Genomic DNA, 46229 nt, shown 5'->3' with positions numbered 1-46229 from the left:
CGCTGCCTCAAACGCTACATCGCCCGCGAGCTCTACCAGATCATCACCAGAACCGATCATGAAACCAGCGCTTGACATCAATAGGAGCATCCCCGCACAGGCTCGCCGGCACACGTCCTAGGGCATGGGACGGTTCCCCGGCGACCGGGCCGCGCCGGCCCCACCACCGGCGCGGCCCTCACCTCTGCACCATCACGGCGTGGGAGTGCTGGTCGCCGGGGTCTCCGAGGGGGTTGGGGACGGGTTTTCCGACTCGCCGGGACCGTCCTGAGGGATGGCGCTGATCGAGACCGACGGAGTGGGGCAGGCGCGGCGAGGGACCGGGCGGCGGCCAGGGCCCGTGCAGGTCTGCGGCTCGTCGGCGCCGCCTCCGTCGCCGCCGCCGTCCCGGCCGCCGGGGCCGAAGGTGCGGGTGCGGGTGCGAGGTTGCCTGAACGGGCTGCCGGAGGACGGCGTGAGCGTTCTGACCGGCCCCTTCGTCATGGTCTGCGTGACGATCACCGTGGACGTGCCCGGCGGCGGAGCCGTCGTCGCCGGGCGCACGACCGGCACACCGCGCCCGGCCGACGCGGTGGGCCTGATGGTGGAGTGGGCGCTGCCCGAGGTCCGCACCATGGCGGGCAGGTCGCCGGGCGGCAGCGCGCCGCCCTCGGCGCTCCTGCCGTCGCCGCCGGCGGCCGCGATGACGGTGACCGCCGCGATGGAGACGGTCGCCAGCGCGGCGAAGCCCGCGTGACCGAGGTGCGCGCGCTGCCGGGCCCGCCGGCCGCGCCGGGCCGGCCGGGAACGGTCCACCCCGGCCGTCGGCCCCGCGAGCCCGTCCCCGACCGGGGTCAGGGCCGGCTCGCCCCCGCCGGTGAGTCGAGCCGGCCCACCTCCGTCCAGCTGGGCGGCAGGACCGCTGCCTGCTGAGTGGTCGTCCCCGAGGCGGTGCGGGAGCGGGGTCCAGATCTTGGAGAGCACCTCGGCCACCGCCTGGCGCAGGTCCCAGGGGGCGCCGACGCCGCCGCTCGCCAGCAGCGCACGGAGCAGGGCGGTGGAGTCAGGGCGTGCCGCGGGGTCCTTGGCCAGGGCGGCGGCGACGGCCGGGCGCAGCAGCGCGGGGACGCCGTCGAGGCGGGGCGGCTCGAAGAGGATGCGTCGGGTGATCATGTCGTCGTCGCCGCCGCCGAACGGGTGGTGCCCGGTGGCGGCGAAGGCCACCACGCAGCCCCAGGCGAAGACGTCGGACGCGGGCAGCGCGGACCCGCCGGTCAGCCGCTCGGGCGCGACCCACCCCGGGCTGCCCATGACCTGCCCGGCCTGGGTGTGCGCGGCGGAGACGTCCACGTCGCGGGCGATGCCGAAGTCGATGACCCGCGGCCCCTCGGGGGACAGCAGCACGTTCGCCGGCTTGAGGTCGCGATGCACGAGACCGGCCTCGTGCACGGCCACCAGCGCGGCGGCGGCGCCGAGCGCGACGCCGTACGCGAGGTCGGGCGTGAGCGGCCCGCCGGCCAGGACGACCTGGGAGAGCGCGGGGCCGGGGATGTACTCGGTGACGAGGTAGGGGCGCTCCCCCTCGGTGCCGTCCTCGATGACGGCGGCCGTGCAGAAGGGCGGCAATCTGCGGGAGAAAGCGACTTCCTCTGCGAAGCGGGCCCGTAACGTGGCATCGTTGAGATGCACCGGATGCGGGGTTTTGAGGGCGACCAGGCCACCTTGCGGGTGTTCGGCCAGATAGACGATCCCCATCCCGCCCGTTCCCAGGCGGCCGAGCAGCAGGTAGCGGCCGATGATGACCGGGTCCCCCACCGTAAGCGGTCGCACGCCGGGAGGCATGCCGCTCGCACCACGCGCCATCCGGGCCGCCTTCCCCTGATCGGTGTCCTGGCACAGCACACTGTGGCGGCATCCGCGGGGGCTTTCCGCATGTCTTACATAAGGGGTATTGGAGGTAAGGCGGTCGTAGCCTCTAGGTGAGTAAATGCAGTGACATTGCGGTCGGAAGTGGCACAGCGCACCCCGGGGGTCAGGACGCGATGGCCGCCGCCTCCTCGGCCTCGACCTGGCGGTTCCAGTCGCTCTTGACCGCGCGCCACGCCTCGTCGTCCACGCCGAGCCGCCAGTAGCCGGAGATCGACAGCCGGTCGAGGCCGATGCCCCGCTCCAGCCGCAGGAAGCGGCGCAGCTCCTTGACGAACCCGGCCTCGCCGTGCACGAACGCGTGCACGTCACCCCCCGGGAACTCCAGCGCCCGCACGGCCGTGACCAGCAGCTCGCCCACCGGCCGGCCGCCCCGGTAGAGCCAGGTGATGTGGGCGTCGGCGGCGGTCTCCAGCTTCAGCTCGTCCTCGGGGGCGTCCACCTCGACGAACACGTGCGCGGGCGCGCCCTCGGGCAGCGCCTCCAGCGCGGCGGCGATGGCCGGCAGCGCGCTCTCGTCGCCCACCAGGAGGTGCCAGGCGGCGTGGGGGTCGGGCGCGTAGCCGCCGCCGGGGCCCAGCATGATCAGCTCGTCGCCGGGCGTGGCCTGCGCGGCCCAGGGACCGGCCAGGCCCTCGTCGCCGTGCACGACGAAGTCGAGGGTGAGCTCAAGCGCGTCGGGGTCCCACGCGCGCACGGTGTAGGTGCGCAGCCGCGGCCAGTGCTCGCGCGGCATCGTCTCGCGGCAGGTCTTCATGCTGAACGGGCGCGGATAGTCGACGTCCTCGTACGGGAACACGAGCTTGACGTAGTGGTCGGTGCACCCGTCGGTCGAGAAGTGCGCAAGCCCTTCGCCCCCCACGACGACGCGCACCATGTGACGCGAGATGCGCTCGGTGCGCTGGACGATCCCCCGGTGATGGTCGACCCTGTTATCCGGCATGAGCTGTCCCCCTGAGCAAGTTAGGTATACCTAACCTTACACTGCTCTCTTTTCTCCGCGTATGCCATTGCCCCCAAAGAGGACGGGTAAAAATCAGGCCGCCGCCGTGCCCCCCGTGGCGGACCCCGTCGTCGCCACCTCCTTCAGGAAGCGCGCCATGTGGCGGAACGCCTGCCGCGCCTCAGGCAGCACGTCGGCCAGGATCGGGAAGACGTGCGGCATCCTGGGCCACTCCTCGTACCGCACGGGCACCCCCGACTCACGCGCCCGCGCGGCCACCCTGCGCGCCTCGTCGCGCAGCACCTCCGTCGACCCCGTCACGATCATCAGCGGCGGCAGCCCCGTGAAGTCCCCGTGCACCGGCGAGACCAGCGGGTCCCACGGGTCGAGCCCCGAGGTCCAGCGGCGGGCCAGCCAGCGCACCCGCCCGGCCGGCAGTATCGGGTCCTGCCAGCGGTTCTCCCTGCGCGGGATGTCGGTCAGGTCGGCCCACGGCGACAGGCAGATCGCCGCGGCGGGCAGCGGGCGCTCCGCGTCGCGCAGCGCCAGCAGCGTCGCCAGCGTCAGGTGACCGCCCGCAGAGTCGCCCGCCAGCACGACGTCCTCGGGCGCGTACCCCTGGCGCAGCACGCAGTCGTAGGCGTCGAGGGCGTCGGTCAGCGAGTCGGCCAGTTTGTGCACCGGCCCCTGGCGGTAGTCGAGCGCGAGCACGGGACGCCTGGCCGCCGCCGACAGCCGCCAGGTGATGGACCGGTGCGTACGCGGCGAGCACGAGAAATAGCCGCCCCCGTGGAAGTAGAGCACCATCTTGCGCTCGTCGAGCCCCTCCCCCGCGCGCACCCACTCGCCGCCGCACGCCGAGAACGCCGCGGGCGCGAGCGCGACGTGCTCGGGACACGGCACCCGCACGACCCGTCCGAGCTCGCCCAGCCGCGCGGCGCCGGCCAGCGCGAGCGGATGGCGCATGAGCAGGCTGGAGACCGGTTTGACGGTGCCCCACATCAGGCCGGTGAGCGCGCGGGCCTGCCAGCTCAGGGGGTAGTCGGGAACCACGTCCGTGTCGATCCGCATTGTGTGACCCTCCAAGGAAGTCCTTCCCTGGAGATCGCGTTCCTACCGGCCAGTAAGTAACTCATCTCTTACCGGAACATTTCGGCCCGGCGTCCGAGGACAGAAAACGCGTTGCGCGCCCGCGCCGCCGCAACGGATAATTCCGTGCTTCCCCGACCACAGACCCGTGCGCGGGTCCAGGCACGGACCGTCACCGTGCCCTCACTCCCCGGAGGTGCCAAACCTTCCCGCTCTACGCCCGGCTCGTCCGGTACGGCTTCCGCAAGCACGCCACCTACGTCTGGGCCGCACTCGCCGGCGCCTTCACCAACAGCGTGTTCGGCGTCCTGCGCGCCTACATCCTCATCGCGCTCTGGCAGGCCCGCCCCGGGCTGGCCGGCTACGACGTGACCGACGCCGTCACCTTCTGCTTCCTCACCCAGGCGTTCATCGCGCCCATGCAGCTCTTCGGCGGCGGCCTGGCCATTCCCGAGCGCATCCGCAGCGGCGACATCGCGCTCGACCTCGTCCGCCCGGCGTCCCTGCAACTGTGGTCGCTCGCCGAGGACCTCGGCAGGGCCTCCTACCTGTTCCTCGTCCGCGGCACCCCGCCGATGCTGCTCGGCGCGGCCCTGTTCGGCATCAAGGTCCCCACCGACGCCGGACGCTGGGCCGTGGTGCTGACGGGCCTGTCCATCGCCGTCGTCGCCAGCTTCGCCTGGCGCTACCTGCTCGCCCTGTCGGTCTGCTGGCTCCTCGACGACCGCGGCGTCGCCGTGCTGTCGATGGTCCTGATGACCTTCTTCTCCGGGATGATGGTGCCGCTGCACCTCTTCCCCGGCCTGCTCGGCGACATCGCCGCCGCGCTCCCCTGGGCCGCCATGGTGCAGGTGCCCGCCGACCTCTATCTCGGCAAGACCGACCCCGCGCAGGCGCTGGCCTTCCAGGCGTTCTGGGCGGCCGTCCTGCTCGGACTCGGCGCGCTCGGCACCCGGGCGATCCGCCACAAGGTGGTGATCCAGGGTGGTTAGGACGTACCTGCTGCTCATCTGGACGTGGACCCGCGCCGCCGCGGCCTACCCCGCCTCGTTCGCCATGATGACCCTGCTCGGCTTCGTCACGGCCGCGATCGATGTGGGCGTCATCCTGGTCGTCTTCGCCAACACCACCAGCCTCGCCGGCTTCTCCCGCGACGAGGTGCTGTTCCTGTACGGCGCCGCGAGCCTCTCCTTCACGATCTGCGACACGTTCGTCAGCAACCTCGACCGGGTCAGCCAGCACATCAAGGCCGGCACCCTCGACACGATCCTGATCAGGCCGGTCGGCGCGTGGCTGCAACTGGCCACCGACCGCTTCAACGCCACCAGGATCGGCCGCATCCTGCAGGCCGCCCTGGTGCTCGGCTACGCGATCGCCGCGCTCGGCGTCGACGTGCGGCGGGTCTGGATGATCCCCGTCATGGTGGTCACCGGCATCGTCATCTTCGCGGCGCTGTGGACGCTGGCCGGCGCCCTGCAGTTCGTGCTGACCGACGCGCCCGAGGTGGTCAACGCCTTCACCTACGGCAGCCAGCAGCTCAACCAGTATCCGCTCAGCATCTACGCCCGCGACCTGGTGGCGGGCGTGACGTACGTGCTGCCGCTCGCGTTCGTCAACTGGCAGCCGGGCCTGTACGTGCTGGGCCGCGCCGACCCCCTCGGCACACCCGAGTTCATGCGTTTCATCGGGCCGGCCGCCGCGCTGGCCCTCGCCCTGCTGGCCGCGCTGGCCTGGCGGCAGGGCGTCCGCCACTACCGATCCACGGGGAGTTGACGATGATCGAACTCGATCGGGCCGGGCGCTCGTTCAAGGTGCGCAAGAACGTCGTGCACGCCGTACGCGACCTGTCGTTCACCGTGTCGGCCGGCGAGTTCGTCGGCTACCTCGGGCCCAACGGCGCGGGCAAGTCCACCACGATCAAGATGCTCTGCGGCATCCTCACCCCCACCTCGGGCACCGTCCGGGTGGCCGGGCTTGAGCCGTCGCGGCGGCGTACGACGCTGGCGCGGCGCATCGGCGTGGTGTTCGGGCAGCGCACGACGCTGTGGTGGGACCTGCCGCTGAAGGACAGCTTCGAGCTGATCCGGCACCTTTACAGGGTAGATCGCACGGCGTTCCGCGCCCGGCTGGCCGAGCTGACCGAGACGCTCGACCTGGGCGCGTTCCTGGGCACGCCGGTGCGCCAGCTCAGCCTGGGCCAGCGCATGCGCGGCGACCTCGCGGCGGCGCTGCTGCACGCGCCCGACGTGCTGGTGCTCGACGAGCCGACGATCGGGCTCGACGTGGTCAGCAAGGCCGGCATCCGTGACTTCCTGCTGCGGCTGAACGCCGAGCGCGGCACGACCGTGCTGCTGACCACGCACGATCTGGGCGACATCGAACGGTTGTGCCGGCGGGTGATGCTCATCGATCACGGGCGGCTGGCCTTCGACGGGACGCTCGACGACCTGATGGCCACCGCGCCCGGCCAGTCGTCACTGGAGGACGTCGTCACGCGCCTCTACACGGGCGCGGGTCAGTAGTAGCCGCCCTCGGGGCTGGTCTCGTAGTCGTCGTCCAGGTCGTCCTGGCGACGGGACCAGCGCGACGGCATCAGCACGGGGATGAACAGGGCGACGCCGAGCAGCGCGTACACGCCGCTGGTCAGCAGCGTCTTGGCGCCCGCTCCTGCTTCGAGCACGATCTGGTTCACCGACTGCCCGGCGGGGATGAGGGAGAGCGCCCTGTCGACGTCGAGCGCGTACACGACCGTCCAGGCCAGCAGCACCATCGACGGCACGAACGTCGCGAGCGGCGAGATGCGGCCCGCGGTCACGAGACCGACGACCAGCCCCACGGCGGCCATCGAGCTCAGGGCGATCCACATCGTCTTCTCGTCGGCCGTGGTCGCCGCCGCCACGTCGAGCGCGTGCCGCACCGCCCACCCGCCGCCTCCGAGCACGGCCGCCGTCACCACCAAACCGACGAGCAATCCAGCTAAGTGCCGCAACGTTCTCACCTCTATGTCGACGTGGTCGGCACGACCCTAGCGACAAATGCCATTTTCGGCCCAGCCATTGGGCAGCTTGGAATCGGAGGTCTCACCAGACCTTGCCCCGTGAGACCATGAGCACACCCATGCGTGCGCAACTCCCGTTGAGGTTGGCGCGGACGGCCGCCTTCGCCGCCGTCTGCGTGGCGCTGGCCGCGTTCGCCCACGTGCTCGGCGGCGGTTCCGCGCCGGCTCCATGGGCCGCGGCGCTCGGCCTCGCCGGGGTCTTCCTGCTGGGGCTGGCGCTGTGCGGCAGGGAACGCTCGGCGGGCACGATCAACCTCACGCTGGCCGGGGCGCAGATCGGGCTGCACGAGCTGTTCGCCGGCGGGGGCGCCTCCTACGTGTCCGTGCACGGGCACGCGCAGGGCGGGCTCGCCGTCAACGCGGGCATGCTGCTCACGCACCTGACGGCGACCGTCATCACGGGGCTGTGGCTGGCGCGCGGCGAGGCCGCGCTGTGGTCGGTGCTGCACCGGCTCGGCCGCCGGCTCACGCTGCTCGTCCCGCCCGCACCGCCGCTGCGGCCGCGGTGCGCGCCGCGCGTCGTCACCAGGGTCATCGCGCTGCGCCCAGCCTTCCGGCACAGCGTGGCCAGGCGCGGTCCTCCACTTCCCGCCTGATCGTCCGACTGCCCCTGTTCATCCCCCCGATACCAAGTGGAGTTCCCGCATGTCCTTCGTACGCCGTTCTGTCACCGTGCTCGCCGCCGCCACCGCGCTCACCGCCGGCCTGGCCCTGCCCGCGCTGGCCCACGTCACCATCCAGCCCGGCTCGGCCGAGCAGGGCGGATTCACCAAGGTCGCCTTCCGGGTGCCGAACGAGCGCGACAACGCCTCGACCACCAAGATCGAGGTGTCCTTCCCCACCGACCATCCGCTGGCGTTCGTGTCGGTCAAGCCGGTGCCCGGGTGGGACGTCAAGGTCACCGAGGGCAAGCTGCCCAAGCCGGTCACGACCGAGTACGGCGAGCTGGACGAGGCCGTCACCAAGGTCGTCTGGTCCGGGGGCAAGGTCGAGCCCGGGCAGTTCCAGGAGTTCGAGGTGTCCATGGGCAAGCTGCCCGAGGGCGTCGACTCGCTGATGTTCCCGACGAAGCAGACGTACTCGAACGGTGAGGTCGTCGACTGGTCGGAGGCGCCGAAGGCGGACGGCTCCGAGGCCGAGCACCCGGCGCCGCTGCTCAAGCTGACGCCCGCCGCCGCGAACGGCCCGGCCGCCACGACCGCCGCGACCGCTCCCGCCGCCGCCACGCCGTCGGTGGCGCCGGTGGCCGCGTCCGGGTCGTCGTCCGACGGGACGGCGCGGCTGCTCGGCGGGGCCGGGCTGGTGGTCGGCGTGATCGGCCTCGTGGTCGGCTTCCTCGGCCTGCGCCGCCGCCTCTCCGCCTGACTTCTTGAGCCTGCGGCGCTCCGGGAGGCTCTCCCGGAGCGCCGCGCCGGCTCAGGAGGTGATGTCCTTGCCCGAGAAGCGCGCCCAGGCGATCGACCCGAACAGCAGGATGTACGCCCCGAACGCCAGCAGCCCGTCGCGCAGCGCGGCCACGTCGATGGGGCTGCGCAGCACCGCGTCGAAGTCGGTGAACCTGGTCGGCAGCAGATAGGGCGCGACCGCGTCCAGCTCGGGGATCGCGCGCAGCACCTGGCAGACGATGATGAGCACCATCGTGCCGGCGATGGCGCCGATGGAGACCTCGGTGAACACCGACAGCGCCAGCGCGACCGCGGCCAGCGCGGCCATCCCGGCGCCGACGTACCCGACGCAGATGGCGATCCGCAGCAGCCCCTCGGCCATGCTGATGGTGGTCCCCGACAGCAGCGTCACCGGCCCCGCCGGGAACAACAGCAGCCCCGTCACCAGCGCCGACAGCGCCACCACGGCGGTCACGGCGTAGGAGTAGACGGCCGCGTTGAGAAACTTGACCATCAGCAGCCGAGTGCGCCCCGCGGGCGCGGCCAGCAGGTACCGCAAGGTGCCGGCCCCCGCCTCCCCCGCGATCGCGTCCCCCGCCACGACGCTCACGGCCACCGGCATCAGCAGCAGCGTCAGGAACGAGAACGACAGGAACGTCAGCATCAGGCTGTTCCCCGCGACATCCTGCACGATGCCGCCCATGCCCTCGTCGCCGCCGCCGACCACCCGGAGCGTGACCCCGATGACGACCGGCACGACGGCCAGCACGGCGAGGATCACCAGATTTCGCGGCCGCCTGAAGGTCAACCCCAGCTCAGACCCCAGCAACCGCCAGAACGCCCCGATGGCGCGCCCCGCCCCAGCCGCCCCCGTGGCGGCAGTGGCCCTCCCAGCACCGCGCTCGGCCACCCAATCCTCGCCACCGACCGTGGCGCCGGCAGGGGCGGCGTTGGACGCGGTGGCCCCAGCCCAGGCACCGGTGGCCCCCGTCGGCCCGACGACGCCATCCAGCCCTACGGCCCCATCCGGCCCAGGGGTGGTGCGGTCGGTGGTGCGCAGGGTTTCGGTCACCGGGACCAGGCCGGGGGTGCGGCGGGCGCGGCCGCCCAGTGTGGATGTGCCGGCCGGTCCTCCGTTCTCAGCCGTCGACATCGAAGCCCTCCCCTGTCAGTCCCACGAACACGTCCTCCAGGCTCGGCCGTACGACGGCCAGCCCCCGTACGGCGATGCCGTCCTCGACCAGGGCGGCGTTGACCCGCTCCGGCGCGTGCCCGCCCAGCTCCGCGGTGACCTGCGCGCCCTCGTCCCGCACGTCGATGAGCCCGAGCCGGTCGAGCACCCGCGCGGCCCCCGCCGCGTCCGGCGTCTCGATCTGGATGCGGACGGCGAGCCCGGCGCTGAGCGAGGCGATCGTGCCCTGCGCCACCAGCCGCCCGGTACGCATGATCGCCGCATGCGTGCACATCTGCTCGACCTCGGCCAGCAGATGGGAGGAGACGAACACCGTGGTGCCGTCGGCGGCGATCTCCTTGACCAGCGCGCGCACCTCGCGGGTGCCCTGCGGGTCGAGCCCGTTGGTGGGCTCGTCGAGCACGAGCAGCTCGCGCGGCCCGAGCAGGGCGGCGGCGATGGCGAGGCGCTGGCGCATGCCGAGCGAGTAGGTGCGGTAGCGCTTGCCGGCCGCGGCGGACAGCCCGACCCGGTCCAGCGCGTCGGCGACCCGCCGCCGGGCGGTGGCGCGCGGCGCGGTCGGGTCGGCCGCGTCGAAGCGCATGAGGTTGGCGGCCCCCGACAGGTACGGGTAGAAGGCCGGCCCTTCGACCACCGCCCCGACCCTGGGCAGCGCCTGCACGGGCGGCATCCCGAGCACGGTGTGCGCGCCCGAGGTGGGCGCCACGAGGCCGAGCAGCATGCGGATGGTGGTGGTCTTGCCCGAGCCGTTGGGCCCGAGGAAGCCGAACACCGAGCCGCGCGGCACGGTCAGGTCGAGGGCGTCCACGGCGACCTGGCCGCCCTTGAAACGCTTGGTGAGCCCCCGGGTCACGATCGCCGCGTCCGCCCCGGAGGGCGGGGCCGCCCCGGAGGGCGCCCCCGCTTCGTGCATGACCGCGGTCACTTGAGGCCCGCCGCCTTGGTGATCTCCTCCGGGGTGACCGCGCCGACCAGCAGGCGGCCGTCGTCGGTCAGCAGGGCGGTGACGAGCTTCGTCTTGATCAGCTTGCCGGAGCCCCACGTGCCGCTCACCGGGGTGGCGCTCCGCAGCACGCCGTCGATCAGCGCCTGCGGGTCGGCGTCGGAGCCGAACCCGCCAGGACCGTGCTGCTCGCCCGACTCGCTCCCGGGAGCCTTCGCGGCGTCCTCGGCGGCGTCCTCAGCGGCGTCCTCAGCGGCGTCCTTGGCAGCGTCCTTGGCCAAGGTGTCGGCGTCGAACGGCAGCACCGCCACCGTCGCCCAGCCCTCGCCGACGACCTTCGCGTCGCCCGCGACGTCCTCCATGTGCTCGGCGTGCTCGGCGTGCTCGGCGTGCTCGGCGTGCTCGGCGTGCTCGGCCCGCTGGTCCTTGCCGTTCTCGAAGCCGACCTCCTGCTCCTCGACCTTCGCGCCCGCGGGCGGGGTGAAGGTGAAGTTCTCGGCCGCCGGCGGCGTGAACGTCACCTGGGTGAAGCCCACCTGGTACGCGGGCTCGGCCGAGCCCTTGGCGTAGACCTGCACCTGGAGCGGGACGTACGTCTCGCCGTCGAGGGCGATGCGCACCTCCTGCACCAGCGAGCCCTCCTCCTTGGGCGCGAGCACGAGCTGGTAGACCGGGCGACCGGCCACCTCCGCCGTGTTGATCACCCGGATCGCGGTGTGCTCGCCGGCCGCGTCCAGCAACCGCTGGGCCAGCTGCTGCGGCGTCAGGTCGGTCTGCTGCGGGACGGGCGTGGCGGGCCGCTCGGGGGTGCCCTCCTTGATCTTCAGCTTGGTGGCGGTGTTGGTGGCGCTGTCCCAGTACCACGCCTGGCCGCCGTTGATGACCAGGTTGGTCTCGTTGAGCTGGGTCGGCATGGCCACGCGCAGCTTGCCGGCGGCGCCGTACCAGACCTTGACCTCGTGCGAGCCCGACAGCAGGCTCAGCGGCGAGGAGCCGCCGGCCGCCGGCAGCGCGGGGATGCCGAGCGAGGCCGTCTGCTGCACGGTGCCCGACATGGGCGGGATGCCGCCCTCCTTGTGCGTGGCCGCCACGGCGCCGGCGAGCAGCTGCTCGGCCGAGCGCTCGGGGAGCACGGGTTCGCCGCTCACCGCGGCGATGACGGGGCCGGCGCCGATCGCGGCTCCGATCACGGCGACCGCCGCGACCGGGACCCCCCACCTCACGAACGTGCCTCTTCGCATCTCACTCCTTAACGGTATGTCGATGCTCAGAGCCTGCGTCACCGATCCTGTGGTGGACCTGAGACAGTCTGAGACGGCTCTCAGCCTTCTCAGCGTCGTCTCAGCGCAGGAACGGGAGAATCGCCACATGAGAGTACTTGTCGTCGAGGACGAGCGCCGGATGGCCGCCGCGCTCCAGCGCGGGCTGCAGGCCGAGGGGTTCGCCGTCGACCTCGCGCACGACGGCGAGGAGGGGCTGCACGCGGCCAGGCAGGGCGACTACGACGTGGTCGTGCTCGACATCATGCTGCCCAGGCTGTCCGGCTACAACGTGTGCAAGCAGCTGCGCGCGGAGGAGAACTGGGTGCCGATCCTGATGCTCTCGGCCAAGGACGGCGAGTACGACATGGCCGACGGGCTCGACCTGGGGGCCGACGACTACCTGACCAAGCCGTTCTCGTACGTGGTGCTGGTGGCCAGGCTGCGGGCGCTGATGCGGCGCGACGCCGGGCGGCGGCCGTCGGTGCTGCTGGCCGGCGACCTGTCGCTGGACCCGGCCAGGCGCAGGGTGGAGCGGGGGCAGCAGGCGGTCGAGCTGACGCCCAGGGAGTTCGCGCTGCTGGAGTACCTGATGCGGCGGCGGGACGAGGTGGTGTCGAAGTCGGAGATCCTGGAACACGTGTGGGACACCTTCGACACCGATCCCAACGTGGTCGAGGTCTACGTCGGCTACCTCCGCCGCAAGATCGACGCCCCATTCGGCAGGAACGCGCTGCAGACCGTGCGCGGCGCGGGCTACCGGCTGGCGGGCGACGGTGGCTGAGTCGCCGCTGGTCTGGTGGCGGCGGCAGGGGCTGCGTTTCCGGCTCACGGCCGCGGCCGCGGCGGTGCTCGCGCTGGCCCTCGCGCTGTCGGCGTCGGTGCTGCTCAGCGTGCTGGACCGGGCGCTGATCTCCACCGTCGACGACACGACCACGCAGCATGCGCAGGCCGTGCGGGTGGCGGCCGACGCGGGCACGCTGACCAGCCCCATCACCACGCACGACGGCACGATCGTGCAGGTCATCGACGCGCGAGGGCGGATCACGCACGTCACGTACGGCACCGACCGGCTGGTCCCGCTGCTCGACGCGCCCTCCAGGGCCAAGGTGCTGGCGAGCGGGCAGGCGGCGCTGCTGGACGGGCGGCCGTACGCGATGCCCGGGTTCCTGCGCGTCGTCGTGCTCAGCGCGGACCACGGGCAGACCGTGGTGGCGGCCAGGCCGATCGGCGAGATCCAGACCAGCCTGGCCACGGCCGGGCGCGTGCTGTTCGTCGGCACCCCCGCGCTGATCGTGCTGCTGGCGGTGGCCAGCTGGCTGATGATCGGCCGTACGCTGCGGCCCATCACCGCGCTGCGCAGGGGCGCCGCGGAGATCACGCACACCGCGCGGTCGAGGCGGCTGCCGGTGCCGCAGTCGCGTGACGAGGTGCACTCGCTGGCCACCACGCTCAACGACATGCTGGCCCGGCTGGAGGAGGCCGAGCAGCGCCAGCGGGCGCTGGTCTCCGACGCCGCCCACGAGCTGCGCAGCCCGCTGGCCAGCATCCGGCTGCAGCTGGAAGTGGCGCTCGGCCACCCCGACGGCCAGCACTGGCAGGAGACCGCCGAGGGCGTCCTGGAGGACACCCTGCGGCTGTCCCGGCTGGCCGAGGACCTGCTGGCGCTGGCCAGGCTCGACGAGCGCGGCGGCGTGCCGGCCCGGCGCGAGCCGGTGGACCTCGACGAGGTCGTACGCCAGACCGTCGACCGCTATCCCGAGGCCCGGCTGGCCGCCTGCGAGCCGGTCGTGGTGACCGGCGACGCCCTCGACCTGAGCCGGGTGCTGACGAACCTCATGGACAACGCCGTGCGCCACACCACCTCCAAGGTCGAGGTGGCGCTGAGCCGCGACGGCGTCCTGACCGTCACCGACGACGGCCCCGGCATCCCCGAGCAGGACCGCGAACGCGTCTTCAACCGGTTCACCCGGCTCGACACCGGCCGCAGCCGCGACGAGGGCGGGGCCGGGCTCGGCCTCGCGATCGTCCGGGAGACCGTGCGGGCGCACGGCGGGACCGTCCGGCTGGAGGACGCGTCACCGGGGCTGCGGGCGGTCGTCTCGCTGCCGCCGGCCCGCTAGCCATACCCGTTGGTGCGCATGAGGGGCCGGGGCCCTTCTCAACGCGGGGCTCCACGTGTTACGCACGGGTCATGCGTGCGGCACGCGACCGGCTCGCCGGGCTCGTCCCGAGCGCCGCCTCCATGGCGGCGCCCGCTTCCTCGCCCGTGCCCGTGCTGCGATCCGAGGGCGTTCCTGAGCACGGATCAGGATCCGCGCATGCCGCCGGAGCATGCGCGTATGACGTCCTCGCGGGGATCAGCAGGGGGTTCCGGGAGTTCCGGGATTCAGGGGGTGGGGATCGTCCGCTGACAGGGCTGCCGCTGTCGTGGTGCCGTCACCTCAGGGGCGGGCGGCGTCACCGGTGCGGCGTGGCTCGTCAGGCGGAAATGGATCGTTCCAGATGCGTGTGTCAGGCGGCGGTTCCTTTCTCCGCGGTCGTCAGGAAGTCCTGCGCGATGAGCGGGAGACGGCGGCGGGCGTGCACGACGGCGATGACGCGACGCACCGCGGGTTCGAGCGAACGCACCACCAGGCCCGCGCGTGCGGCCTGCTCGGCCATGCCGCGGTACCACAGCAGGGAGGCCTGCCCGGCGCGTACGGCGTTGAGCCAGCCGTTGCGTTCGTCGGTCTCGACCACGACCACCGGGGTGACCGCGTACTTGCCGAACATCGCGTCGAGCTCCCTGCGGCGCAGGCTTCCCCGTGCGGGCAGGGCCAGCCGCATGCCGTGCAGCCTGCCCATGGGCACCGGGTTGGGAAGTTCGAGCCCCGGCGGGGAGATCAGGACGATCTCCTGGCGTTCGAGTGGATGGGTGATGAGATCAGTGGGCACCGGCAGGTCGGTGAGACCCAGGTCGGCGCGCTGATCCCGGATGGCGCTGACGACGCCGTCACGGCCGTCGCAGCGCACGATGTGGACGCGTACGCCCGGATGCTCGGCCGCGTAGGCGGGCAACAACCGCCCTGCGAGGCCGGGCTCGAGGCTGGGGGTGGCGGCGATGCGGAGCTCCGCCTCGGTGACCGTACCCTGGTTGGCCAGGCCCTCGATCTCGTGAACGGCGTCGAGTGCCTCCTGGGCCAGCTTGACCACCCGGCGTCCCTGCGCGGTGACGACCACCCCGCGTCCGGAACGAGCGAAGAGCGTCATGCCGAGCTCCCGCTCGAGATCGCGGATCGCGCGGGACAGCGCAGGCTGCGCGATATAGAGCGATCTGGCCGCATCGGTCATGGTGCGGTGCTCCGCAGTCGCGACCACATAGCGGAGCTGCTGGAGATTCATGCCAAAGAAGCTAGGACACCGCCCGCCGTCGGGACCGGGAGATAGCGGAGATCACCTCGAATGATTTCGGACTGTAACCGAGCGCTGCTACATCCGTGACGGGTGATACGTCAGTATGCTTTTGCCCCAAATTTGGCAAGGGTCCGGCAAGCCGTGCGACAAACCATGGCAATGCAGACATCCAGCTGAACGGGGAGACAGGTTGACAGGGAACGGGCATTATCCACCCCCGCCTCAAGGGCCAGGGCAGCCCCAGAGGCCACCCTCGCGGCCCTGGCCGCCGCCGGGCTACCGGCAGCCGCCGCCGCAGGGCAGCCCGTACCCGCAGCAGGCTCCGCCGCCCCGGCAGTACCCTCAGGCGCATCCGCAGCAGCCCCCTGCGCCGCCGCAGGCGCCGCCTCCTACGCGGCCCTACACGCAGCCGGTGCCTCAGCCGGTGCCTCAGCCGATGCAGCAGCCGCCGTACGGTCAGCAACCGTACCGGCAGCAGCCGCCTCCTCCTCCCCCACCGCCCCCGCTCCCGCCACCGCCCCCGATGCCTCCGCAGCAGTGGCACCGGCCGCCGCCCAAGAAGCAGGGCATGGGCGTGGGGGGCGTGCTCGGCGTGGTGTTCGGGTCGCTGGCGGCGCTGTTCGTGCTGATCGTGGTGGGCGCGGTGCTGCTCGGCGGGAAGTCGAGCACGGAGACGACGAGGCCGGTGGCGATCCCGACGTACGAGCCGTCCGAGGAACCCTCGTACGACCGCTCGGACCCGCCGTCGGAGCGGCCCACCACCAGCAGGGAGCCGACGGAGCGGCCCGACACCACGGTCACGCCGCCCGCCCAGGTGCAGCTCGACACGAGCCTGAAGAACAACACGATGTACAAGGCCGGCATCCTGCCGCGCCTGAACTGCCGCAGCGGGAACGTCAACATCTACAACCACAGCCAGACCAAGGCGCTGATCCTGAAGACCGGGAAGTGCATGGACCGGGCGTGGGAGTCGATCCTGGAGAAGCAGGGCATCCGGTTCAGTGCGCCGCGCTGGGCCATCGTGGCCGGACGCGGGCGCGGCGCGTGCGGCGACTATCCGCAGCCGGGCAACATCGTGCCGTACTACTGCCCGCGCAACAACACGATCTATGCCTCCACCTCGGCCATGGCCAGGGGGAACGGCAGGTCGATGGGCTACGGCCAGCTCCTGAACTGGCACGGCGCCATCATCAGCATGATGGCCCACGAGTACGGGCACCACGTCCAGAACATCACCGGCCTGATGGACTCCTGGTGGCGCCAGACCCTCGACTCCAGCAGCCAGAACACCAAGCTCGCGCTCAGCCGGCGGCTTGAGCTGCAGGCCACCTGTTTCGGGGCCATGTGGATGCGGTCGGTGGCGGCGTCGTACCCGGTCAGCACGGCCAACCGGAGCCGGCTCTACTGGTTCTACGGACAGGTGGGCGACTACCCGGGCCGGCCGCCGGACCATGGCAAACCTGTGAACAACAATCGCTGGTTCCGCCAGGGGTGGGAGAAGAGCAAGGCATACCAGTGCAACACGTGGATGGCGCCCTCCTCGACCGTCTCCTGACGGCCCTCTGACGTTCATCTCAGGTTGAGCACATGTCTCGGTTGTCCAGATATGGGGACTAGAATCCTGGCAACCTTGTGCCCAACGGGGGGCAAACGTCAGTTTTGCCTGGTAGGCGGTCAAAGGAGCCGGGTGTGAGCAATCGCGATGGGGAAGACACCGTGCCAGAAGGCAGGAAACGGCGCCCCCAGCGACGGTCGCGCACGAGCGGCAAGGGGGAGCCGGGGGCGGCGAGCCAGGACAAGCACGTGGCGGGCCCGGCTCCGTCGCGCTCGTCCGGGCCGGGGGCGGCCGGATCCGGGTCGTCCCAGCCCCGGTCGTCCCAGTCCGCCTCCGGCCGGCCGGCCACCCGCTCGGGCTCCAGGAGCCGCTCGGAAGGCGCGGGGCCTGGAAGCCGCTCGGAGGGTCCTGCCGGAGCCCGAGGCCGCTCGGAGGCCCCGTCCGGCTCCCGGAACCGCTCGGAGGCCCCCTCCGGCTCCCGGAACCGCTCGGAGGCCCCGTCCGGCTCCCGGAATCGCTCGGCGGCTCCCTCTGGTTCCCGGAATCGCTCGGAAGGTGCGGGGCAGGGGTCCAAGGGTCGGGCGGGAAGCCCCGCCGGCGCTCCGTCGGGGACGCGTCCCGGCGCGAGCCGTCCCTCCGGCAAGAAGGGCCGTCCCGGCCGTAAGCCCGGCGCCGGATCCGCCGCGCCGCGCTTCGCCAAGCCGCTGACCCCCGCCTCCTTCCTCGGCTGGACCGCTCTCTCCGCCATCCTGCCCGGCGCCGCTCACCTGCGGGCCGGGCATCGCCGTACCGGGCTCGTACTGATCAGCGTGTACGCGGTGCTGCTGCTCGCCCTGCTCGCCTACGGCCTGAGCGTGGCCGGGGACCTGTCGAACGCGACGTTCCTGACCAACGACGGCGCGATGGGCACGGTGATCGTGCTCGCCGCCGTGTTCGCGCTGGCGTGGTTCGCGCTGCTGGTGACCTCGTACATCGCGCTCGGGCCCAGCCGGCTGCCGCAGCAGGGCCAGGTGCTGACCGGCATCGTGGTGGGCGTGCTGTGCGTGGCGGTGATGTCGCCGTTCGCGCTGACCGCCAACTACGTGGTCGCCGCCCGCGACTCCATCGGGGCCATCTTCCCCTCGCACCCGGACGCCGACGTGCCCGTCGCCGCCAAGGACCCCGAGAACCCGTGGGGCGACAAGGATCGGGTGAACTTCCTGCTGATCGGCGGTGACGCGGCGGGCAACCGTACGGGTCTGCGTACCGACAGCATGAACGTGGCCAGCGTCGATCTGAAGACCGGCGCCACCGTCCTGTTCAGCCTGCCGCGCAACCTCCAGCACGTCCGCTTCCCGGCCGGCTCGCCGCTGCACAAGCAGTTCCCGAACGGCTTCATGGCCGAGCTGCCGAACGGCGGCCTGCTCAACGAGGTCTGGCAGTACGCCAACGACAACCCGCAGCTCATGGGCGGCCGCAACAAGGGCCCCCGCGCCCTGATGGACGCCATCGGCTACACGCTTGGCCTGAAGATCGACTACTACATGCTGATGAACATGTACGGCTTCGCCGACCTCGTGGACGCCATCGGCGGGCTGAAGATCCGGGTCGAGCAGGACGTCAAGTGGGGCGGCCTGTACGGCACCGCCGGCACCATCAAGGCCGGCTACCGGAAGCTGAGCGGCGAGGAGGCCCTCTGGTACGGCCGCTCGCGCGTCGGCAGCGACGACTTCTCCCGGATGGCCCGCCAGCGCTGCGTCATCGGCGCCTTCGCCCAGCAGGCCACCCCGACCGTGATCCTCACCAGGTTCGAGAAGATCGCCAGCGCGGCCAAGCGGCTGGCGCAGACCAACATCCCGCGCCACCTGGTGCAGCCGCTGGTCGAGCTGGGGCTCAAGGTCAAGAACGCCAAGATCACCAGCCTGCAGTTCGTGCCGCCGGAGTTCTACTCCGGACGTCCCGACTGGGCCAAGATCCGCCAGGCCACCAGGAAGGCGATCGCCGACTCGATGCGCCCGGCCCGCCGCGCCCAGACCGCGAACGTCTCCGCCTCCCCCAGCGGCACCCGCCCCAGCCCGACGCGTACGCGCGCCATGTCCCCCACCCAGACCCCCACCCAGACCCCCACCAAGAACCCCCAGAAGGGCGCCCAGTCCATCGACGACCTCTGCGGCCTCTGACCCACCACCCGGCCACCGAGGCCGATCGGCGGTGGGTCGGGCGGTAGGTCGGCCGGTGAGTCGGGCGGTGGGAGGTTCGCGCCCTTCCGCTCAGCGGGTGAAGGTGACGGGGAGGGTGCGGGGGCCGCGGACGGTGATGCTGCTGCGCCAGCGGAGATTCTCCGGGGGGACGGCCAGGGCGAGGCCGGGCAGGCCGACGATCTCGGTCAGGGCGGCGCGGGCCACCAGGCGGGCGAGCTGGGCGCCGAGGCAGTGGTGCGGGCCGTGGCCGAAGCTGAGGTGGGGGTTGTCGTCGCGGGTCAGGTCGGGCAGGTCGGGACAGGCGAAGCGGTGCGGGTCGCGGTTGGCGGCGGCCAGGGCCACCAGGATGGGCCGGCCGGGTGCCAGGCGTACGCCGCCCAGCTCCACGGGCTCCAGCGCGAAACGCCAGGTGGCCAGCTCGACGGGGCTGTCGTAGCGGAGCAGCTCCTCCACGGCCTGCTCCATCAGCCCGGGTTGTGCGCGCAACCGCTCCAGCCGGTCGGGGTGGCGCAGCAGCGTGTACGTGCCGAGCGCGATGAGCCCGACGGTGGTCTCGTAGCCGGCGACGAGCAGCAGGAACAGCATCGACAGCAGCTCGTCCTCGCTCATCCGGTCACAGTCCATGGCCGCGGCGGCGACCGCGCCGATCACGTCGTCGCCCGGCTCTCTGAGCTTGGCGGCCACCAGTTCGCGCGCGTACGCGGCCAGCTCCCGCATCGCGGCCGGCCTGGCCTCCCGTTCCCCCGGCTCGGACGACACCACGGCCGTCGTCCACCTCCGGAAGTCCGTACGGTCTCCCGGAGGGATCCCGAGCACGTCGCAGATGACGCCCGCCTGCAGCGGTGAGGCGAAGCCGGCGACCAGGTCGTCCCCCGGGGTCAGGCCGAGGGCGAGGGTGCGGGCCTGGGCCTCGATGCCCTCGCGCAGGCCGCCCAGCCGCCGGGCGGTGAAGTAGCGGGAGACCAGGCGGCGCAGGCGGGTGTGCTCGGGCGGGTCGGTGGTGAGCAGGTGGGTGCCCAGCCCTGACCGGTCTTCGAGCGGCCGGCCGCGCCCCGCCTCCTGCCAGTCGCGGGGCGCGTTACGGGGGTCCTTGCTCAGCCGGGGGTCGGCCAGCGCGGCGCGGGCGTCGTCGTACCGGGTGACGAGCCACCCGTACAGACCGCTGCGCAACCGCACGAGCCGCGGCGCCCCCTCCTCCCGCAACCGGGCATAGGCCGGGTACGGATCTGGCATCGACGCCCAGCTCTCCGGCGCCTCGGATGTCGGTCGTCGCTCGATCATGCGGCTCCCCGGGTCGAGGTACCTCCCCATCCTGCCGCCGGACGGGCCTGCTTGCCGAGCTGGCCCAGGATCCAGTCGGCCAGTGCGCCGGTCACCTGGCCGTGTTCGGTGTTGTGGGCGTCGCAGTGGTAGTCGTCGAGCTGGCTGTGCTCGGGCGACAGCGAGGTGATGTCCGTGTACAGGTCCACCGGCCACTCCACCGGGTCGTACTGCAGGGCGACGGCGCTCACCGACGGCACGAAGCAGGCCGAGCGGAAGCGGGCGTCGATGGGCGTCCCGAGGCGGTCGGCGACGGCGCCGTACACGGGCAGGGTGCCGCCGGGTGCCCCGTCGAAGGCGGCGACGTCACGGCCAGGCTGATACCTCCACCTCACCTCGCATTTCACGATAAAGCAAGCCATTCCTCCGACCACCTGTCAAGGAAAAGCAGAAACGCCGTCCGGTGATTGTCAGGCGGTGACGGAGTTACGGCGCGGCAGCAGCGCGAGAGCCCCGAGGTAGAGCACGGCGGCCACGATGAGCAGGCCCTTGTAGCCGACGACGAGCGCGACGTATTCGAGGCAGCCGCCGACCATGGCGCCCAGCAGGTTCGCGCCGAAGGACGTGGTGGCGTCGGCGGTGTCGGCGAAGCGCTTGGCGAAGACCACGTTCGCGGCGAAGATCGGCAGGAACGCCACCGTGACGGCGGCCACCGCGCGCAGCGGCACCGGCAGCGCCAGCAGCCATTCGTTGGGCACCAGCCAGGCCAGCAGCAGGCCGGCGAAGAGCACGGCGTACATGACGGGCAGCGGCGGGGTGCGGAAGCGGCGGGTCACCTCGACGGCCGCGAGCACCGCGACGAGCACGCCGGCGAAGACGATCGCGTTGACCACCCACGTGGTGCCGAACAGCAGCGCGAACCCGGTGACGCTCTTGGTCTCCAGCAGCATGAAGCCGACGCCGAGCAGGAACAGGTCGGCGTACGGCCGCATCCGCCGGTACGGCCCCGCCACGGCGCGCACGGCGAGGAGGCTGACGATGAGGATCAGGCCGAGCGTGATGACGTAGATCGGCGGGATCGTGGCGTCCTTGAGGTAGAGGAACGGCCGGTCGTCGCCGGCGGGCTCGGGCGTGCCGGGCGCGGCGCCCGGCCACTCGCTCGCGCAGCGCTGGTCGGCGGCGGTCACCCCCGCGGTGATGACGGCCTGCTGGCCGGCGGTGCTGACGACGTCGACGCACGGCCGGTGGCCGAAGGCCCGCTGCATGGTGGCGGCCAGGCGGTCGACGAGCCAGCTCTCGCGGTAGTAGTTGTACATCGAGAACGTGCCGCCCGGCTTGAGGTGGGCGAGGGCGGCCCGCATGGCCTCTTCGGTGAACAGGTAGCTCTCCAGCCGCAGCGAGCTGGCGCCGGAGACGAGGGTGAGCGAGTCGGGCAGCGCGAAGAGGATCAGGTCGTAGCGGTCGCCGCTGCGCTCCAGGAAGGCGCGGCCGTCGGTGACGTGCGTGGTCACGCGCGGGTCGTCGTAGGGGCGGTCGGGGTGGGTGGAGCCGCCCAGCTCACGCAGCTTGGGGTCGATCTCGACGGCGTCGACGCGGGTGGCGCCCTTGGACAGCGCGATGGCCACGTCGGTGCCGCTGCCCGCGCCGACGATGAGCACGTCCTTCGGCGGCTTGGTGGTGCGCTCGTACGGGAGCCCGTACTGGGCCTCCCACTGCAGGCGGGCGGCGGCGGGCACGGCCTGCTGGTGCGGGATGCCGTTGACGGCGATGTCGGTGACGGGGATGCCGAGCTGCACGAGCTGCTTGGTGGTGACCTTGTAGTAGGGCGACCAGATGGCGCCGGCGGTGAGGGTCTCGGCCAGCAGCAGCCCGACGACGGCCACGGCGGGCACGACGACGAGGCCCGCGTAGAGCGCGGGCGGCTTGGGCACGAGCAGCACGGCGTAGCAGCCGGCCGCGATCAGCCCCCAGAAGACGGGCGGCGCACTGACGAACGACAGCAGCGTGAAGACCGCGATGCCGGTGAGGCTGCCGATGAGGTCGTAGCGGTAGGCCTCGAGGCGGGGCAGCTCGGGGAAGCACCGGCCGACGAGCTCGGCGGGGCCCATGAGGATGACCGCGGCGGCGCAGAAGATGACCGGCAGGATCGCCCAGGCGGGCGGGCCGCTGGTGGACAGGCTCGTCCAGTAGAGGACGCCCTCGGTGTTCCTGTCCACCGTGACGGGGAAGGCCAGCACGACGATGACCAGCAGGGCGAGCACAACGGGCGAGTAGTAGGGCTGCCGTTGTGATCGGCCGACGCGCAGGAAGCCGAGCCCGATGCCGAGGAAGGAGCCCAGCAGCACGAAATTGGTGAAATAGCTCAGATGGACGATGTTGGAGCCGGTCCACCGGATCAGTGCCAGTTCGAGGAAGAGCATGAAGGCGCTGGCGAGGACGAGCCTCGGCCGCACCGCCAGCCAGTGGGCTTTTTCACCGTCGTGAACGGGCTTCTGCGCCTGCAGCGTCATAAGCCCTCACCGTAGTGAACGGACTGGGAACACGGAAGCCTGACGCCGCCGGGGCGATGTCTAGGGATATGCTCGGTATGCGGTGTTCGCGCAGGTCAAAAGCCGCAGAATGGCTGGGGTGCTTATGGGGCGGAGCAGGAATGTTACGGCCTTCGTTTCATTTCACCGCTCACCCTGAGTCCGCTAGCCCTGAGTCCGCTCACCCTGAGTCCGCTCACCCTGAGTCCGCTCACCCTGAGGCGGTCACGCCTGCTCGCGGTTGAACACGCGGGTGCCGATCGTGAGGCTGAAGACGGCGAAGGCGACGGTGACCGCCGCGCCGACCGCCACGGTGCCGGTCAGGTAGTGGCCGTGGAACAGGTCGCGCAGCGCCTCCAGGACGTACCTGAACGGGCTGACGTGCGAGAGCGCGTCGAGCCAGCCGGGCGCCATCGACATCGGCAGGAACGAGCCCGACAGCAGCACCAGCGGCACCACCGCCGTCGTCATGACGGGCGGGAACAGGTGCTCGTTGATGGTCAGCGCGATCGCGTACGAGAGCGCGGCGAGGCTCGCGCCCAGCACCACGACCAGCACGAACGAGCCGAGCACGCCCGCGAGCGGCGCCCGCAGGCCGAAGGCGTAGGCCACGGCGAGCAGCAGCACGGTCTGCAGGACCAGCGTCACCACGTTGTTGAGCACCCGCCCGAGCAGCAGCGCCAGCCGGCTGGCCGGGGTGACGCGCAGCCGTTCGAGCACACCCCCGCGCTTGTCGAAGACGATCCCGAACCCCGCCATGCCCGCGCTCCTCAGCCCGAGCTGCACGATCAGCCCGGGGACCAGCGTCTCCCAGCTGCCGATGGTGACGAAGATGGGCCCGAACAGCACGAGGAACAGCAGCGGCTGGATGGCCCCGATGACGATGCCGATCCGCTGTCCCAGCGTCACGCCCAGCCCGTGGCGGAACAGCACCCAGGTGTCGCGCAGCATCATGCCCCCTGCCTGATCGACGCGCTCTCCTCGCGCAGCGACCTGCCGGTGATGTCGAGGAAGACGTCGTCCAGCGTGCGGCCGCCGGTCTTGAGCTCGGCGGGCGCGCCCTGGGCGACGATGCGGCCCCGGTCGATGATCATGACGCGGTCGCAGAGCGCGTCGGCCTCGTCCAGGTAGTGGGTGGTCAGGAACACGGTCATGCCCTGCCGGTCGCGCAGGGAGCGGATGTGGTCCCAGAGGTTGGCGCGGCTCTGCGGGTCGAGGCCGGTGGTGGGCTCGTCGAGGAAGAGCAGCACGGGGTCGTGCAGCAGGGCGAAGGCGATGTCGAAGCGGCGGCGCTGGCCGCCGGAGAGGGTGGCGGGGGCCCGGTCGGCGAGCCCGGCCAGATCGAGCCGCTCGAGCACGCCGGGGATGCGGGCGGCGGCCTCGGCGCGGCTGAGGCCGTAGAGCATGCCCTGTAGCTCCAGCTCGCCCCTGACGGGGGTGACGGGCGGCAGTCCGCTGCCCTGGGCGACGTAGCCGATGCGGCGGCGCACCTCGCGCGGCTCGCGTACGAGGTCGTGGCCGGCCACGGTGGCGGTGCCCGCGGTGGGGCGCAGCAGGGTGGTCAGCATGCGCATGGTCGTGGTCTTGCCGGCGCCGTTGGGGCCGAGGAAGCCGACGATCTCGCCCGGCTGCACGGCCATGTCCACGCCGTCGACGGCGTGGACGCCGTTGTCGAAGGTCTTGCTCAAACTTCTGGTTTCGATCACAAAATTTAAGTAACCACAATTTTGGTGTTACTGCAAACTTGGTACGATGGCGGCATGACGGAAGGGCTGCGGGAGCGGAAGAAGCGCGAGACGCGGGAGCGCATCTCCGACGTCGCGACGGGCCTGTTCATGGCCAGGGGGTTCGACAACGTGACGGTGGCCGAGGTGGCGCGGGCCGCCGACGTCTCGGTCAACACGGTCTTCAACTACTTCAGCACGAAGGAGGACCTGTTCGCCGACCGGCAGGACGCGGTGGTGGAGCTGCCGCCGACGGTGCTGCGCGAGCGGCGGCCGGGCGAGAGCGTCGTACGCGCGTTCCTGCGCGACTACCTCGACGCGATCGGCACCCGCCACTGGCGCCACGGGCTCAACGAGGGCGCCGACGTCTTCGCCAAGATCGTCGCGGACAGCCCGGCGCTGACCGCGCGCATGCGGCAGGTGCACGTCGAGCGCGAGGAGGCGCTGGCGCGGGCGCTGGCCGACGAGCTCGACGCCGGCGCCGACGACCTCACGTCCCGCCTGGTGGCGGCGCACCTGCTCGGCACCACGCGCATACTCAGCGAGCGCGCGATGGCCATGATGACGGCGGGCGAGGAGTGGGAGCGCATCGCCCCCATGCTGCGCGAGCAGGCCGAGCTCGCCTTCGGCCTGCTGGAGAAGGGCTTGGAGGCCGTCGGCTCAGGGCCGCGGGAATGACGAGGGCCCGGCGCGGCAGGCGGTGACCTGCGCGGCCGGGCTCCGGACGAACGTCAGTAGCTGCTGAAGCTCGCGACGAGCCCGAGGGCGATGGCGAGGCCGAAGAGCACCACGAGGAGGATGAGCCAGATCGAGCCGATGATGCCGCAGATGCGCCCGGCCTGGATCTGGCCGCGGTTCTCGTAGACGTAGCCGCTGGAGTCGATCTCCTTGAGCGCCTTGTTGCCCATCACCCACGCGAACGGGCCCAGGACGCCGCACACCACCAGGCTGAGGATGCCCAGCACGAGGATGGTCGTGCCGTTGGGGTGGCTCTGTGGCGGCGGGCCGTAGTAGCCGGGGCCGTAATCGCTGTAGGACATGCTGGTAATGGTCCCCTCACGTGGACAAGGTCAGGTGGGTTTATACCACAGTCCGCCTCTTGATCATGTTGCGTCATCATGGTGAGGCACATGTCCACCCCTGAGGAGCCTCCCCCGTGCGTGACAGCATTCGCGCCTTCCTCGCGCACCCGAATTTCCAGCGCTTCATCGTCGGCGTCATCCTGATCAACGCCGCCACCCTGGGTCTGGAGACCGTCCCCGCCGTGGTCGAGAGCTACGGGACGCTGCTGACCGTGGTCGACCACGTCGCGCTCTACATCTTCGCCGCCGAACTGGCCGCCAAGCTCTACGTCGAGCGCACCGCCTTCGCGCGCGACCCCTGGAACATCTTCGACACCGTCATCGTCGCCATCGCCTTCGCCAGCACCAACGGCGGACTGTCGGTGCTGCGCTCGCTGCGCATCCTGCGGGTGCTGCGGCTGCTGTCGGTCGTGCCGAGCCTGCGCCGGGTGGTCTCGGCGCTGCTGCGGGCGATGCCGGGCATGAGCTCGATCGTGGTGCTGCTCTCCCTCGTCCTGTACGTGGCCGCGGTGATGGCCACCAAACTCTATGGAGAGACCGCCCCCGACCGCTTCGGCAGCCTGCCGGACTCGCTGTTCACCCTCTACCAGACGATGACGGGCGACGACTGGGGCAACATCGCCCGCGAGGTGATGACCCGGCACCCCACCGCGTGGATCTTCTTCGCCTCGTTCATCCTGGTCTGCACCTTCGTGGTGCTGAACCTGTTCCTCGCCGTCGTGGTGAGCGCCATGGACGAGGAGAACGCCGAGGAGCGGGCGGCCCTTGAACAGGACGCGGCCGCGCATTCCGAGCGCATCCTGGCCGAGCTGGCCGCGCTGCGCCAGGAGGTGGCCGAGCTGCGGGCGCTCCAGACGGCGGTGCCGGCGGGCGCCGCGCCGTTCAGGCGCGACGGCGGCCAGAACGGCAACGGCCACCGCGCCAAGAAGGGCCGCCGGTGACGCCGGCGGCCCCTGCGCGAAAGCCCGGTCAACGGGAGTAGAACTCCACCACGAGCTGCTCGTCCACGGGAACCGCGATCTGCTCGCGCTCCGGCCGGTGGGTGAGGGTGAAGCGCAACTCGGGCAGCTCGACCGACAGGTACGCGGCGGTGCGCTCGTCGGCGTACACGCCTTCGGCGGCGGCCACGAAGGGCTGCATCCTGCGGGAGCGCTCGCGTACCGAGACGACCTGGCCTGGCTTGACCAGGTAGCTGGGGATGTCCACCTTGCGACCGTCGACGGCGATGTGCCCGTGGGCGATGTACTGGCGGGCCGCGTAGATCGACGGGGCCAGGCCGGCGCGCAGCACGAGCGAGGCGAGGCGGCTCTCCAGCAGCGTCACCAGCTCGGTGCCCGACGCGCCCGGCTTGCGCACGGCGAGGTCCCAGTAGCGGCGGAGCTGGCGTTCCGAGACGTCGTAGTACCAGCGCAGCTTCTGCTTCTCCATCAGCCGCAGCCCGTAGTCGCCGGTGGTGCGGCGGTTGGTCTTACGGCCGTGCTCGCCCGGCGGGTAGGGGCGCTGCTCGAAGTAGCGGACGGCTTTCCTGGTCAGCGGGACGCCCGCGCGACGCGACAGTCGCACCTTCGGGCCGGTGTAGCGCACGTTCACCTCAATGTGGTTAGGTATTCCTTACTTAGGTAAGGCTAACCTATAGATGCTGCTGCCCTCAAGGAGGCGCCCATGCTCCCGATCCCCGAGCGGGTCCGCACCCTCGCCGCGACCTCGAACGTCGCCAAGCTGTCCGTGGACGGCGCCCCCTCGCCGGCGCGCGGCGGTGTGGACGAGCGCGGGCGGCCGGTGCTGCTGGTGCTGCCCGGCGAGACGCTGCACGGGGTGCGGGAGGACGCCGTCGCCGCGGTGAACCTGACGGCGATGCGGCAGCTCGGCACGGCGACGCATCCGCGCGGGCTGATCGAGGTGCAGGGGTGGGCGGAGCCGGTGCCGCGGGACGAGGCCCGCGCGGCGGCGATCGCCGTCGCGGCGCACTGCCCGGATGAGAACCTGTTCGACGCACTCGAACGCTTCGGCGCGCCCGACGCGGCCCGGCTGCTGCGCCTGGACGTGGGCCAGGTCGTCTACCTGACCGGGCAGGAGTCGGGGCTGCTCGACGCCGACGACTACCTGGGGGCCGCGCCCGACCCGCTCACCGACGTCGCCGAGCGGGTGCTCGCCCACGTCAACTCCGCGCACCGGGCCCAGCTCGCCGCGGGCGTGTCCCGCCAGCTCGGCGAGCCCGCCGGGGACGTGTGGCTGTGGGAGCTGGACAGCCACGGCGCGACCGTACGGGCGGACGAGTCGCTGATCCGCTTCCCCTGGCCGACGCCCGCGCGCTCAGGGGTGTGCCTGGAGACCGCGCTGCGCGGCCTGCTCTGCGGCTGCTGAGGTCAGGACATGCCGGCGAGCAGGTAGCCGAGACCCTCCTCGAACGTCGTGTCCCAGTCGTGCTCCAGTCCGTGCGCGGCCAGGGCGGGATAGTCGCCGGCCCGCTCGCGCAGGTAGCCGCCGGTGCCGGCGTCACTCTGCGCCCAGGTCACCTCCATGATGACCGACCCCATCACGTAGTTGGACAGGCTGTACGCGGCCGTCGTCGGCGCGGCGAACCCGGCCGCGATCAGCGTCTCGTACAGGAACTCCGTGCGCGAGAGCGCGTTCGGCCCGAGCAGCGGGCGGTCGAGCAGCGTGGCCGACCACGGATGCCGCAGCAGCGCCGCCCGCCAGCCGCCCATGAGCGCGCGCACCCGCGCCCGCCAGTCCTCCCCCGCGCCGCCGTCCGGCAGGCGAACCTCGCCGAAGACCGCGTCCATGGCCAGGTCGAGGACGTCGTCCTTGGTCTTGACGTGCCAGTAGAGGGTGGTCGAGCCGGTGCCCAGGCGCTCGGCGAGGCGGCGCATCGTGAGGCGGGCGACGCCCTCCTCGTCCAGCAGGGCGAGCGCCTCCGCCACGATCCGGTCGAGCGTGAGCCGCGGCTTGGGCTCCGTCCTGCGGCGTGACCACACGGTGTCCATCCGGCGATATTACGTTGTACGAGAACCGGATCGTTGGTCTAGTAGAGGAACAACGATCGAGCAGGAGGTCTCGTGGGGCACGTGGACGTGAGCGGGGTGACGTACCTGCTGCCCGATGGGCGGCCGTTGCTGCTGGAGGTGTCGTTCAAGGCCGGGCCGGGCGTCAAGGCGGCGCTGGTGGGGCCGAACGGGGCCGGCAAGAGCACCCTGCTGCGGCTGATCGCCGGTGAGCTCACGCCCGCCGACGGCCGGGTGACGACCGGCGGCGGGGTGGGCGTGATGCGGCAGTTCCTAGGTTCGGGCACGGTACGCGACCTGCTGCTCGGCGTCGCGCCGCAACGCGTCCGTGCGGCGGTCGCCGCCGTCGAGGAGGCCGAGGCGGCGCTGGCCGCGCACGACGACGAGCCACACCAGCTCGCCTACGCCCAGGCCGTCGCCGACCACGCCGAGGCGGGCGGCTACGACCTCGAAGTGGTGTGGGACGTGTGCACGACCGAGGCGCTCGGCCTCCCGTACGACGAGGTGAAGGGGCGGAGCCTGGCCACGCTGTCCGGCGGCGAGCAGAAGCGGCTGATGCTGGAGGCGCTGCTGCGCGGCCCCGACGAGGTGCTGCTGCTCGACGAGCCGGACAACTTCCTCGACGTACGGGGCAAGCAGTGGCTCGAACGCGCGATCAGCGCGTCGGGCAAGACCGTGCTGCTCGTCTCGCACGACCGGCGGCTGCTGGCCGAGACCGCCGACCGGATCGTCACCGTCGAGGGGCGCACGGTGTGGGTGCACGGCGGCGGGTTCGCCGGCTACGCCGAGGCCCGCGCGCGGCGCAGAGAGCGCCTGGAGGAGCGCCGGCAGCGCTGGGAGGAGGAACGCGACCGGCTGCGGCGGCTGGTGCACACCCTGCGGCAGCGCTCGGCGCACAACGACGCGCTGGCGGGGGCGTACAGGTCGGCGGTGACCCGGCTTGAGCGCTTCGAACGCGAGGGGCCGCCGCAGCGGGCGCCGAAGGAGCAGAACGTCCGCATGCGGCTGCGCGGCGGGCGCACCGGCAAGCGCGCGGTGGTGTGCGAGGAGCTGGAGCTGACCGGGCTGCTGCGGCCGTTCTCGACGGAGATCCACTACGGCGAGCGGGTCGGCGTGCTCGGGATGAACGGCACCGGCAAGTCCCACTTCCTGCGCCTGCTCGCCGGCGAACCGATCGCGCACACGGGCGTGGCCCGCCTGGGCGCGCGAGTGCGTCCCGGCGCGTTCGCCCAGACGCATCTGCGGCCCGACCTGCGCGGGCGCCCGGCGGCCGAGGTGGTCATGGCCGCCCGCCCGATGACGAGGAACGAGGCCATGGCCGCCCTCGCCAGGTACGAGCTGGCGCCGGCCGGCGCTCAGCCCTTCGAGACGCTGTCGGGCGGCCAGCAGGCCAGGCTGCAGATCCTGCTGCTGGAGCTGTCGGGCGCGACGCTGCTGCTCCTCGACGAGCCGACCGACAACCTCGACCTGCACAGCGCGGAGGCGCTGCAGCGCGGGCTGGCCGGGTTCGAGGGGACGGTGCTGACCGTCACCCACGACCGCTGGTTCGCCGACGACCTCGACCGGTACCTGATCTTCGGCGCGGACGGCCTCGTACGGGAGAGCGCCGAGCCCCGCTGGGACGTGTGATCAGCCGGCGGTGGCGGTCGCGGTCGCGGTGGGGGTCGCGGTGGGGGTCGCGGTCGGGGTCGCGGTGGCGCGGTCGCGGCGCAGGGAGGTGAGCGTCATGGTCTCGTCCACGGCCTCGGGCGCGAGCACGTGGTCGAGCACCATCACCGCGCACCCGCTGATGCCGGCCCCGGCGCCGAGCCTGCTGGGCTCGATGCGCAGGCGGCGGGTGGCGAGGGCGGTGGAGCGGCGGTAGACGACCTCGCGGATGCTGGACACCAGGGGCCCGAACGCCTCCGCGACGTCGCCGCCGAGCACCACGACCGACGGGTTGAGTATGTTGACCGCGCCCGCGAGGACCTCGCCGATGCGCCGGCCCGCCTCGCGCACGGTGGCCATGGTCTCGGCGTCGCCGGCCCGCACCAGCGCCGTGACGTCGGCGATGGTCGCGACGTCCTTGCCGATGGCGCGCAGGTCGCGCAGCAGGGCGGTGCCGCTGGCGACGGAGTCGACGCAGTCGTGGTTGCCGCAGCGGCACAGCACGCCGCCCCCGTCGATCACCGGGATGTGGCCGATCTCGCCGGCCGCGCCGAGCGCGCCGCGCAGGATGCCGCCGCCGGCGATCACGCCCGCGCCGATCCTGGTGGAGATCTTGACGAACATCAGGTCGTCGAGGTCGGGGTAGACGCCGCGGTGCTCGCCGATGGCCAGCACGTTCACGTCGTTGTCCACGAGCACGGGCACGGGGAAGCGCTCGCGGATGATCGGCGGGATGACCACGCCGGTCCACGAGGCCATGACGCGGGCGCTCTCGGTGCGGCCCTGCGCGAACTCGACGGTGGCGGGCACGCCCATGCCGACGCCGCGGATCACCGAGCGCGGCCGGTCACCGAGCAGCTCGTCCCAGGTGTCCATGAGCAGCGGCAGCACGATGTCGGGCCCCTGCTCGACGTCCATGGCGAACTCACGCCCCGCCAGCTCCTCGCCGGCGAGGTCGCAGACGGCGACCCTGGTGCGGCTGGCGCCGAGCGCCGCCACCAGCACGACGCCGCCCGAGGCGTTGAACTCCAGCCGGACCGGCGGGCGCCCGCCGGTGGAGGGGGCGTCGGTGCGCTCGACGACGAGCCCGCGTTCGAGCAGCTCGCCGACGCGCAACTGCACCGCGGGCCGCGACAGGCCGGTCACCCTGCCGAGGTCGGCCCGTGTCACGGCCTCTCCGGTGCGGATGAGGCGGAGCACCTCGCCGCTCGTGGCGAGGGCGGAGGCGGTACGTCGAGGCATCGCCCAAGTGAACCACACAGGGTTCTGTCATGAAAAGTCGCGACTTTTTTATCTCAAATGCCAAAACTCCGCTTGTGTACGACCCAAACTCTCGTTAGTGTCCGTTCTGTCCCTGCTTGGTAGATCATTCGGAGCCCCTACCGTGTCCCCCTCCGTCCCAGAAGCCCTCGCCCCTGCGGAAGCCACCGCCTACACCGCCGATCTCGTCGTGTTCGGCGGCACCGGCGACCTGTCCATGCGCAAACTGATCCCCGCGCTCTACCACAGCGACCGTGACGGCCGCCTGGCCCCGGAGACCCGGATCGTCGCCATGTCCAGGGGCGGGCTGACCGACGCCGACTTCCGCGGCAAGGTGGACGCCGAGGTACGCGGCCAGGTGCCCGACGACGACCCCGACGGCTGGCAGCGCTTCCTGGGCCGCCTGCACCACGTCTCGGTGGACGTCGGCGGCCAGAACCGCTCCGGCTGGAGCGCGCTGAGCCGCCTGCTCGCCGGGTATGAGCAGCGCGACCGCGTCTTCTACCTGGCCAGCCCGCCGCGCACGTTCGGCCCCTTCTGCCGCGAACTGCAGGACGCCGGCCTGGTGACGCCGCGCTCGCGGGTGGTGCTGGAGAAGCCGCTCGGCAACGACCTGGCCAGCGCCCAGCGCATCAACGACGAGGTCGGCGCCATCTTCGACGAGCACCAGATCTTCCGCATCGACCACTACCTGGGCAAGGAGACGGTGCAGAACCTGCTGGTGCTGCGCTTCGCCAACGCCTTCCTCGAGCCGATCTGGAACTCGCTGTGGATCGACCACGTCCAGATCACCGCCGCCGAGACCGTCGGCACGCCGGGCCGGCGCGGCTACTACGACCACGCGGGCGCGCTGCGCGACATGGTGCAGAACCACCTGCTCCAGCTCCTCACGCTGACCGCGATGGAGCCGCCGGCCCGCAACGACCGCGAGGCCATCCGCGACGAGAAGGTCAAGGTGCTGCAGTCGCTGCGGCCGATCGCGGGCGGCGAAGTGGACCGTTTCACCGTGCGCGGGCAGTACACCGGGGCCGGTGACCTGCCCGGCTACCTGGACGAGCCCGCCTCCACGCCGCCGACCGAGGAGTCGCGCAGGGTGGAGACGTTCACCGCGATCAGGGCCGAGATCAAGAACTGGCGCTGGGCCGGGGTGCCGTTCTACCTGCGCACCGGCAAGCGCATGCCGTACCGGCGCTCGGAGATCGTGGTGCAGTTCAAGGACGTGCCGCACTCCATCTTCCCCGGCGGCTCGCCCAACCGGCTGGTGCTGCGGCTGCAGCCGGAAGAGGGGATCGAGCTGCACATCATGGCCAAGGAGCCGGGCGCGGGCGAGGTGACGCTGAAGCCGGTGCCGCTGTCGCTGAGCTTCGGCGAGACGTTCACGGCGCGGGTGCCTGAGGCGTACGAGCGGCTGCTGACCGACGTGCTGGCCGGGAACCCGACGCTGTTCATGCGGCGCGACGAGGTCGAGGCGGCCTGGCGCTGGATCGATCCGATCCTGGAGGCGTGGAAGGCCGACCCCGCGCTGCCCGAGCCCTACCCCGCAGGAACCACCGGCCCCGCCGGAGCCCACGAACTGCTCGGCCGCAGCGGTCGCGCCTGGCACGAGGAGGAACTGTGAACCCCGTCATTCAGGAGATCACCGACCGCATCGCCGCGCGGAGCGCCGTCAGCCGGGCCGCCTACCTGGAGCGGATCCGCCGCGACGGCGAGAGCGCGCGCGCCAAGGGCCCGGCGCGGGCCCACCTCGGCTGCGCGAACCTCGCGCACGGCTTCGCCGGCGCCTCCGCCGAGGACAAGCCGGCCCTGCGCGGCACGGCCAAGCCGGGCGTGGCCATCGTGACCAGCTACAACGACATGCTGTCGGCGCACCAGCCGTACGAGACGTACCCGCCGGAGCTGAAGCGGGCCGTGCGCCAGGCGGGCGGCGTGGCGCAGGTCGCGGGCGGCGTGCCGGCCATGTGCGACGGCATCACTCAGGGCCGCGCGGGCATGGAGCTGTCGCTCTACAGCCGTGACGTGATCGCCATGGCGACCGCGATCGCGCTGTCGCACGACATGTTCGACGCCACGCTGCTGCTGGGCGTGTGCGACAAGATCGTGCCGGGCCTGTTCATCGGCGCGCTGCACTTCGGGCACCTGCCGGCGATCTTCGTGCCGGCCGGGCCGATGACCTCGGGCCTGCCGAACAAGGTCAAGGCGCGCACCCGGCAGCTGTTCGCCGAGGGCAAGGTCGGCAGGGAGGAGCTGCTCGACGCCGAGGCGAAGTCGTACCACTCCCCCGGCACCTGCACCTTCTACGGCACCGCCAACTCCAACCAGGCGCTGATGGAGGTCATGGGCCTGCACCTGCCCGGCTCGACGTTCGTCAACCCGCACACCGAGCTGCGGCACGCGCTCACCGAGGCGGCCGGGCGGCGCGCGGTGGAGATCACCGCGCACGGCGCGGCGTACACGCCGATCGGCGAGCTGGTGGACGAGAAGTCGATCGTGAACGCCTGCGTGGCGCTGCTGGCCACCGGCGGCTCCACGAACCACACGCTGCACCTGGTGGCCATGGCCGCCGCCGCGGGCATCGTGCTGACCTGGGACGACCTGGCCTGCCTGTCGAAGGTCGTGCCGTCGCTCACCAAGATCTACCCCAACGGCCAGGCGGACGTGAACCACTTCCGCGAGGCCGGCGGCATGCAGGTGCTCATCGGTGACCTGCTCGACGAGGGCCTGCTGCACGGCGACGTGATGACCGTCGCGGGCCCCGGCCTCGACCGCTACCGCGAGGCGCCCGAGCTGGTGGACGGCGAGCTGGTGTGGGCGCCGGTCACCGGCGGCAGCAAGGACCTCGACGTGCTGCGCCCGGTCGCCGACCCGTTCTCCGCCGACGGCGGCATCCACATGCTGGAGGGCAACCTGGGCCGCGCGGTCAGCAAGGTTTCGGCGGTCAAGCCGGAGCACCTGGTGATCGAGGCGCCCGCCAAGGTGTTCGACGACCAGCTCGACCTGCTGCAGGCGTTCGAGGCCGGCGAGCTGGACGGCCAGGACTTCGTGGCGGTCATCCGCTACCAGGGCCCGAGCGCGAACGGCATGCCGGAGCTGCACAAGCTCACCCCGCCGCTGGCGGTGCTGCTCGACAGGGGGCAGCGGGTGGCGATCGTCACCGACGGCCGCATGTCGGGTGCGTCGGGCAAGGTGCCCGCCGCCATCCACCTGTCGCCCGAGGCCGCCGACGGCGGGCCGATCGCGCTGGTCCGCGACGGCGATGTGATCAGGCTGGACTCGGCGCAGGGCACGCTGGAGCTGCTGGTGCCGGCCGAGGAGCTGGCCAGGCGGACGCCCGAGGGCCGGCCGCTGAGCGACGCGCAGTGGGTCGGCACCGGCCGCGAGCTGTTCGCCACGTTCCGCCGCATGGCGGGCCACGCCGAGCAGGGCGCCGGCATCTTCGGCGTCAGCGGCGCCGAGTCGCCCGACCACGGCCCCGGGCTGGGCTTCCCCGCCCAGGCGGGCTCCTCGCACCTGGAGACGGGCGCGCCGGTCGGCGCGCGGCCCGCTGGACTGGCCCGGTGACCGTTCTTCCCGCTGTCCGCCGGTGCGCGCACGGCCCCCTCTGGGGCGCCGTGCGGTCCCGTGGCATCCTTCGGGGAAACGGCTGCGATCTTGACGCCGCCCTGAACGCCGGAGGTATGCGTGAGTGCCTTTGACCTTCCGTGGCTCGTCGCCGACATCGGGGGGACCAACGCCAGGTTCGGCCTGGTCACCTCGCTCGGAGCAGGCCCGTCGCACGTGGCGGTGCTGGCCGGCGCCGACCACCCGACGCTGCCCGACGCCGTGACGGCCTACCTCGCCCAGCATGCGGGCGGGGTGCGGCCCGGCGCGGCGTGCCTGGCGCTGGCGGGGCCGATCGAGGGCGAGCACTACCGGCTCACGAACTCCGCGTGGGCCGGCTCCGTCCGCGACCTCGGCATCCCGTACGTCCGGCTGCTCAACGACTTCGAGGCGCTGGCCGTGTCGCTGCCCCACCTGGAGGGCGACGACCTGGTCTCGCTGGGCGGCCCGCCGCCGGGCGACGGCGTCAAGGCGGTGCTCGGCCCTGGAACGGGGCTCGGCGTGGGCGCGCTCGCGCCGTCCGAGCACGGCTGGATCCCGGTCCCCGGCGAGGGCGGGCACGTCACGGTGCCGGTCGTGGAGCCGCGCGAGTTCGAGGTGGTCCGCGCTCTGCGCTCGCAGGGGGTGCCGCACGTCGTGGCCGAGCACCTGCTGTCGGGGCCGGGGCTGGTGCGGCTGCACCGGGCGCTGGCCCTGGTGAACGGCGTCACCGCGCCCGGCCTGACCGCCGCCGACATCGTGGCCAGGGTCGACGACTCGCTGTGCGCCGAGACGGTCGAGATGTTCTGCGCCCTGCTGGGCGGCTTCGCCGGGAACGTGGCGCTGACGCTCGGCGCCCGGGGAGGGGTCTACGTCGCCGGGGGCGTGCTGCCCCGTATCGTGGAGCGCGTGTGCGGCAGCGCCTTCCGCGCGCGGTTCGAGGCCAACCCCGACATGGCCGCCTACCTGGCCGGCATCGGGACGTCGCTCATCGTGGCCGCCCAGCCGGGCATGACCGGCGCGGCCGCCTGGCTGAGTCAGCGGGCCACCCAGGAGTCCGGCGGACTGACCACGGCGGCCGTCACCGGCCACTAGCACGGCACCCTCCTTCCTGGAGTGCCGAATGAGGAGAGAAAATCCCATGAGTTTGCTCGATCTCGCCCCCGTGATCCCCGTCGTGGTGATCGACGACGCGGCGACCGCCGTCCCGCTGGCGCGGGCGCTGGTCGCCGGCGGGCTGCCGGTCATCGAGGTGACCCTGCGCACGCCCGCCGCCCGCGAGGCCATCGCACGCATCGCGGCCGAGGTGCCCGACGCCACGGTGGGCGCGGGGACGGTCAGGACGACCGGCGACATCGCGGCGTCGGTGTCGGCCGGCGCGAAGTTCCTCGTCTCGCCCGGCACCACGTTGTCGCTGGTGGAGGCGCTCGACGCGAGCGGGGTGCCGTACCTGCCGGGCGCGGCCACCGTCTCCGAGGTAATGGCGCTGGCCGAGCGCGGCATCAGGGAGCTGAAGTTCTTCCCCGCCGAGGCGGCGGGCGGCGTGCCGTACCTCAAGGCGATCGGCGGGCCGCTGCCCGACGTGCGGTTCTGCCCGACCGGCGGCATCCGCCCGGCCACCGCCCCCGACTACCTGGCGCTGCCCAACGTGGGCTGCGTCGGCGGCACCTGGCTCACCCCGGCCGACGCGCTCGCGGCCGGCGACTGGGGCCGCGTCGAGAAGCTGGCCGCGGAGGCCGCCGCGCTCCGCTGACCCGGCTTTCCCGGGGCGAGATCACCGGGATATGGCCGGGTGGCTTTGGAGACGGCCGCCCTGAAGGTGGGCACGGCGGTCGGCGAGCGTGCCGTGCGCGCCTGGCTGACCGCCCGATCGACCGGCGAGAGCAGCCGCCTGCCGCTCGTCGAGCTGATGCGTACGCACTTTCCCGACCAGCTCGTCCGCCGCAAGGCGCGACGGCAGATCGACGACATCGCCGACGCCGTGACCGCACGCGTCACCAAGCTGTGCGGTCACGAGTTCCCCGGGCTCGGCGACGACGACCGGCTGGTCGTGCTGGCCGAGGTGACGGACGCGCTGGCGCGGGCCGACCTGTCCGACCGTGCCCTGTTCGCCGCCGACGCCGACCCCGTACGCCTGGCGCGCGAGCTGCGCAGGGCGCTGCCCGCGTCCAGGGACCTGGGTGAGGCGCAGGCACGGCTGTACGAGGTCGTGCTCGACGAGTGCTGCGACTGCCTGGTCAGGGTGGTGCGGCACCTGCCCGAGCTGATCAGCTCCAGATCGAGACGTGCACGGCTGGGCGGAAGCGGCTTCTTGGGACGCCCTCGTCCGGGGTGCGCATGATTTGGGTGGCTGCTGGGGTGGTCAGGAAGTGGAGGAAGGTGCCGGCGGCCGTCGAGCGGGTCGGTGGGTCGAGGGTGGTGGCGTACCAGTAGGTGGCCAATGGGGTGGCGGGGGTGTCGATGGTGATCAGCTCGCCCTTGCGTAACTCGGCCGCGACCAGGTGAGCGGTGGCGGGGGCGACGCCGGCGCCTTCGGCGGCGGCCTTCCAGGCGGCGGTCTGGTTGGCGAAGACGCGTACCTGGTACTCCTGGACGCGGAGGAGGCGCAGCAGGCGGCTGGTGTCGCTGGCCGGATCGGCGGCCGAGGGGCCGACCAGCCAGTGGTCGCGGCGGCCGCGCGGCGAGCCGACCACGATGAGGCGGCAGCGCAGCACCGGCCGGCAGGCCAGGCCGTCGCCGGTGACCTGGGCGCCGAGCGCGACGTCGGCGAGCCGGCTGGTGAGCAGCAGCGGGATCTCGGCGGTGTCGGCGACGCCGGTGGTGGCGTCCACGGGCTTGCGCTGGGTGAACAGGCAGAGCAGGGGGCCCGCTACGTACTCGGCGAGTCCTGCGTCCATGACCACGTGCAGGCGGGCCGGGCGACCGGGCTGGACGGCGGCGACGGCCTCGGCGCCGAGCGCGACGATCCTGGCGGCGATGCCGAGCAGCCGCCTGCCGCCCTCGGTGAGCTCCATGCGGTCGCCGCTGCGGGTGACGAGGGGGTCGCCGAGGTGCCGGCGCAGCTGGGCAAGCGACTGGGAGACGGCGGGCTCGCTGACACCCAGGGCGCGGGCGGCGGCCTTGACCGAGCCGAGGCGGGCGACGAAGACGAACGCGCCGAGCTGGCTGAGTGTCACCTCCTCTTCATAGTTCGCGCCCCCGTATTAAGGAATCCCTTATTTCGCGATTGATGCGACAAATCGGTAACAGCACTGTGCTCTCATGCAGGTTCCCGCGACGTTCGAATACGAGAGAGCCGACAGCGTCACGCACGCGCTCGAACTCCTGGCGAGGTACGGCCCCGAGGCCAGGATCGTGGCCGGCGGCCACAGCCTGATCCCCATGATGAAGCTGCGCCTGGCCCAGCCCGAGGCGCTGATCGACATCAACGGTCTGGCCGCTGAGCTGGGGCGGATCGCGGTCGAGGGCGACGAGCTGGCGATCGGGGCGCTGGTGCGGCACACGGAGTTGCTGGAAAGCGGCACCGCCACCGACCTTTTCCCGATATTTCGGGATGCGGAGCGGGTTATTGCCGACCCGATCGTCCGAAATCGGGGGACCGTTGGCGGCTCCCTGTGTCAGGGAGATCCGTCGGAGGATTTGTCGGCCGTGTTCACCGCATTGCGCGCGACGGCCCTCATCCAGGGCCCTGGCGGCACCCGTACGGTTCCGGTCAGGGAATTCCACCGGGGTCCTTACGAGACCGCCGTCGAACCCTGCGAACTCCTCGTCCAGCTCCGCGTGCCGATCACGGCGGGCACCGGCAGCGCGTACGAGAAGGTCGAGCGGCGCGTCGGCGACTGGCCGGTGGCGGCGGCGGGCGCGGTGCTCACCGTCGCGGACGGCGTCATCAGGCAGGCCGGGATCGGGCTGACCGCCGTGGGAGCCGAGCACTTCTGCGCTCCGGAGGCCGAGCGGTCCCTCATCGATGAGCGACCCTGCGACGAGGCGTTCGCCGAGGCGGGACGGATCGCCGCCGAGCACTGCGAGCCGCACGCCGACCAGCGCGGGCCCGCCGACTACAAGCGCCATCTGGCCGCCGAGCTGACCAGGCGCGCGCTGGCCGCCGCCGCGGGGAGGATCTGACATGCGGATCACGGTCACGGTGAACGGTCAGCCGTACACCAGGGACGTCGAGCCGAGGCTGCTGCTCGTGCACTTCCTGCGCGACGAACTGGGCCTGACCGGCACCCACTGGGGCTGCGACACCTCCAACTGCGGCGTCTGCACGGTGCGGCTCGGCGGCGTGCCGGTCAAGTCGTGCACGGTGCTGGCCGTCATGGCCGGCGGCCACGAGGTGAATACCGTCGAGGGCCTGGAGCGGGACGGCGAGCTGGACGTCGTGCAGAAGGGCTTCGTGGAGTGCCACGGCCTGCAGTGCGGGTTCTGCACGCCGGGCATGCTGCTGACCGCCCGCGCGCTGCTCGACCGCGACCCCGACCCCGACGAGGGCCGGATCAGGGAGGCCATCTCGGGCCAGCTGTGCCGGTGCACGGGCTACGAGAACATCGTCCGCTCGATCAGGTGGGCCGCCGAGAGGGAGGCGAGGTCATGAGCTACGGGCGCATGCACCGCAAGGAGGACGCCAGGTTCATCCGGGGGCGCGGCACCTACACCGACGACGTGCGGCTGCCCGGCATGCTGTACGGCGCGATCCTGCGCAGCCCGCACGCCCACGCGCGCATCGTCTCGGTGGACACGAGCGCGGCCGAGGCGCATCCGAAGGTGAAGGCGGTCATCACCGGCGAGACGCTGGCGGGGCTGAACCTGGCCTGGATGCCGACGCTGTCGCAGGACACGCAGGCCGTGCTGGCCACGGACAAGGTGCGCTTCCAGGGGCAGGAGGTGGCGTTCGTGGTGGCGGAGGACGCGTACTCGGCCCGCGACGCGCTGGAGCTCATCGACGTCGAGTACGAGCCGCTCGACGCGGTCATCGACGCCAGGAAGGCCCTCGACGCGGCCGCCCCGGTGATCAGGGACGATCTGGAGGGCCGTACCGACAACCACATCTTCGACTGGGAGGCCGGGGACCGGGCGCGTACGGAGGAGATCTTCGCCGGCGCGGAGGTCACGGCCGCGAAGGACATGCTCTACCCGCGCGTGCATCCCGCGCCGCTGGAGACGTGCGGCGCGGTGGCGGACTTCGACAAGGTGACGGGCAAGCTGACGGTCTGGTGCCCGACGCAGGCGCCGCACGCGCACCGGACGCTGTACGCGATGGTGGCGGGGCTGCCCGAGCACAAGATCCGGGTGATCTCGCCGGACATCGGCGGCGGTTTCGGCGGCAAGGTCGGGATTTATCCGGGATATGTCTGCGCGATCGTCGGCTCGATCGTCACCGGCCGCCCGGTCAAGTGGATGGAGGACCGCTCGGAGAACCTCATGAGCACCGCCTTCGCCCGCGACTACCACATGCGCGGCGAGATCGCCGCGACCCGCGACGGGCGGATCCAGGCGATCCGCGTCAAGGTGCTCGCCGACCACGGCGCCTTCAACGGCACCGCGCAGCCGACCAAGTTCCCGGCCGGCTTCTTCCACGTCTTCTCCGGCTCGTACGACATCGAGGCCGCCCACTGCGAGGTCACCGGCGTCTACACCAACAAGGCGCCCGGCGGCGTCGCCTACGCCTGCTCCTTCCGCGTCACCGAGGCCGTCTACCTGGTCGAGCGCCTGGTGGACGTGCTGGCCGCCGAGCTCGGCCTGGACCCCGCCGAGCTGCGCATGCGCAACCTGCTCAAACCCGAGCAGTTCCCGTACCACTCCCCCACCGGCTGGGAGTACGACTCGGGCGACTACCCGAAGGCGCTGCGCCTGGCCATGGACCTGGCCGGGTACGACAAGCTGCGCGCCGAGCAGGCCGACCGGCGGGCGCGGGGCGAGCTGATGGGCATCGGCATCAGCTTCTTCACCGAGGCGGTCGGCGCGGGCCCGCGCAAGCACATGGACATCCTCGGCCTCGGCATGGCCGACGGCGCCGAGCTGCGCGTGCACCCGACCGGCAAGGCGGTGCTGCGGGTGTCGTGCCAGTCGCAGGGCCAGGGGCACGAGACCACGTTCGCGCAGATCGTCGGGCAGGAGCTGGGCATCCCGGCCGACGACGTGGAGGTGGTGCACGGCGACACCGACCAGACGCCGTTCGGCCTCGGCACGTACGGCTCCCGCTCCACCCCCGTCTCCGGCGCCGCCACCGCGATCGTGGCGCGCAAGGTGCGCGACCGGGCAAAGATCGTCGCGGCGGCCATGCTGGAGGCGTCGCCCGACGACCTGGAGTGGGCCGACGGGAAGTGGTCGGTGGTGGGCGACCCGTCCACCGGCAAGTCGATGGCCGAGATCGCGCTGGCCGCCCACTCGAACCTGGAGCTGCCCGACGGCGTCGAAGGCCACCTGGACGCCGTCACCGTCTACAACCCGCCCAACCTGACCTACCCGTTCGGCGCCTACATCTGCGTCGTGGACGTCGATCCCGGCACCGGGCAGGTGAAGGTGCGCAGGTTCGTGGCCGTGGACGACTGCGGGGTGCGGATCAACCCGATGATCGTCGAGGGGCAGATCCACGGCGGCCTGGCCGACGGGGTCGGCATGGCGCTCATGCAGGTGATGGCGTTCGACGAGGACGGCAACCACCTGGGCGCCTCGTTCATGGACTACCTGTTGCCGACCTCGATGGAGTGCCCGTCGTGGGAGCTGGGCGAGACCGTGACGCCGTCGCCGACGCACCCGATCGGCGCGAAGGGCGTCGGCGAGTCGGCCACGGTGGGCTCGCCCGCCGCCGTGGTCAACGCCGTGGTGGACGCGCTGCGCCCGTACGGGGTGCGGCACGCCGACATGCCGCTGACCCCGGCGAACGTGTGGCGGGTCACCAGGGGCGAGCCGTTCCGCACCGACCTGGCGATCCCGTGAGCGAGTTCCTCGGCATGCCGGCGCCCCCGCCGCGGCCCCGAACCTCGCGGGCGCCGGCGGCCACGGATCTCGACGCGCGGGTGGCCGGGCTGCGATCGGGGCGGGAGCCGTACGTGCTGGCCACCGTCGTCCGCGCGCAGCGCCCGACCAGCGCCAAGGCGGGCGACCGCGCGGTGGTGCTGCCCGACGGGACGATCGAGGGCTTCGTGGGCGGGGTGTGCGCGACCGGCACCGTACTCGCCCAGAGCCTGCGCCTGCTGAGCGCCGGCGGCACGACCCTGCTGCGCATCTCTCCGGAGCAGGCCGAGCCGCACGTGGAGGAGGGGCTGGTCGCGGTCGGCCAGCCCTGCCTGTCGGGCGGCACGCTGGAGATCTTCCTGGAGGCGGTGCTGCCGCCCGCGCTCGTCCGCGTGCACGGCGACGGCCCCACCGCGCGGGCGCTCGCCGCCGTGGGGACAGCGATGGGCTGCAACGTGGACACCGGCTCCGGGCCGCTCGCCGACGACACCACGGCGGTGCTGGTCGCCTCGCACGGCGTGGGCGAGGAGCCGGTGCTGCGGGAGGCGCTGCAGCGCGGGGTGCCGTACGTCGGGCTGATCGCCAGCCGCAGGCGCGGCGCGGCGGTGCTGGCCCGGCTGGAGGGAGGTGAGCGCGTGCACGCCCCCGCCGGCCTGGACATCGGCGCGCGGACGCCGGGCGAGGTGGCGGTCTCCGTGTACGCGGAGATCATCGCCCTTCACTGAGCGTGGTATCACCGGGCGGCGGCCGGGTAGGTCAGCGGTTGGAAACAGCAGCCCCAACAGCAGCCCGAACCCCAGCCCAACAGCAGCCCCCCGGGAAGCCCCTTCTGCTCCTCGGAGAGCGAAAGGGACATCGATGCCGACGGAAACGATCAGTCAAGCGCGCATGGTGCGGCGCGAGCGGCCCGCGTCCCAGCCGGGCAGCCTGGAGCGGGGCATCGACATCCTGCTCGCGCTCAGCGCGGCCACCGGGCCCGTCACGCTGTCGCAGCTGTGCCGCAGCACCGGGCTGCCGAAGTCGACGGCCCACCGCATACTCGGCGTGCTCTGCTCGCGGGAGCTGGCCAGGCGGGTGGGGAGCGCGTACCTGCCTGGTGAGCTGCTGGCGTCGATGGCCGGGGTGACCAGGCCGCGCGTCCCCGGCTCACGCAGGCGCGTGCTGCCCTACCTCCTCCACCTGTACGAGGCCACCCGGCAGACGGTCAACCTGGCCGTGCCCGCCGGGCCCGAGGTCCGTTACGTCGAGCGCGTCTACGGGCACGACCGGGTCCGCTCGCGCTCCGACGGCGATGACCGGGCGCCGTTGCACTGCACGGCGGCGGGCAAGGCGCTGCTGGCCTTCGACCCCAAGCTGCGTCACGACCTGCCGGCGCACGGCCCGTTCGAGCGGCTGACCCGCCGCACGGTCACGAGCCTCGCGGCGCTCGACCGCGAGCTGGCCCAGGTGCGCAGGCAGGGCCTCGCCTGCTCGCAGGAGGAGTACACCGAGGGCGTGGCCTGCGTGGCCGCGCCGGTGTTCGGGCCGGGCGGGCGGGTGTGCATGGCGGTGTCGGTGGCGGCGCCGGCCCAGCTGGTGCCGCTGGGACCGCTCGGCATCTCCGTACGCGGCGCCGCCCAGGCCATCTCCGCCGCACTCCTCGGCCGGTGAGCGTTCCGGTCACCGGAACGCTCACCGATCTTGCAGCCGGAAGTGTTCCATTGGCCGAAACCCCACATTGCGGCGCCGCCCCGGGGGCGATCACATCGATCCATGACCTACCCACCCGCTCCGCGGCAGGCAGCGCGTGCCTAGGGGGCTGCCCAGGACGACCGTGCTGGAGAGCCTGCGCCTGACCGCCCTGCTCCTCCCCCCGGGCAGCATCCCGCACGTCACGCACGGCCGCGACCTGCTGCGCTCCCGCCCGCTGCTGGCCGCCCTCGAGTCCCGCTACGGCGGCCGTCCCGTCCTCGTCCGCCGGCCGCGCCGCCCCGCGCTGCTGGTGCTGTCCAAGCGCGACGCCGTGCGCGTGCTGGCCGAGGACGACGCCTCCTACGCGCCCGCGCTCGACGAGCGCCCCTTCGGCCTGCCCACCGACGTGCTGCGGCCGCGCTTCATCGAGATCGCCAAGGAGGAGGCCGCGGACCTGGCCAGCGGCGTGGTCGACCACTCCAGGCTCAACGCCTGCTGGCAGCGGGTGGCCAGGCGCTGCGTCTACGGCGACGGCGCCGCCCGCGACGAGGAGCTGACCCGGCTGCTGGAGGGCCTCACACGGGCCGGGCGGTGGCGGGCGAGCCGCCGGCAGGAGATCCTGTCCGGCCGCTACGACGCCCGCATCATCGATCACCTGCGCAGGGCCGAGCCGGGCAGCCTGGCCGGGCTCATCGCCGAGACCCCCGAGCCGGAGGCGCGCGGGCTCATGCAGGCGGCGTACTGGCTCATGGGCTTCGGCTGCGCCGCCGCCGGGCTGACGCAGACGCTGGCGCTGCTCGCCGCGCACCCCGGCCACCGCAAGACCGCCCGCTCCGACCCCGACCACCTGCGCGCCTGCCTGCGCGAGGGCCTGCGCCTGTGGCCGTCCGTGCCGGCGCTCGCGCGGGTCACGACCACCGAGACCTCCTGGTACGGCAGCGCCGTCCCCGCCGGCACCCCCGTCCTCGTGCCGGTCGCCGCCCACCAGCGCAGCCCGCGCCTGCCGTACGCCGACACCTTCGCCCCCGAGATCTGGCTGGACGGCACCGCCTCCTCCGAGTGGTGGGCGCGGCCCGGCTGCGACGGCGTGAACCTGACGCTCGCCGTCGGCACCGCGTTCCTCGGCGCCATCCTGCGCACCGCCCGCCCCAAGCCCGTCGGCCGGCTGCTCTCGCCCCACCGGCCGCTGCCGCACGCCATCGATCTCGCCCGGTTGCGGGTCTCCATGCGTCCCCTGCGCCGCGACCCCGCCAGCAGCTGACATCGGGCTAGCCCGATGCGGCCATGCGCGGACTACTCGCCACCGGGCATCGCCTTCCTCCGTTAGAGTCTGGGGTACAAACGGGATGCCGGGCGCGGGACAGTTCGGGTTGTCACACGAAACGAACCGGCGGGAGGAACGGTTCGGGTTGCGACGGGATGACGACGGCGAGAGGACGGCGACGTTGGGGCGCTCCGCAGGCACTCCTCTTGAGCCGGAAGACCCGCCGGCGATCGGCCCCTATGAGCTGGTCAGCCGTCTCGGTTCCGGCGGCATGGGCGTGGTCTATCTCGCCAGGGCCGCCGACGGCTCCAAGGTCGCGGTCAAGGCGATCCGGCGCGACTTCACCGCCGACCCCGTCTACCGTGCGCGCTTCCACGAAGAGGTGTCCAACGCGCGCAAGGTCGCCTCGTTCTGCACCGCCCGGGTGCTCGACCACGGCGAGGACCGCGGCCGGCTCTACCTCGTCACCGAGTACATCGACGGCATCTCGCTCGAAGACCACCTCATCGAGCACGGCGCGCTGTCACCGTCCGTGCTCCACGCCGCCGCCGTCGGCGTGGCCGCCGCGCTCACCGCCATCCACGCCGCCGGGCTCGTCCACCGCGACCTCAAGCCGGCCAACGTGATGCTGACGCTGGCCGGGCCGCGGGTGATCGACTTCGGGCTGGCCCGCTCCACCCACGTGCACTCCCGCCACACCAACGCCGGCATGGTCATGGGCACGCCCGGCTGGATCGCTCCCGAGCAGGTCTTCGAGGGCCAGACCAGCCCGGCGGGCGACGTGTTCGCGTGGGGGTCGCTCATCGCGTACGCGGGGCTCGGCGGGCATCCGTTCGGCGAGGGCGACGCGTACGTGATGGCGGCCAGGGCCCGGCAGGCGCCGCCCGACCTGCGGGGGCTGCCAGCGCCGCTCGACCGGCTGGTCGCCGCGGCCATTCACCCCGACCCCGCGCGGCGGCCCGCCGCCCGGCAGCTGCTGCTGGAGCTCGTGGGAGCGGCCGACGAGCCGGCCGCGCAGCTCGCCGCCACCAAGCACCTGACCAGCGCGTGGAACCCGTCGGAGTTCGGCCCCCTCATGCCGCCCCGGCCCGACCACCAGGGCCCGGCCCCCCACGGCGCTCCCGGCCCTGGGCACGCGCCGCAGCCGGCTCCCGGCTCCTCGCACGCCGGCCCAGGTCCCGCACACGCACCCCGTCCCGGACCGAATGCCGCGCGGGCGCCCCAGCCCGGACCCGGCTCCTCGCACGCGCCGCAGCCCGAGGCGGCGCGGGCGCCGCAGCAGGTCGTGCCGGGAGGCGCGCACGGGGCGCCGCAGCCGCCGCCGGCCGAACGCACCGGACCGCGTCCCGG

The 46229-nt window shown here is 72.4% G+C and carries 43 protein-coding genes; 25 read left to right on the top strand and 18 right to left on the bottom strand.

Features of this window, described 5'->3' with window-relative positions; all coding sequences use genetic code 11:
* Positions 1-192: 192 nt before the first annotated feature.
* From ABZW11_RS39060 to ABZW11_RS39050, 3 genes are all read right to left on the bottom strand, one after another.
* Positions 193-1809, bottom strand: a complete 1617-nt coding sequence (locus ABZW11_RS39060; protein WP_355429043.1) for a protein kinase — start codon at positions 1807-1809, stop codon at positions 193-195.
* Between the two features lie 202 nt (positions 1810-2011).
* On the bottom strand, positions 2012-2848 hold the full coding sequence (locus ABZW11_RS39055; RefSeq protein ID WP_355429041.1) for a siderophore-interacting protein: 837 nt from the start codon (positions 2846-2848) through the stop codon (positions 2012-2014).
* Positions 2849-2941: 93 nt separating this feature from the next.
* Positions 2942-3919, bottom strand: a complete 978-nt coding sequence (locus tag ABZW11_RS39050) for an alpha/beta hydrolase (RefSeq protein ID WP_355429038.1) — start codon at positions 3917-3919, stop codon at positions 2942-2944.
* Between the two features lie 314 nt (positions 3920-4233).
* On the opposite strand from ABZW11_RS39050, the gene ABZW11_RS39045 reads away from it, so the two are divergent.
* Genes ABZW11_RS39045 through ABZW11_RS39035 form a run of 3 tightly spaced genes read left to right on the top strand, consistent with a single transcriptional unit; the run spans position 4234 to position 6459 of the window.
* Entirely contained in the window at positions 4234-4929 is a 696-nt protein-coding gene (locus ABZW11_RS39045) for an ABC-2 family transporter protein (RefSeq protein WP_355429035.1), read from the top strand.
* The gene (locus ABZW11_RS39040) at positions 4922-5710 is read left to right on the top strand and encodes an ABC-2 family transporter protein (protein WP_355429032.1); all 789 of its coding nucleotides are present in this window, start codon (positions 4922-4924) and stop codon (positions 5708-5710) included. The genes ABZW11_RS39045 and ABZW11_RS39040 overlap by 8 nt, the downstream gene beginning before the upstream one ends.
* 2 nt (positions 5711-5712) lie before the next feature.
* Positions 5713-6459 carry an ATP-binding cassette domain-containing protein gene (locus ABZW11_RS39035; RefSeq protein WP_355429029.1) on the top strand — a complete coding sequence of 249 codons (747 nt, stop codon included), beginning with the start codon at positions 5713-5715 and terminating at the stop codon, positions 6457-6459.
* Here ABZW11_RS39035 and ABZW11_RS39030 read toward each other — a convergent pair.
* The gene (locus ABZW11_RS39030; protein WP_355429026.1) at positions 6453-6935 is read right to left on the bottom strand and encodes a hypothetical protein; all 483 of its coding nucleotides are present in this window, start codon (positions 6933-6935) and stop codon (positions 6453-6455) included. The two genes, ABZW11_RS39035 and ABZW11_RS39030, sit on opposite strands and share 7 nt — an antisense overlap.
* A gap of 119 nt (positions 6936-7054) precedes the next feature.
* On the opposite strand from ABZW11_RS39030, the gene ABZW11_RS39025 reads away from it, so the two are divergent.
* Positions 7055-7591 carry an MFS transporter gene (locus ABZW11_RS39025; protein WP_355429023.1) on the top strand — a complete coding sequence of 179 codons (537 nt, stop codon included), beginning with the start codon at positions 7055-7057 and terminating at the stop codon, positions 7589-7591.
* 49 nt (positions 7592-7640) lie between these two features.
* Entirely contained in the window at positions 7641-8360 is a 720-nt protein-coding gene (locus ABZW11_RS39020; protein ID WP_355429020.1) for a YcnI family protein, read from the top strand.
* A 51-nt stretch (positions 8361-8411) separates the two neighbouring features.
* Here ABZW11_RS39020 and ABZW11_RS39015 read toward each other — a convergent pair whose 3' ends face one another.
* The 3 genes from ABZW11_RS39015 to ABZW11_RS39005 are packed head-to-tail and all read right to left on the bottom strand — an operon-like array spanning position 8412 to position 11738.
* The gene (locus tag ABZW11_RS39015; protein WP_355429017.1) at positions 8412-9533 is read right to left on the bottom strand and encodes an ABC transporter permease subunit; all 1122 of its coding nucleotides are present in this window, start codon (positions 9531-9533) and stop codon (positions 8412-8414) included.
* Positions 9520-10485 carry an ABC transporter ATP-binding protein gene (locus tag ABZW11_RS39010; protein ID WP_355429014.1) on the bottom strand — a complete coding sequence of 322 codons (966 nt, stop codon included), beginning with the start codon at positions 10483-10485 and terminating at the stop codon, positions 9520-9522. The genes ABZW11_RS39015 and ABZW11_RS39010 overlap by 14 nt, the downstream gene beginning before the upstream one ends.
* An 8-nt stretch (positions 10486-10493) precedes the next feature.
* The gene (locus ABZW11_RS39005) at positions 10494-11738 is read right to left on the bottom strand and encodes a DUF2092 domain-containing protein (protein ID WP_355429011.1); all 1245 of its coding nucleotides are present in this window, start codon (positions 11736-11738) and stop codon (positions 10494-10496) included.
* Positions 11739-11883: 145 nt separating this feature from the next.
* Between ABZW11_RS39005 and ABZW11_RS39000 the strand changes: the two genes are divergently transcribed.
* Entirely contained in the window at positions 11884-12558 is a 675-nt protein-coding gene (locus tag ABZW11_RS39000) for a response regulator transcription factor (protein WP_355429009.1), read from the top strand.
* A complete protein-coding gene (locus ABZW11_RS38995; RefSeq protein WP_355429006.1) occupies positions 12551-13897 on the top strand; it encodes an ATP-binding protein in 1347 nt (448 codons plus the stop codon). Before ABZW11_RS39000 ends, ABZW11_RS38995 begins: the two co-directional genes overlap by 8 nt.
* A gap of 391 nt (positions 13898-14288) precedes the next feature.
* Here the strand turns inward: ABZW11_RS38995 and ABZW11_RS38990 are convergent, their stop codons facing one another.
* Entirely contained in the window at positions 14289-15158 is an 870-nt protein-coding gene (locus ABZW11_RS38990) for a LysR family transcriptional regulator (RefSeq protein ID WP_355429004.1), read from the bottom strand.
* Positions 15159-15738: 580 nt separating this feature from the next.
* Between ABZW11_RS38990 and ABZW11_RS38985 the strand changes: the two genes are divergently transcribed.
* Together ABZW11_RS38985 and ABZW11_RS38980 are read left to right on the top strand one after the other, a co-directional pair.
* Complete coding sequence (locus ABZW11_RS38985) at positions 15739-16725, top strand: neutral zinc metallopeptidase (RefSeq protein ID WP_355429001.1); 987 nt, start codon at positions 15739-15741, stop codon at positions 16723-16725.
* Between the two features lie 809 nt (positions 16726-17534).
* On the top strand, positions 17535-18884 hold the full coding sequence (locus ABZW11_RS38980; protein ID WP_355428998.1) for an LCP family protein: 1350 nt from the start codon (positions 17535-17537) through the stop codon (positions 18882-18884).
* Between the two features lie 90 nt (positions 18885-18974).
* Here the strand turns inward: ABZW11_RS38980 and ABZW11_RS38975 are convergent, their stop codons facing one another.
* From ABZW11_RS38975 to ABZW11_RS38955, 5 genes are all read right to left on the bottom strand, one after another.
* The gene (locus ABZW11_RS38975) at positions 18975-20186 is read right to left on the bottom strand and encodes a cytochrome P450 (RefSeq protein ID WP_355428995.1); all 1212 of its coding nucleotides are present in this window, start codon (positions 20184-20186) and stop codon (positions 18975-18977) included.
* The gene (locus tag ABZW11_RS38970; RefSeq protein ID WP_355428992.1) at positions 20183-20560 is read right to left on the bottom strand and encodes a hypothetical protein; all 378 of its coding nucleotides are present in this window, start codon (positions 20558-20560) and stop codon (positions 20183-20185) included. The genes ABZW11_RS38975 and ABZW11_RS38970 overlap by 4 nt, the downstream gene beginning before the upstream one ends.
* Positions 20561-20635: 75 nt before the next feature.
* Entirely contained in the window at positions 20636-22675 is a 2040-nt protein-coding gene (locus ABZW11_RS38965; RefSeq protein WP_355428989.1) for a spermidine synthase, read from the bottom strand.
* 243 nt (positions 22676-22918) lie between these two features.
* A complete protein-coding gene (locus tag ABZW11_RS38960; RefSeq protein WP_355428986.1) occupies positions 22919-23647 on the bottom strand; it encodes an ABC transporter permease in 729 nt (242 codons plus the stop codon).
* Positions 23644-24381, bottom strand: a complete 738-nt coding sequence (locus tag ABZW11_RS38955) for an ABC transporter ATP-binding protein (RefSeq protein WP_355428983.1) — start codon at positions 24379-24381, stop codon at positions 23644-23646. Before ABZW11_RS38955 ends, ABZW11_RS38960 begins: the two co-directional genes overlap by 4 nt.
* 72 nt (positions 24382-24453) lie before the next feature.
* Between ABZW11_RS38955 and ABZW11_RS38950 the strand changes: the two genes are divergently transcribed.
* Positions 24454-25095: a TetR/AcrR family transcriptional regulator gene (locus tag ABZW11_RS38950; RefSeq protein WP_355428980.1), complete on the top strand. Its 642-nt coding sequence runs from the start codon at positions 24454-24456 to the stop codon at positions 25093-25095.
* 53 nt (positions 25096-25148) lie between these two features.
* Here ABZW11_RS38950 and ABZW11_RS38945 read toward each other — a convergent pair whose 3' ends face one another.
* A complete protein-coding gene (locus ABZW11_RS38945; protein ID WP_355428977.1) occupies positions 25149-25457 on the bottom strand; it encodes a DUF4190 domain-containing protein in 309 nt (102 codons plus the stop codon).
* 116 nt (positions 25458-25573) lie between these two features.
* Between ABZW11_RS38945 and ABZW11_RS38940 the strand changes: the two genes are divergently transcribed.
* Positions 25574-26440, top strand: coding sequence for an ion transporter (locus ABZW11_RS38940; RefSeq protein ID WP_355428974.1), 867 nt, complete (start codon positions 25574-25576; stop codon positions 26438-26440).
* Between the two features lie 28 nt (positions 26441-26468).
* Here ABZW11_RS38940 and rpsD read toward each other — a convergent pair whose 3' ends face one another.
* Positions 26469-27083, bottom strand: coding sequence for a 30S ribosomal protein S4 (gene rpsD, locus ABZW11_RS38935; RefSeq protein ID WP_355429046.1), 615 nt, complete (start codon positions 27081-27083; stop codon positions 26469-26471).
* A 78-nt stretch (positions 27084-27161) separates the two neighbouring features.
* Here rpsD and ABZW11_RS38930 point away from each other — a divergent pair, with 78 nt between their 5' ends.
* On the top strand, positions 27162-27863 hold the full coding sequence (locus tag ABZW11_RS38930) for a DUF2470 domain-containing protein (protein ID WP_355428971.1): 702 nt from the start codon (positions 27162-27164) through the stop codon (positions 27861-27863).
* A gap of 2 nt (positions 27864-27865) precedes the next feature.
* On the opposite strand, the gene ABZW11_RS38925 is transcribed toward ABZW11_RS38930, so the two are convergent.
* Positions 27866-28486, bottom strand: a complete 621-nt coding sequence (locus ABZW11_RS38925; RefSeq protein WP_355428968.1) for a TetR/AcrR family transcriptional regulator C-terminal domain-containing protein — start codon at positions 28484-28486, stop codon at positions 27866-27868.
* Between the two features lie 72 nt (positions 28487-28558).
* Here ABZW11_RS38925 and ABZW11_RS38920 point away from each other — a divergent pair, with 72 nt between their 5' ends.
* Positions 28559-30133, top strand: a complete 1575-nt coding sequence (locus ABZW11_RS38920; protein ID WP_355428965.1) for an ATP-binding cassette domain-containing protein — start codon at positions 28559-28561, stop codon at positions 30131-30133.
* Here ABZW11_RS38920 and ABZW11_RS38915 read toward each other — a convergent pair whose 3' ends face one another.
* Positions 30134-31393: an ROK family transcriptional regulator gene (locus ABZW11_RS38915; RefSeq protein WP_355428963.1), complete on the bottom strand. Its 1260-nt coding sequence runs from the start codon at positions 31391-31393 to the stop codon at positions 30134-30136.
* A 142-nt stretch (positions 31394-31535) separates the two neighbouring features.
* Here ABZW11_RS38915 and zwf point away from each other — a divergent pair, with 142 nt between their 5' ends.
* The 5 genes from zwf (at position 31536) to ABZW11_RS38890 (ending at position 37328) form a co-directional block, all read left to right on the top strand.
* Positions 31536-33029: a glucose-6-phosphate dehydrogenase gene (gene zwf, locus ABZW11_RS38910; protein ID WP_355428960.1), complete on the top strand. Its 1494-nt coding sequence runs from the start codon at positions 31536-31538 to the stop codon at positions 33027-33029.
* Positions 33026-34969 carry a phosphogluconate dehydratase gene (gene edd, locus ABZW11_RS38905; protein ID WP_355428957.1) on the top strand — a complete coding sequence of 648 codons (1944 nt, stop codon included), beginning with the start codon at positions 33026-33028 and terminating at the stop codon, positions 34967-34969. The genes zwf and edd overlap by 4 nt, the downstream gene beginning before the upstream one ends.
* 120 nt (positions 34970-35089) lie before the next feature.
* Positions 35090-36082, top strand: coding sequence for a glucokinase (gene glk, locus ABZW11_RS38900; RefSeq protein ID WP_355428954.1), 993 nt, complete (start codon positions 35090-35092; stop codon positions 36080-36082).
* Between the two features lie 46 nt (positions 36083-36128).
* Positions 36129-36740: a bifunctional 4-hydroxy-2-oxoglutarate aldolase/2-dehydro-3-deoxy-phosphogluconate aldolase gene (gene eda / locus ABZW11_RS38895; RefSeq protein WP_355428951.1), complete on the top strand. Its 612-nt coding sequence runs from the start codon at positions 36129-36131 to the stop codon at positions 36738-36740.
* A 39-nt stretch (positions 36741-36779) separates the two neighbouring features.
* The gene (locus tag ABZW11_RS38890) at positions 36780-37328 is read left to right on the top strand and encodes a hypothetical protein (RefSeq protein ID WP_355428948.1); all 549 of its coding nucleotides are present in this window, start codon (positions 36780-36782) and stop codon (positions 37326-37328) included.
* On the opposite strand, the gene ABZW11_RS38885 is transcribed toward ABZW11_RS38890, so the two are convergent.
* Positions 37255-38163: a LysR family transcriptional regulator gene (locus tag ABZW11_RS38885; protein WP_355428945.1), complete on the bottom strand. Its 909-nt coding sequence runs from the start codon at positions 38161-38163 to the stop codon at positions 37255-37257. The two genes, ABZW11_RS38890 and ABZW11_RS38885, sit on opposite strands and share 74 nt — an antisense overlap.
* An 85-nt stretch (positions 38164-38248) precedes the next feature.
* On the opposite strand from ABZW11_RS38885, the gene ABZW11_RS38880 reads away from it, so the two are divergent.
* The 7 genes from ABZW11_RS38880 to ABZW11_RS38850 form a co-directional block, all read left to right on the top strand.
* Positions 38249-39112 (top strand): xanthine dehydrogenase family protein subunit M, encoded by an 864-nt coding sequence (locus tag ABZW11_RS38880; protein WP_355428942.1) that lies wholly within the window; start codon positions 38249-38251, stop codon positions 39110-39112.
* Between the two features lies 1 nt (position 39113).
* Complete coding sequence (locus tag ABZW11_RS38875) at positions 39114-39581, top strand: (2Fe-2S)-binding protein (RefSeq protein ID WP_355428939.1); 468 nt, start codon at positions 39114-39116, stop codon at positions 39579-39581.
* Positions 39578-41926 carry an aerobic carbon-monoxide dehydrogenase large subunit gene (locus ABZW11_RS38870; protein ID WP_355428936.1) on the top strand — a complete coding sequence of 783 codons (2349 nt, stop codon included), beginning with the start codon at positions 39578-39580 and terminating at the stop codon, positions 41924-41926. The genes ABZW11_RS38875 and ABZW11_RS38870 overlap by 4 nt, the downstream gene beginning before the upstream one ends.
* Positions 41923-42669 (top strand): XdhC family protein, encoded by a 747-nt coding sequence (locus ABZW11_RS38865; protein WP_355428933.1) that lies wholly within the window; start codon positions 41923-41925, stop codon positions 42667-42669. Before ABZW11_RS38870 ends, ABZW11_RS38865 begins: the two co-directional genes overlap by 4 nt.
* A 133-nt stretch (positions 42670-42802) precedes the next feature.
* The gene (locus ABZW11_RS38860; protein ID WP_355428930.1) at positions 42803-43594 is read left to right on the top strand and encodes an IclR family transcriptional regulator; all 792 of its coding nucleotides are present in this window, start codon (positions 42803-42805) and stop codon (positions 43592-43594) included.
* A 136-nt stretch (positions 43595-43730) separates the two neighbouring features.
* Positions 43731-44876, top strand: coding sequence for a cytochrome P450 (locus ABZW11_RS38855; protein ID WP_355428928.1), 1146 nt, complete (start codon positions 43731-43733; stop codon positions 44874-44876).
* Positions 44877-45060: 184 nt separating this feature from the next.
* A partial coding sequence (locus ABZW11_RS38850; RefSeq protein ID WP_355428925.1) for a protein kinase occupies positions 45061-46229 on the top strand: 1169 nt, incomplete at its 3' end.

The sequence above is a fragment of the Nonomuraea sp. NPDC004580 genome, from assembly GCF_040609855.1.
GTDB classification, from domain to species: domain Bacteria; phylum Actinomycetota; class Actinomycetes; order Streptosporangiales; family Streptosporangiaceae; genus Nonomuraea; species Nonomuraea salmonea.
This window is presented reverse-complemented; position numbering and strand designations above follow the sequence as displayed.

Excerpts from the sequence above, each read along its gene's own strand:
- ABZW11_RS39015 (WP_355429017.1), bottom strand. The coding sequence starts at position 9,533 with ATGTCGACGGCTGAGAACGGAGGACCGGCCGGCACATCCACACTGGGC.
- ABZW11_RS38990 (WP_355429004.1), bottom strand. The coding sequence starts at position 15,158 with ATGAATCTCCAGCAGCTCCGCTATGTGGTCGCGACTGCGGAGCACCGC.
- ABZW11_RS39025 (WP_355429023.1), top strand. The coding sequence starts at position 7,055 with ATGCGTGCGCAACTCCCGTTGAGGTTGGCGCGGACGGCCGCCTTCGCC.
- ABZW11_RS39050 (WP_355429038.1), bottom strand. The coding sequence starts at position 3,919 with ATGCGGATCGACACGGACGTGGTTCCCGACTACCCCCTGAGCTGGCAG.
- ABZW11_RS38930 (WP_355428971.1), top strand. The coding sequence starts at position 27,162 with ATGCTCCCGATCCCCGAGCGGGTCCGCACCCTCGCCGCGACCTCGAAC.
- ABZW11_RS39000 (WP_355429009.1), top strand. The coding sequence starts at position 11,884 with ATGAGAGTACTTGTCGTCGAGGACGAGCGCCGGATGGCCGCCGCGCTC.
- ABZW11_RS38960 (WP_355428986.1), bottom strand. The coding sequence starts at position 23,647 with ATGATGCTGCGCGACACCTGGGTGCTGTTCCGCCACGGGCTGGGCGTG.
- ABZW11_RS38965 (WP_355428989.1), bottom strand. The coding sequence starts at position 22,675 with ATGACGCTGCAGGCGCAGAAGCCCGTTCACGACGGTGAAAAAGCCCAC.
- ABZW11_RS39010 (WP_355429014.1), bottom strand. The coding sequence starts at position 10,485 with ATGCACGAAGCGGGGGCGCCCTCCGGGGCGGCCCCGCCCTCCGGGGCG.
- ABZW11_RS39055 (WP_355429041.1), bottom strand. The coding sequence starts at position 2,848 with ATGCCGGATAACAGGGTCGACCATCACCGGGGGATCGTCCAGCGCACC.
- ABZW11_RS38925 (WP_355428968.1), bottom strand. The coding sequence starts at position 28,486 with ATGGACACCGTGTGGTCACGCCGCAGGACGGAGCCCAAGCCGCGGCTC.
- ABZW11_RS38880 (WP_355428942.1), top strand. The coding sequence starts at position 38,249 with ATGCAGGTTCCCGCGACGTTCGAATACGAGAGAGCCGACAGCGTCACG.
- ABZW11_RS38915 (WP_355428963.1), bottom strand. The coding sequence starts at position 31,393 with ATGCCTCGACGTACCGCCTCCGCCCTCGCCACGAGCGGCGAGGTGCTC.
- ABZW11_RS38975 (WP_355428995.1), bottom strand. The coding sequence starts at position 20,186 with ATGATCGAGCGACGACCGACATCCGAGGCGCCGGAGAGCTGGGCGTCG.
- ABZW11_RS39035 (WP_355429029.1), top strand. The coding sequence starts at position 5,713 with ATGATCGAACTCGATCGGGCCGGGCGCTCGTTCAAGGTGCGCAAGAAC.
- ABZW11_RS38945 (WP_355428977.1), bottom strand. The coding sequence starts at position 25,457 with ATGTCCTACAGCGATTACGGCCCCGGCTACTACGGCCCGCCGCCACAG.
- eda (WP_355428951.1), top strand. The coding sequence starts at position 36,129 with ATGAGTTTGCTCGATCTCGCCCCCGTGATCCCCGTCGTGGTGATCGAC.
- ABZW11_RS38860 (WP_355428930.1), top strand. The coding sequence starts at position 42,803 with ATGCCGACGGAAACGATCAGTCAAGCGCGCATGGTGCGGCGCGAGCGG.
- ABZW11_RS38870 (WP_355428936.1), top strand. The coding sequence starts at position 39,578 with ATGAGCTACGGGCGCATGCACCGCAAGGAGGACGCCAGGTTCATCCGG.
- ABZW11_RS38985 (WP_355429001.1), top strand. The coding sequence starts at position 15,739 with ATGGGCGTGGGGGGCGTGCTCGGCGTGGTGTTCGGGTCGCTGGCGGCG.
- ABZW11_RS38875 (WP_355428939.1), top strand. The coding sequence starts at position 39,114 with ATGCGGATCACGGTCACGGTGAACGGTCAGCCGTACACCAGGGACGTC.
- ABZW11_RS39020 (WP_355429020.1), top strand. The coding sequence starts at position 7,641 with ATGTCCTTCGTACGCCGTTCTGTCACCGTGCTCGCCGCCGCCACCGCG.
- ABZW11_RS38950 (WP_355428980.1), top strand. The coding sequence starts at position 24,454 with ATGACGGAAGGGCTGCGGGAGCGGAAGAAGCGCGAGACGCGGGAGCGC.